The organism is Rickettsia sp. MAE-05, from assembly GCF_057319745.1.
Genome location: NZ_JBLTIO010000001.1, coordinates 399707 through 457377, shown reverse-complemented (window position 1 = coordinate 457377; position 57671 = coordinate 399707). Strand labels below are relative to the sequence as shown.

Genomic DNA, 57671 nt, shown 5'->3' with positions numbered 1-57671 from the left:
ATAAGCTGTAGAACTAAAGGGCTATATTCAAACAAATACGAGCAGCGTGCTACTAAGAATACTCCTGCCGTTACCATGGTTGCTGCATGAATAAGTGCGGATACCGGAGTCGGTCCTTCCATCGCATCAGGCAGCCATATATGTAAACCGATCTGTGCAGATTTACCCATACAGCCGATGAATAATAACAAGCAAATAACATCTAGAATAGAAAATTGTAAAAATATTTTTGTATTAGATAATAACTCTGCAGATGAAAACACATCTTTGTAATTTGCCGAACCACAATAAACAATAATCGTTATTATGCCTAAGATAAAAGCAAAGTCGCTGGCTCTATTAGTTATAAAAGCTTTAATCGCTGCTTTATTGGCGGATTCTTTTGAATACCAAAAACCAATTAGTAAATATGAGCAAACCCCGACGCCCTCCCAGCCGAAAAATAATTGTAAAAAATTATCTGCGGATACTAGCATTAACATAAAGAACGTGAATAACGAAAGAAAAGACAAGAAACGTATAATCCCCTTATCCTCCGCCATATAGCCAAGCGAGTAAATATGCACGACGCTTGACACCCATGTTACGGCTATAAACATTATGCTAGTGAGCTGATCGATATAAATCGACCAATTTACTTTAAAATTTCCCACCTCAATCCATGGTAATAATTTAATATGGATTATATTCCCGTCTAGACCCGCATCACAAAATATTACTAATGAGAATAAGGCAGATAAAGATAAGAAGCCGGTTGCAATTATTTGAGCTAATTTTTTATCTATTACTTTTAAGAATAACCCGTTTATTACGCTAGATGCAAGCGGTAACATGATAATCATTATGGCAAGATTTTGATACATCTTATCCCCTCATCTGATTAATGTCAGTGATTTCAATTGAGCCTTTATTACGGAAATATATTAGTAATATCGCAAGCCCTATTGAGGTTTCGGCAGCTGCTACGGTTAAGATTATAATACTAAAAATTTGTCCTGATAATTCTTGCATATATATGGAAAATGCAACAAAATTTATGTTAACTGCAAGCAGCATTAACTCAATGGACATTAATATATTGATAATATTTTTGCGATGCATAAATAATCCAAACATCCCAATAGTAAAAACTAAGCTGCTTAAGATTAAATAATGATTAAGCGAAATATATTCATTCATATTTAATATTCTCGACACCTTTATTTAGAGTAGGCTTTGTCATCAATACAACATTACTTTTATTATGGGAGAGTTGCTTTGTAATATCTTGATGTTTTACTCCTTCACGCTTCTTTAGCGTTAATGTAATACATGCAATCATAGCGACAAATAAAATAAGCCCCGCCATTTGAAACGGTAGCATAAAATCGATGTAAAGCACCTTACCTATTGCTTTAGTATTTGAGATATCATTTGTTATGGCAAACGATACATCCGAGCTGAAATTAATATTTTTAGTGCCAAGTAAAATAATTGTTACTAAATCAGCAAACATTATTAGAGCTATAAAAATACTTAAAGCAAGATTTTCTTTTAACTGTGTTATTGTCTTATTAAAATGTATATCTAGCATCATTATCACAAATAAGAATAATACTGCTACAGCTCCAACATAAATCACTATCAGCATCATAGCTAAAAATTCTGCTCCAAGCAAAATCATAAGTCCTGCACCGTTGATAAATGCAAAAATTAACCATAATACCGAATATACGGAATTTTTGCTTAAAACAACGCATAAGCTGCTGATAGTTATTAATGTTGCAAATAAATAAAAAAATATGAACATGAGTTATTATGCTTTAGAATTTCCTCGTCATTGCGAGGAAATTACGTAGTAATTGACGAAGCAATCTCAAGAGTTTGTTATTATTTCATGAGATTGCCACGCTCCTTTCAGTCGCTCGCAATGACGAAATATATATTACACCAACAAAGCGTTAGAAGAAAATTTCTCGATCATTGGAGTAAATAAGCTTTCTAGTTCTTTGCGTATTTCTTCCTTGTTTTCTACTTTTTGACCTTCTTTACTTAAAGTTAGCTCGCCTTTTTCTACATGACCAAGTACAGCCTCAATGATTGCTTTTTTATCATGTTTACCGTCCATATATCTAAGTGCAAACTTCTCAAAGAAATTAACGCCGATCGGTTCATGTTTTAAATTTGTAACCCACATAGAAGGTGTATGAGTTGCTTGATGTATCACCATTTTTGTTGTTTTAGGCTTATCAAGCTCAGGGTTATTTCGATGCTTCTGATTTGTAATACTAATATAACCTTGTAGTACTAGCTTCATTGCATTATTTAAAAGCTCAGCTTTAATTTCGTTTAATTTAGTACTATGTAGCTTTTTATTGGCTTCAGAGGTTATTTTCTCAAAGCTTAACGGATTATTTAGATTTTCGCTGAAAGTGTATAAAATAGCTTTCATGTAAGGCGAACTAGTTGTTAAATTAGAATCTTTATTACCGTTTAAGAAGAATTTTAAGGCTTCGGAAGCATTATTAAGATCTACTTCTTTAATCGGCTTTTCAGGCACTATATTAAAGATCATATTAAATTTCATTATATCATCATTATTAATATTTCTATTAATTTTCACATCACTATGACATAGTAAAGTGGTTCTAAAACGACGATTCGTAATGAAATCCATATATTGCTCAGTTCTAACTATATCGTTCACTGCTTTTAACTGCTCTACTACTTTTGGAGGCATATTACCGAGATACATAGTCGAAAGATTACAATCGGCTAAATATTGTAAATTGTGCTTTCTTGCTTCATTCATAAATTCATGGAAGTAGAATTGAGCATTTTCTTCTTCTAGATGATCATGACGTAAATAATGATCGGTTTGTTTAGCAAGTAGTCCTGCTTCGGTTTTTAATACTTCTGCATAAGGGGTTTTAGAGTTTTCTAAGCTATCCTTAACAAATTCTAGTAACAATCTAGATTGAGCTATTCTATCACGGACATTTGCAAATGAGCTAGAATGATACATCATCATATCTCTAATAGTACGGACCATATTCCAGCCAGGGAGGGTATTATAGCTAATATATGCTATTCCGTTTGGACTAAGATTTTTATTACAAACTTCAAAAATTTTATCTCTAACGGTTTTTGGTACCCAAGAAATTACACCATGGCAAATTATATAATCAAACTTACCGAAAGAATCATCAATATCGGTTATCGAACAATGATGGAACTCTATATTTTTTAATCCTAGTTCTTTAACATTTTTATTTGCTTCGTCAATTTGTACCTTAGAAAAATCAACCCCAACAAAATGAGCTTTTGGATAAAGAACTGCATGTGGTATTAAATTACCCCCTGCTGCACAACCAAGCTCTAATATTTTTGCATTCTCGACTTCAGGAGTATTCACACCGAAAAGATTTGCAAGCGTACTTAAGTGATAAGGATTTGTAAGAGCATATGGGTAGCTTTCATACGGCACTTCATCATAAGTGTTATGATTTGAAACCGCACCATTCAGAACAGGCTTGGTAGTTTTTACTGTCTTATCATGACCGTTAGGGGTAGAAGAAGAGTTAGTAGCTTTTGAGGACATATTTTTTCCTTATATAGTTGATTTTATTATATGAAGCAGATTTCGTATTGTTATCCTGTGGCTGTTATGTCATTCCTGCGGAAGCAGGAATCCAAAAAAAAAGCATAAATACGGCAAATTTTTGAAATTAAAAGCTCGATTTATCTCGCTTTATGATGGATTCCTGCTTTCGCAGGAATGACACCGAGCGTGTTTTGCAAGCTATACAACAAGGCCGGCTTGGGATGACATTATTGCTTTATATAAATATTTCACAGAATTCTTAAAATGGCAATCTATAAGTAAATCCTACGCCAAATTCTCCAACGGCTATAGTTTTTTTGATAGGATTTGCCGGCACGAATTGTCCTGTTTTCATATCAAGCGTATCATAATTAATTCTTACTCTATATGCCGTTTGTAATTTTGCGGTTGCATCAATACTTAAATTTGAAGTTACATCTTGTGAAACTCCAAGACCTGCTTGCCACGCAACACAATTTTTATGAGTTCTTCTTACTTTAAAATAATCACCATTTATAACACTCCACTTAGAGGAGGTAGACTTAACTTTTACTTGTGCTATTCCGCCTCCAAGTATTACAAAAGGTGTGAAAGTTTTTATTTTTTCTAAATCATAAATAAGATTTAGCATATATATATTTGATAATACTTTAGTATTACCTGGGGTTTTAGGAATAGTGAGACCATTACTTAAATTTTGCTGAGGTAATACGTAATGCAGACGATATTTAGGTTGATAAGTTGCTGAGAATTCAATAGCTATCTGTGGATATATTATATAGCCTATTTTTCCGCTATACATACTTGATTTTTTTAAAATTATTTCGGTATTTGAGTGTTTATGTCGGAATTTACTAACGACCGGTTCAACTATTCCGCCTTCTGCTCCTATATAGAACCCTGTTTCTTTTGCAAAAGCAATGTTATTAAAAATGATGATAGTAATAAAAAATAATTTTAGTAATTTAGTCATTATAATTGCTTAAAAAATAAAAAAATATTATATACCCCCTTTATTAATGGTCAATCATATTTTTTCTAATTATGGAAGCAATTATACCAAATAGTAATAAAGTAATAGTTACAATGAGCGAAACATATGCCGGAATTGCTATATAATGATGAATAAATATTTTAAATCCGATAAATATTAAAATTAAAGCCAAAGAATATTTTATATAACTGAAACGTTCTACAATTTCTGCTAAACAAAAGAATAATGCTCTAAGCCCTAAAATAGCAAAAATATTTGAAGTATAAATTATATAAACATCATTAGTAATTGCAAATATTGCCGGTATACTATCTATGGCAAAGACTAAATCTATTGCTTCTATCAGTACTAGAGATATAAAAAGAGGGGTAAAATATAGTTTGTTATTACGTTTAACAACAAATTTATCCCCTTCAAGATTAGGAGTAATATTTAGATTTTTTACTATTGACTTGTAAATATAAGAATTCTGTATATCAAAAGTTTTATGTGATACATAAAAAGTTTTTATACCGGTAGCAATAAGTATTACGGCAAAAATATATAATAACCAAGCAAATTTATTTATAAGAATAATACCGCCGTAAATCATTATGGCTCTGAATATTATTACGCCTATTATACCAAAAAATAAAACACGATGTTGATATTTCCCGGGAATTTTAAAAAATTGGAAAATAATAGAGATAACAAAAATATTATCAAGGGACATAGCTTTCTCAATGAGAAAGCAAGTATAATATTCACGAGCATGTTCTGCTCCCGTATTATAGTAAACATAGATACCGAATAAACAAGCTATTACAAAATAGAAAAGACTAAAAAGTACGCTTTCTTTAAAGCTCATTACGGTATTTTTTTTGTGTACTATTCCCAAATCGAGAACCAGTAAAGCAGCGATTACCGTATAAAAAATAATCCAACTCATTTATTTATCTCTTCATTTTATATTGCATATGGAAATATAGCCCCCCACCAAATATAACTCTTAGCTGGAATCTTATAATATTTTCTCCTTGTTTTAAATAAGGTTTGATATTAATAGGATTGTTTGCACTAATAGGTTGGTTATTAACTTTAGCTTGTAATGCTTGACCTTGGTCTTTTCCATTATTGCAGTACCTTTTTTCGTCTAGAGAATCAACGTTAGTAGGGAGGCTAAGTAGCTTTGTGCCGTTGACATATATTAATGTGCAATCATCATACCATAAATCTTCTACCCTGAAATACTCAATATCGTCCATTATTGCATCTAAAGTTACTTTGAATTCTACAGTATGCAATATAGTATTGTCCGGTTCATCTTTTGCTTCTATAAATGCCCCATCCTTTGGAAATGCCATAATGCTTCCCTGTTGTACCGGTTTTTTGTTTAAGATATAGTCACCTATTTTAGTTACCGGATTATAAGGGGTCTCAGGTAATTGACTTGATGGAAAGTCGTTATAACCGACCTTTATAGGCAATCCTGTAGATTCTCTACAGCCGACATTTTGACCTAAAGGTTCAAATTCGACAACTTTTCTATCAAAGTATGATAAACAATGGCGTTCTAAAGGTTTACTAGGATCAATAACTATCCAATTCGTCGGGCATCTTCCTATTGCAAGTTCTCCTATATCGCTTTCATCCCATTCTGCATTACCGTGGGTGCTACCGGAAGGAGCATCAGCTGTGCTAGGAATTTTAGCACAAGTAGGTACTAATATAGGAGCACAAAGATCTAGCTCTTGCCAAGTTTTATCTCTTACATCCTCAGTCTCAGCTTTATATGTCGGCTCTGGAGGATGGTTTTCATCTCCTGCTGTATATGTCACTGTATAATATTTTGATTTATCATCTAACGGTACTAATTTTGGTCCTTTGTCAGGTCCTGGCTCGATTCTATCTTTATAATCCCTACTTAAAACACATACTGGAGTATTAGGGCTATTATTATTAGTATAGCAGTTACTTGGAATATTATTTATATTGCAAGCATAAATAGTAATACCTTCCACTGTTTCTTTTAGAGTACAGCTACTTGTATTTATATCTTTGCTGCATAAACCAAGGTTTGGATATTTAAGGCTATATGTATTTTTAAAATTCTTACAATTTATAGTATTGTTGTTGTTTAGTTTAGCAAGTACACAATTTATCGAGTCATTATTGTAACCGGGAATAGGTGATCCATCAGGTAAAGTAGGAATCGGCATAGGATTACAATGTTGGAAATTTTTCGGCATCAAGCAGGCATGCGTTCCACCTTGGATATATTTACCGTTTATATATTCTAAATATTTTAAATATACCGCACTTGAGTCAGGTTTTCCATTGCTATCATAAGGTTCTTTATCGTCTTTATATTTACCGTGAATAGTCAACTGATTTAGAGCATTCTCTCCTGAAAACGGCATAGCAATATATTTATCATTTGTCGGATCTTTTGGTGGATCTTTAGGTATAAACGCAACGGAAGAACTATACTTATAACCGGCAAGCATTACTATACTTTCTGTGTCCGTGGGGTTGGGAGGTGGAGGTCCGGCATATGCTAACGGTGTTACAAGAGTGCTTGTTTCATCTATAATGTTAATAGTCCCATCTGTTTGTTTCTCTCTTACTTGCACTGAAGCAATGAATTGCGGTTTATAATAAGCATCGTTGGCATTGTTATTAGTACAGGTAATTCCGGCATATTGTCTTGAACATTCATAAGCAGCTAGACTATAAGAATGATTTACTCTCGGTACGCAATCTATTAAATTACCGGACTCAAATAAGCAAATATTATTAGGGTTTTGCTTATCGTCTTCGGTATTACTAATAGAGACATAAAGTTTTCTATCTTTACCGTTATTGTCTTTTAGGGTGACATCTGTCTTTATAGGTATTAAGCTATTTGTATCTTGCCCTTGTATCTTAGGAAACTTTACGCTTACATCCTTAAATTCACCTATATTAACTCCCCATACTTTTTGGCAGGTAGTTGAACTAGAACTTGGACAGTCCGGTATATCGCTTATGTAGTAATCGCTAGGTGTTTCTACATTTCCAATTTTCTGCGAATATACTATTCTAAATCCCTCATTACAACCGTTAGCCGTAACACTACATGGCGTAGATATATCTGTATTAATACATGGGGTGCTGCCTGAAGTATTCTTACACGATTTAATTAAATCTTTAAAAGCCGTATTAGTATGAGTAATTTTTGCTGAAGAAAAATCTGTATTACGTGGTTCTACACAAGTTTTGAGGTCAGAGTTTGATCCTGTGCAAAGTGGAACAAGATTGCTAAAGCTAACACGTATGGTATTATTAACAATATTGTTTTTAACATTAATATTAGACGGCACTACACACGCCGGACTAGTAGAAGATTGATCAAAATTGCCGCTTGCATCTTTTATGCTACATACATTATTAGCACTAGCATTAATGCTAATATAATCTAAACTTGGGCAATATGGCGGTGGAAAAGGTCCTAAAGGTAATTGTACACAACCAAAAGAATAGCTATCTACAGAACCGTTTAATGATCCAAGTGCTTCAATAACTTTTATTATTAAACTAGGAAAAAAATTAAAAACCTCTCCTATTGCGTTAAGTATTGATTGAAGTACTTTTATAAATTCTGAATCTTGATCTATCATACCAAGAAGCTGCCCTAATAAACTTGGTAAACTTGCTCCTTTTACCGTTTCAACTAAAAATTTTAATACTTTTGCAATAGGACTAAGTTCGTTAGTTTGATGAAGAGGTTGACGATTAGGATTCCAGTCCATCGGATCAAGATGTACACCGGAATCTGAAACAAGGTTAACAAGTCCAGGGTCGCTATAAGCACAAAGTTTAGGAGATTTTAAAGTAACTATTTTTCCGTCTACACCTATTATCTTATTATCAGTTTCTGTATAACCGACTTTATTGAGATGTACTCCATCGGTATAACCCGGATCTGCAGGGGAAGGTGGGGCGTTTATTCCGGGAGGTGGAGGCATATCCGGTACGGCAACTCTAGCACAGACTCTAGTTAGAGGCAGACCGTAACCTGTAGGCCATAATACACATTCTCCATCCCAATTTAAGGTGGAGTTTTGATTCCAACAAGCGGCAGCATTACAGCTTTGAACTCTAATACGAATTTTTGGAGTAAAGTAACTACTATCAGGGGCTTCTTCCGCACATCTATTGAGTAAAAAACCGATAAATGTACCTGGGTAATCAAATTTTAATAAACAAGTATCATTATCGCGACCGTCGCTTTTATTCCAAGGAGGACATAATGTGCCTGGTTTAAAGGGTCCTCTTTTTACTTCATTTTTGCTGCCTCTATTCCAAGTTTCCGTTCTATCGCTTTGTCCGCAATTACAGGGATCGCTAAGACAATCGGCTATATCACCCCAAATAGATGCCTGCACATTAAATGAGAAAAATGAAAATAAGAAAAATAATAAATATTTTTTTAACACTTTGAGTATTCTTTATGCTCGTTGTTTTTATAGTTTATAGTGAATTATTGTTTTCTGTGTTGTCGTAGAACGTTCAAGATGTCATTCCTGCGAAAGCAGGAATCCATTAATCAAAAGGTGCAAATATATTTGATTTTAAATATTAAAAGCTCAAATAATTTTGCTTTTTCTGGATTCCTGCTTTCGCAGGAATGACAATTTACAATCACTCCGTATTTAACTCATTATATAGGTAATTAATCCAATTATCCGGAGGACCTTGGTGTTGTTCAAGTATTTTTTTATAAATATCCATTTCCTCTTGTCTGCTTGATAAAATACGGACAATTCCTATTAAAGCGGCAATACTTAATTCAGAAGCTATCGATTCATTATCCTTATTAATTAAGAACATTCTTGCAGAAAGTATTAGCTGTGATAATTTTCGTATTTCCGGCTCGCTTAAACCTAAAATTTTATCTAAATCTTCTATTTTAACGTCAGACGGTAGAATAATTTTAGTATTAATTAAATCAAGCCAAGGTTTTATAGTATATTTTGGATATGACTTAAGATAAATAAAATTGAAATTACTGACGAAAATACCATTATTTTGAGTTAAATTATTATAGATTAAATTTATATTATCATAATAAACTTCAGGTCTGTAAAGTTTATCAAAATTATCGTCAGCAAATATTTTAGGTTTTGTGCCAACTAGGCTTAAATGATAAGTAAAAGCATAAATTACTCCTGCACAAATAGCTTGATGTTTCTTTAAATTATTATTAAATTGTTCTAAAAATTTCCTCTCCGTTGGATAAAATTGTTTAGAAAACGGCTCATCAGAGAGTTTATATAAATTGAATCCTATAACTTTCCCTTCTTCAATGTTAAGAGGTGGTCCGTCAAATAATCCGAAATATAATTGTCCTTCGGTAAAAACTTTAAGTTTATCAAGTATTTGTATTCCTCCTTCCTCTTTAAAATCTTCTAATTTTAAAATATCGGAAAAAATACGTTTTTCTTTTTCAATTGATAAAATTTTATTTTTTAATTTCTCTAGAAATGATATCTCTATTTCGCTAAGAGGTGCAATGTAATTACCGCTGATTAATTTTAAAAATTCTAAAATAAAAGCTTGTGATTTTTCTGTATCATCTACTAAAAATGGATTGATAATTTGTTTATCTGGTTCTAACCATTTGCCTTCTATTGACTCGATAAAAATTTTAGAATCATTATTATTAGAGATATAAATTATTGTTGGATCGTATTTAGTCGATTCTGATATTAGAAAGTTTAATAATACGGTTTTGCCGGTTTTTCCCGTACCAAAGATGCAAGTATTACCTTTATTCGTTTTATCATGAAAATTCATGAAATATGGAGTACCTTTCTCGGTTCGCAGTAAAGTTATAGCCTTACCCCAAGGATTATATTGATTACCGAGTGTAGTATTATGAAGAGCGGTAAGAGAAGCAATATATTCTACGGATAATGGTGACATTCTGCGGATAAAGGCAAAGTTAGCAGGTAATTGCGACCAAAATATTTGTTCAATATTAAGATCTTCTTTTACATGAATAATACCAAGTTTAAAAAGTTCGGTTGATGCTTTAGCTACGGCTGCATCTAGTTTATTTTCATCTTCTTCTATAACGGCAATTGAAATTTGTTGATTACAAAATTGAAAATCTAAATTAGCTGCATCAAGCTTATTAATCCCTTTATGATTAAGTAAAGTTGAGTCGTTAGTAATTTTTAGAATATGATCTTGACCACGCAATTTGGATATTACTTGTTTTTTGCTAACAAAGTAAAATATTTCAGTTATTATTAATTCAATCGGTAACTGTAAAAATTTATCCAGTGTATTAGAAGGAGTTTCTTGATATTCTTTTATAGATAGTAAAGAAGCGAATTTGTTATTTTTCTCATGATCCGTAACTACCATTTTATCGCCGCTAATTGTATAAATACTTCTACCTAGTGCATCGGATAAATCTATTATAGGTACCAAACAATCATTATTATTAAGGTTAGCTATTCGATTATATAAAAATAAAGGATTAGAAAAAACATTATCATTTTCAAATATTATACCGAGCTTCTCAGCACCGAATTCATTTAAATCGTTTAAAATATTATTAGTGATATTTTCTAGTTTTTGAAAAGCTGAATCTAAGTAGTTATTTTCAAAATCAGTAATTAATTTATTAGATAAAGAATTTATTAAAGAGTTAAAATTTTTGATGTCAACTTTAGCAGAATCATGTACTATAGATATATATAAAGTATTAACGAATTTATCATTCCAATGGTTTTTTCTTTGCCATAGTGCATGAATATTTGCCGGTAATAATTTTTTGTAAGGAGTGGCATCATCTAAATTTTGTTTTTCTCGTATTGTATGTAGCCAAAAAGCAAAATCATAATCGGTTATATTCTTTTTTATAGAAGTTCTAACCATTTCGCGTAAATTTTGTATGTTATCGCTTATTTTCTCTGAGTTAATGCCGTGTATTTTTATAATTTGTAGTAATTTACCGTCTTTGGTAAGTAAAGTATTTTCATTATAATGACATGCTATAGGTATAAAATTAGGAGCATTATAATTATATATATCTTTGTCAAATTTTCGTAAATCACTAAACACAAATAACCTGAATTTAAATTATCGTTTTGTATACTGTGTCATACCGTGGCTTGACCACGGTATCCAGCAAAAAACTTACAATACTAATTTTTAGTATTATAAACTGGACCCCGTGGTCAAGCCACGGGGTGACTAACGGAAAAATCAACTCATGCAACCGCATCTTCTACACTACATAGCCAATTTTCTAAATTAAACGAGTATATCACAAAACTTTACCTTATTATTTATATTTAATAAACAATTATTCACTATATGTAGTGATTTTTTGTAACCCTCCCATGTAATTTATCAAGACATCAGGTATAGTTATTGATCCATCTTCATTTTGATAATTTTCAAGTATTGCAACCATAGTTCTTCCGATAGGTAATCCTGAAGCATTTAAAGTATGGACTAAGGTAGTTTCGTTACTGCCGAATTCCTTATATCTTGCTTTCATTCTACGTGCTTGAAAATCTCCACAATTAGAACAGCTAGCAATTTCGCGATATTGCTTTTGTCCCGGAAGCCATACTTCTATATCATAGGTTTTTTTTGCCGCAAATCCCATATCTCCGGTGCAAAGTAACATAACACGATAAGGAAGATTCAGTTTTTGTAAAATAGTCTCTGAAGCATTAGTTATATATTCATGCTCATTTTTTGATTCTTCAGGGGTAGTAATAGATACTAGCTCAACTTTACCGAATTGATGTAATCTAATCATACCTCTTGTATCTCTACCGCTACTACCTGCTTCTGATCTAAAGCACGGGGTGTAAGCAACATAACGCATCGGTAATTTTTCTCTTGGTATAATAGTATCGGCGACTATATTTACTAAAGATACTTCTGCAGTTGGAATTAGTCTATAACCATTTGTTGTTGCAAAAGACTCTTCGGCAAATTTAGGTAGTTGTCCTGCATTATACATAGCATTATCTCGAACTAATACCGGAGGTGATATCTCAAAGAAGTCAAACTCTTTAGTATGAACATCAATCATAAAGTTAATTAAAGCACGTTCTAGCTTTGCTAAATCACCTTTTAACGTTACAAATCTAGCTCCAGAAATTTTAGCAGTTTGTTCAAAATCCATTAAATTTAATTTTGTACCTAATTCAAAATGCTGTTTATTCAAAGCATTTGGATTTGTCTCTCCGTAAGTACGAACTAATTTATTCATACTTTCATCCATTCCGTAAGGTACTTCTTCGTCCGGAATATTAGGAAGCATATTTAATAGTTCATTTAATTCGTTATTATTATTTAGATCCTGTTCAAGTTCTTCCAACTTCTCATTTATATGTTTGACATCTCTTTGTAGCCCTTCAAACTCCTCGCCGTTTTTAGAGGCCATATTACCTAAAATCTTTGATTTTACCTTGCGTGCATGCTGAAATTCTTGAATTAAACTCGTAATTTTTCTTTTCTCTCCGTCGAGCATAGCAATTTTACTAGACATAGGTTCAATAAATCTTTGGCTAAGCTTTTCATCGAATAATTCTTGATTTTCTCTAATCCATTTGATATTTAACATTTAGTGTCCTCGGTTTTTCTATAAAATTACATATCATTATTGAAGTTTCATATAATAAAAGTAGCGGTATTGCAAGAGCAAACTGGCTTAAAATGTCAGGAGGCGTTAATATTCCTGCAATAATAAAGTTAATTACCACGGCAATGCGTCTTTTTTGCTTAAGTGTTTGTACCTTAACTATTTTTAGTATATTTAATATTATTATCACAACCGGTAGTTGAAAAGCAACTCCAAAAGCAATAATTAAATGAATAACTAAATTTAGATACTCGCTAATTCTTGCTTCCAAAACTATCGGTACTATCATATCACGCTTTTCAAAACTAAGAAAAAAATTCCAAGCTTTCGGCATTACAAAGTAAAAAACAAAAATACTACCGCACCAAAATAAAATAGGCGACATAAAAAGAATAAAAGCGATAATTTTTCTTTCATGGCAGTGTAACCCTGGGCTGATAAATAAATAACACTCCAAAGCAATTATAGGTATAATAATAGTAAAAGCAGTAAAAGCTGCAAGTTTAATATAGGTAAAAAATGCTTCTGTAAGCCCTGTATAAATTATATTTCGTACCGTATCACCGCTTAGCTTAGCAAGCGGTTTTAATAAAAAACTATAAATATTGTCGCTAAAATAATAGCAAATAGCAAATATAATTATAAAAGCAGTAAATATTCTAAGAAGTCTTATTTTTAATTCTAATAAATGTTCTTGAAAACTATATAATTTCATAATTATGCGATTAATATATGTAGTAAGTAGACGAAGTTTAATTTGGAAAAGAGCAAGGAGTCCATAAGACGAGGAGCGGAACGTATACTTAATACGTGAGCACCGCAGTACTTATAGGACGACGTAGCCAATTTTTCAAATTAAACAAGTATATATCAATATTATAAACCTTTTTTAATGATTGTCATATCTTTTTAGAAATATTCACAAAGTCTAGTTTATTTTTATATATTTTATAAAATATCGGTATAAATAACATGCTAAACAGTGTATTACCTAAAAAGAATACAGACCAAGTAAGATATTTTGCACAAATACCGCCAAGGCTAGCTAGAATAATACGGCTAAGAGAGCTAAAAGATGCAATAATAGAATATTGCGTGGCAACAAATTCACTATTACAAAGACTAGCAAAATAGATAGAGATAATAGTTCCTGCAAAGCCTGCACAAAAATTTTGTACTGTAACTGTTATTATAAATATCCTTATATCATAGCCGATGGTCGCAAGAATCATAAACATAAGAGGCGACAATAATTGAATAACTCCACCAATTAAGACACTATGAAATATACCCATTTTTGTAGCTAAAACGCCGCCTAAAGCTCCTCCGACGATCATGATCAGTAACCCGTAAGCTTTGTAAATAACGGCAATTTCATGAGTAGTAAAACTTAAATCTAGAAATAAAGGCGAACTCATAGCCATAGGTATAGAATCCGCAGCTTTATATAAAAAGACAAACAACATAATTAGCAGTATACTCGATGAACCCCCAAAATTGGCTACGTCGCCTTTGTAAGACCTCGGATGCTGAACGTTTAATATACGCTCCGCTCCTCGGCGTGCAAACTCCTTGCTCTTTTCCAAGTTGATCTTCGTATAACCATTCTTCATTTCACAGGCATCATTTTTTAAAGATATAATACTTTTTTTAATAACTTCAAAATATTGTTGTAATCCTATTAAATTAGTAGTCGTATGACGTTTTTCTTTAGGTTTCGGTTCTTTGATACATAAGATTACTATAGGACCAACTACAGTAATAAATAAAGCAAATTTATATACTGTATCCCAGCCGAAAATAATTGATGAATATAAAGCACCGACGCTGCCAAGTAACATACCTAAACGAAACCCTATGCTACTAAAGGTAAAAGCCATTGAAAGCTCTTCTTTAGATGTAGGTCTCTCAATTCTATATGCGTCAAGTACAATATCTTGCGTAGAACTGCAGAATGAAATAATAAATAAGATAATTGCAGTAATATATAAGTTATTACAAGGGCTTACGTTTAAGAACCCCGTCATCGCTAGGATTAAAAATATTTGTGATACCAATGCCCAGCCACGCCTGTGACCGAATTTAGAACATAAAAAAGGTATAGAGTATTTATCTATAAAAGGTGACCATATGACCTTTAAGCAATACGGAAAAGCAGCTAGTGATATCGAGCCTATTATATCAGTAGTGTATTTTGCTTCGGATAATTGGTATGGAACCGTGAAAAAAATTAAATTAAACGTAAGACCGGAAATTAAGCCTAAAAGTAAAATACCGATTAAATATAATTTTTTGTACACGGAATATAACTATTTATAGTTCATTTTTAGGGAGTAAGGTGCTACTTTGGAAAATATTTTACCGACTACCGGTATTTTAGTTACAATAGTGCTGATTAAGAAAAAGGAAGGAATAACATTTCCTTTAACCGTAATTAATTGTTGTTTGGTATCAATATTACCTTTCATAGTAAAATCAAAGAACGGTCCATGTGCTTCCGTATCGAAAATTGTAATTATATTTCCTCTATAATTAAATTTACCGGTCATATCTTCAAATAAAATATTTTTATTATTAGTTATTGAACTAAGAAAACCCGGCAACGAAACAAAGGAAACAAGCCGTGTTAAAAAAGGAGTATCAACTACCGTAAAATGTTTTATAGAAAATTTGCCGTCTAATATCGGCACTATTTCCCCTTTTTTTACTTCATATCTTCTTGTATTTAAGTTGATGTTAATCTGACCGTTTTGCATAGTGGTATACATTCCAAGTCCCTTAAGCAATGCTCCGGCATTATCGGATTCAATTAGCCATTGTTCAAAAGTGTCTTTAGCGGTAAGCGACATCTTAACTTTTTTATTATCGATATTAGCATTTAGAAAACCGGAAAAACACCGCACTTTATCACATTTAATTGCTAAATCAAGATTACCTAGAATTATATTATTCTTTAAAATTATTTTTGATATATTAGTTTTTAAATTAATATTACGTGTAGAATCTCCTCTTTTTCTAAAAACTGCATCATATTAGCATTTGATAAATCTAATCCGCTTCCATAAAGTTCCGTATTAAAATTATGATTATCTATGATTATTTTTCCTTTTAAATCCGTATGATTATGTTTAACAGAGGCTAGATTAATATTATAGTTATCTTTTCTAATTAAAACATTACCGTTGATTTTTAAATTATCCTGTCCTGAAAGATTAAATTCAATATTTCTATCAGAATTTTTATTATTTAATTTTGTATATAAAGATAGATTGGCTTTTTTATATAATTTTTTATGAATAGATACTTTATCTATATAGAATTCTAAATTATCAAGATTAGAATTAACGGTAATAAAACTCTCATTATTATGCTGTTTTTTATACTCAAAATTTAAAACGGTGCTGCCTGAAATTAATTTAAATACTCCAAATCTTTGATTATTTGCCGTAATATTACTTTTTATTTTAAGTAAACACTCATTATTTTTATCTGATATATCATGATCATAAGTAAAGCTGCTTGCATAATTATTAATTTTACCCTTACCGTTAATATTTAGTTTGTTGTCTTTAAAGCTACCTTTGGCTTCACCGTTTTGTAATAGGATATTATTGTCTAAGGTGTTAAAAGAGATATTTGTTAATGTCGACAAAACATTATAGCTATTAGGGATATTTGGGCTAATAGGAATTATTAGCTCTATTATTGAATTTGCCGTTCCTTTGATTTTTTTAAGATCAATATTTTGAGCTTTAATATTTTGATAGGCATCATTTGGAACAAAGGCAATTAAGTCGTTAATTTCACCTTTAGCAGTAGCATTAAAAACAAATTGCGATTTATCCGGTCCTTCCCATTTGAAAGTCATAATACCGTCTGAAACAACACTTTTACCGCTATATGCTTCATTAATTAGAAATTTTATTTCTGGTCCTGAAATGATTATATTAGTATCAACTTTAGTCAAAGGCGGTAAATCTGTATGATATTTATATTCAAAATTCGAGATATGTAAATTTGCTTTTAAATTATCTTCTACTAAAATATTTTTTTTTAAAAATTTTTTATCTAATTTAATATTTAATTCTCCGTTTTGGATGTAACCTTGTTTTATATGTTCTCGTAAATATGAGATTATAGGGTTATCCGGAATAATTTTTTCGACTGTTTGATAAATTATTAAAGGCATATTTGCGGCAGCTGCACTTGCATCGATATTTTTATCAGTTATTATACCGTTTAGTGATAAAAAAGCTTTATCCCCAAAGGTAAGTTTGCAATTAACGGTCTTTGGATGATCTTTAGAATAGGCGGTTTTATATGAGCATAAAGCATTTCCTAGAGGTAAGTCTGCTCCTTGCTCATCAGTTAAGATATCACTTTTTATTGAAGTTAGTCGTATGTCGGTTAGGGAATCTTTTTTAATTATATTTAACGAATAATCACCGGTTGTTGAAGTATTTATAATCTCTTCATCGTTATTTGAGATTACGGAAATTTTATCGATATTAAAATTAGCCTCTATTAACGAATTAGAGAAGAAATTTTTGAAATTAAAGAAAAGATTAAAATCGTTAATTTCTCCTCTAGCATTATCTATAAGACTTAAGGAAATTTTATCTATGGATAATCTGTTTTCTTTAAATTCTAAATTATGTAGTACAGCCTTTATATCATTTTTACTTAAATAAAATTCAATTATTTTTTTCAAAGGTTCATTTAAGTGTCCTTTATTTGCACTATAAACAGTTAGAGTTATAGCCAAAGATAATGAAATTAGAATTATAAAAATACTAATAAAGGTTTTTTTAATAAAATTCATTTGAGCTTGTAAATCTATTGAAATATGATAAAAGCTTTATATACTCGGATAGAACTTCAAAAATTGTCTAAGTCATCCTACAAGTACTGCGGTACTGAACGTTTAAGTAACGGCTTTCGCTCCTCGTATTCGGAATTCCTTGCTCTTTTTGAAGTTGATCTTCGTCTATACTACTCTTCATTTATTTGAGGTATACACTTGGAATATAACGTATAATTTAAAAATTTAATATAAAAATCACAAAAAATTATGAATATTACATTTATCGGTAGCGGATATGTGGGATTAGTCTCAGGTATTATTATGGGCTATTTAGGTCATAATGTTACTTGTCTTGATAATGATGAGGTTAAAATATCCAAATTAAATAAGCAAATATTACCGATTTATGAAGCTAAACTTGATGAGTATCTTAAGCAAGCTTTAGAAGCTAATAGGTTAAAATTTACAAATATTTATAATAATGAACTTCAAAATGCCGAGGCAATATTTATTACGGTCGGTACGCCTTCAAAAGAGTCGGGAGAAGCAGATTTAAAATATGTCTATGATGCTATTGATAAAGTTTCCGAGCATATAAATAAAGATTGTTTAATAGTCATAAAATCTACTGTTCCGCCTGATAGTTGCAGTAATATTATAGCTTATTTAAAATCAAAAGGCTTTTCATTTAATGTTGCTTCTAATCCTGAGTTTTTAAGAGAGGGCAGTGCGGTAGAAGATTTTTTATATCCTGATCGTATAGTTATCGGCGTAAATAATAAAGAATCAGAGGAAATATTGCGAAAAATTTATGCACCTTTAATAGAACAAGGTGCAAAGTTCGTGGTTACCGATTTAGTGACGAGCGAGCTTATTAAATATGCTTCTAATAGCTTTTTAGCTACCAAAATTGCTTTTATTAATGAGATGGCTGATTTATGTGAAAAAATCGGCGGTAATATTAAAGATTTATCTAAAGGTGTAGGACTTGATCAAAGAATCGGTCAAAATTTTTTAAATGCAGGACCGGGTTTTGGTGGTTCATGTTTTCCAAAAGATATTCTAGCATTAAATAATCTTGTAGAAAATCATCATATCGATTGTAAGATTCTTAAGGCAGTAATTAAAAGTAATAAGCAGCGTCCAAGTAATATGGTAGATAAAATAGCTACTTTGTTAGACGGAGATTTAAAAGGTAAAAATATAGCAATTTTAGGCTTAACATACAAAGCGGGAACAGATGATGTTAGGGCAAGTCCTGCCATCGAAATTGTAAAGATCTTATTAAATAAAGATGTATATGTTAAAGCATTTGATCCTATCGGTCTTGAAAATGCTAAAAAGAATTTAGAACATAAAAATTTGCTATATTTAGATTCGGTAGCTGAAGCCTGTAAATCAGTAGATATTATAGTTATTGCAACTGAATGGTTAGAATTCAAAGAACTTAATTGGCAAGGAATTTATGATTTAGTAAAATCCCCGATAATCATTGACCTTAGAAATATACTAGATAATGAAGCAATGAAAAAAATCGGTTTTAGATATTATGCAGTCGGAAGTAAGCTCGATGTCATTCCTGCGAAAGCAGGAATCCATCATAAAGCGAGATAGAGCGAGCTTTTAATTTCAAAAACTTGCTGTATTTATACTTTTTTGCTGGATTCCTGCTTTCGCAGGAATGACATAAAAAACCTGCAGGGATAACAAAAAAAACATATAACATCAATTTAAAATGAAACCTGAATTTATTCATTTAAGAACTCAAAGTTCTTATTCTTTTCTAGAAAGTGCATTAACGATCGAGAAAGTAGTAGAGCTTGCTTCATCGAATAAAATGCCTGCTATTTGTTTGGCAGATAAGGGAAATTTATTCGGCTCGTTAGAATTTGCATTATACGCAGTAAAAAAAGGACTGCAGCCGATACACGGAGTTATTCTAAATATAAAATACGATATAGATATTTTTGCTCAAATTTTACTTATAGCTAAAGATGAAACCGGCTATAAAAATTTACTCAAACTATCAAGTCTTACTTTTACTAAAAATGATCGTAAGCTATGCGATCACATTGATTTTGAAGATTTCATTGAATATCAAGAGGGGTTAATAGGATTATGCTGTTATACCGACGGTATTGTCGGAAAATGCTTGCTAGCTCGGAACGAAGAGCAAGCGATGCTATTTGCACGTAAATTACAGGACATTTTAGGAGATCGTTTTTATTTTGAGATTATGAGACACGATCTACCGGAAGAACAGTTTATTGAAGATAGTTATATTAGAATTGCTGCCGAGCTTGCTATTCCGCTTGTTGCTACTAATAAAGTTTTGTTCAGTGAGAAAAGTATGCATGATGCACATGATGTATTGTTATGTATATCAGCCGGTGTTACTAAAGAATATGCTGATCGTAAAACAGTTAGTGAAAATTGTTATTTTAGATCACCGCATGAGATGATAGAGCTTTTTTCTGATCTACCTAGTGCTATCGAAAACACCGTTAATTTAAGAGAGCGTTGTTATTTTGCAGCACATGCAAACCCGCCGATGCTGCCTAATTTTGCCACCAAAGATATTAGTGAAACGGATTTAATTAGAAAAGATGCAAAAGAAGGGTTGCTTGCAAGGCTTGCTACAAAGTTTAAATCTGAAAATATTTCATTAGAAAAGCAAGAAGAATTGAAAATCGAATATTTTGCTCGTCTTAATTATGAGCTGGATATTATCTGTAATATGAATTTTGCCGGTTATTTTTTAATTGTGTCCGATTTTATTAAATGGAGTAAAAAAGAGGGGATTTTAGTTGGACCGGGTAGAGGTTCGGGAGCAGGCTCGGTTGTTGCTTGGAGCTTGCTTATTACTGATCTCGATCCGATTAAATTTGGCTTATTATTTGAAAGATTTTTAAATCCTGAACGTATTTCAATGCCTGATTTTGATATTGATTTTTGTCAAGAAAGGCGTGAAGAAGTAATCAATTACGTACGCTCTAAATACGGTAATAATAGAGTAGGACAGATTATAACTTTCGGTAAAATGCAGGCAAAGGCCGTAATTAAGGATGTTGCTCGCGTACTTAGCTTACCTTATAAATTCGCTGATTATCTAACGGAGCTTGTACCTTTTAGTGCGGTTAATCCCGTTAGCCTAGAACAGGCGATGCGTGAAGTTCCGGAGCTTGCAAATGCCGCTAAAGGTAATGGGTTGTATAATTTAGAGGGTGAAGCGGAATTAATTAAGTTGGTGCTTGATACTTCGTTAATTCTTGAGGGGTTACATAGGCATTCCTCAACTCATGCCGCAGGAATCGTAATAGCAGGTACTGATTTAGTCGATATAGTACCGGTATATAAAGATGCTAATTCCGATATGCTGGTAGTTGGTTATTCTATGAAATATTCCGAAATTGCCGGTTTAATTAAATTTGATTTTTTAGGACTTCAAACCCTAACGGTTATTACCGATTGTAAGAAACTACTTAAAGAACAAGGAATAGAAGTAGATTTTAACAATATGACCTTTGATGATAATAAGACTTATCAAATGTTGTGTAAAGGTAAAGGAGCCGGCGTTTTCCAATTTGAAAGTATCGGGATGAAAGATGCACTTAGACGCCTTAAACCTGATTCTATACATGATTTGATAGCTCTTGGGGCTTTATATCGTCCGGGTCCTATGGAAAATATCCCTACCTATATAGCTTGTAAGCATAAATTACAGCAGCCTGATTATTTACATGAGCTATTAAAGCCAATCTTAGAAGAAACTTACGGAGTGGTGATATATCAGGAGCAGGTACAAAGAATTGCTCAGATTCTCGCAGGTTATACGCTAGGAGCTGCTGATTTGCTTCGTAGAGCGATGGGTAAGAAGATAAAGAAAGAAATGGAGGAGCAGGAAGAAATCTTCGTTAAAGGAGCAATTGCTAATAATATTTCGGAATCTCAAGCTAAATCCATTTTTGCAACCGTGGCTAAATTTGCAGGTTACGGTTTTAATAAGGCACATGCTGCAGCTTACGGCGTTATTTCATACCAAACCGCATATCTTAAAGCTAATTACCCGGCAGAGTTTTTAGTAGCATGCTTAAATCTTGAATTAAATAATCATGATAAAATTAATTTATTTTTACAAGAAGCAAAAGATAGCGGTATAAAAATTACTGCACCTAATATTAATATTTCTGAAGGGTATTTTACAACTTGTCATTCAGAAGACTCTTTATGTCATCCCCAAGGTTCTCTATGTCATTCCTGCGAAAGCGGGAATCCAGAAAAAATTAGTAGCACAATAATCTTCGCCTTAGGGGCTATTAAGGGAGTTACGCCGAATTTCGGTAAGTTAGTGACGGACGAGCGAAAAGCAAGAGGAGCGTTTAAATCAATTACCGATTTTATTGAACGATTACCGCCAAAATCTATTAATAGTAAATTGCTGGAAAATTTAATTAAATCTGGCTGCTTTGATGAGCTACATGATAATCGATTGCAATTATTTTCAAGTATTTCAAAATTGCTTGCTTATTCGGCTTCATACCATGCAGAACAGGAATCGAATCAATTTAGCTTAATTAAAGTTTCTAGTTTAAGCCCTAATATATTAATAGCAAGTGATTATGCCGATAACAATACTTTAGCTTTTTATGAGTTTGAATCTATGGGTTTATTTATCTCTAATCATCCTCTTACGCAGTATCAAGAAATATTTAGTCGTTTAAATATTTTAAATAGTGTAGATTTACATAATAACTTACCTGACGGTGCTAACCGAATAAATCTTGCCGGTGTAATACAAAAAAAGGATTCTCGTATGTCGGCGAGAGGTAGGTTCGTGACGCTTGTGCTTTCTGACCCCGAGAATATCTTTGAACTTAGTATTTTTAGTGAGGAAGTTTTAAAAGATTATGTACATTTACTCGATGTTAAAAGTTTGGTAGTCGTTAATTGTGATATAGTTAAAGATGAAGGAGGAATAAAACTAACGGCAAAAAGTTTTTCATCAATTGAGGATGCAATTAATAATAAACAATTTGAGTTACAGCTTTACCCACAAAATCATGAAGAATTACGGCAGATAGTAACCTTGCTTGCAGCTCGCACTAATAACGGGGACCAGAGTAATTCTAAAGCTACAATCTATTTACAAAGCGAAGATGTAAAGAATTTTGTAGCAAAAATTACATTACCTGAAAAGTTTTTTCTTCAAGGGCAAGATTTTAAGATTTTAAAAGGATATAGTAAATAGTGGGGTTGTTGCTCGGCTTTCTATGTTATTCCTGCGAGGCATTGTTTTGTGGCTCTTGAAAAACGCTCGGTTGTCATACCGTGGCTTGACCACGGCATCCAGTAAAAAATTCTGATTTACAGAATTTTTTTATTATTTTACTGGATTGCCACGCAAGTACTACGACTGCTCGCAATGACGGGGTGGTGGTCGTGCCTCCGTATTGCAGTTTAGAGTAAATAGTCTATAATCCTCAAACAGTAATAAGAGAGAATTATAGTTAAGGAGTTATGGCAAAAATAGATGTTAAGTGTAGATATTGTAACAACACAGAAGAAGTAATAAAGTCAGGATATTCAATTTCAAAACAACAGAGATATCAATGCAAGCGGTGTAATCGATATTTTCAATTGGAGTATATTAATAATGCATCTAAGCCTGGAGTTAAGGAGCAAATAGTAGAAATGTCAATCAACGGCTCTGGAGTTAGAGATACAGTAAGAGTATTAAAAGTGGGTATCAATACAGTTATCCGTGTTTTAAAAAAATCTAGTATTAAAAACAATAAATCATTCTATCAGTACAACAGAAGTAATTATTGCTCCTGAGATAGATGAACAATGGTCTTATGTACAGAATAAATCCAGACAACGATGGCTTTGGTATGCCTTGGATAAGATTTCGTTAAAAGTAGTTGCTTATACGTTTGGTACAAGATGTGATAGCACATTAGAATCATTACTGAAAAAACTAGAGAATTTCAAGGTGACTTTTTACTATACAGATGGATGGGGGAGTTATGCTAGGTTATTAGACCCTAAAAAGCATATTATCAGTAAAAAATACACTCAACGGATAGAACGAAGTAACTTGAACCTTAGAACGAGATGCAAGAGGCTTGCACGTAAGACAATCTGCTTTTCCAAGTCATTGGATATTCATGATAAGGTTATTGGTACTCTTATTGAACGTATAGCTTTTTAATAGGCGTAACTGCAATATGGAGGCATGACCCGGGGTGGTATACATGCAACAATGCCTCGCAGAAATGACAACCTTGAGTTAACTTTTTATAGGCAGTACCTGAATTGACGGTAAAATGAATCTATAATTGAGTAATATTCTTTGATGTTTTTTTACCGCTAAATACGGCATTATTATTTTTATTATCGCTAAGTTCCATATATTTTGTTAGTCGATGTTTGTCTGCTATTAACTTTGCTTCTTTTTCTAAATTGATATTTTGCTCAAGATTTGGCTCTTTAATTAAATCTTTAAAGTAATTACTTATGGATTTTAATCCCAACTTTTCTGTTAATTTACTTAAATACTTATAAAATTTATGTTTGATAGTTTGTTTTTTAGGTTCTGAATTTTTATTGAATATATTATCAGTTTTAACTTCTTGTTTTTTATCGTCTACTACTTTCGTACTATCAGGTAAGTTTTTATTAGCTTCAGTTATTAGTTCATTTACTAAATTTTGTTTTTCTTCTTTAAGTACAGTGTCATTCAAAAAGCTTGATACAGGCGAATTTTTTGAGTGTATTGTATCCAAGTTAAGATTAGTAGTTTCTTGTTTTTCTATGTTCGGGAGTGGTATATTAATATGCTCGTTTTTTGTTTCAATTATAGGTGAGTCTATTAATTTATTCTCTCCAAAAATATCTAGCGTTGCTTGCGTAAATTCATCTACTAATTTTTGAGCTTTGATAGGTGTTATTTCTTCATTAAATTTATTTTCACTGTAATCTTTAACTACTTGAGTGATTTCTTCAGATGCTTTTGCTTCCGGTATGGTCATTTTGTATTTTGTGCCATATCTTTTATGACATCATCCAATTTTTTATGTTCTTCCGATAGCTCTAGCGGCTTAGGGTTAGTATTACTTTGTTTCATTTGCCGGAAAATATCTATAGATGGACGGCTTTCTATTTTTGCTTGTATTTGTGCTTTGATAAGTATATTTACATCTTTATCATTTAAGCATTTTTCTGATAGCTCGTTAATGATTTGTTCTTTGTTAGATTTATATAATCTATAATTTTCTAAAACTGTTTTTGAGGGAGCTATTTCGCGTTCTTCAAAACAAGTTTGGATATGGTTTATGATAGGCTTTAAAAGATCTTCGGTAATAGGTAAATCAGTGTCCTTATAGGGAAACACGGTAGATAAAAAATCTACTAGATCAATCTTGATATACTTTAAATTAGATTCTTCAGCAACTTTATTAAATAACTTTTCCTTCGTGCTTGGTGTATGCCCCTCATTATAAAAAAAGCATCAAAATTATTAGTAGCTGAATTGGTAATATCTTTTTGGGATTGATTTTGATGAGTTGTATTTGAGATACTTTGTTCTTTTGTTAAAGGTATATTTAAAGTATTTGCTAAATTTTTTTGTTCGCTTTCTAAGTTTGATATTATTTGAGATACTTGATTTTGTGTAATAAAATCATATATTTCACGAAATTCTGAATCCGGTACATTGTCTCTTAAAGCTTCTCTTATTGACCTGCTGCTACAATTCCCTAAAGTTTGTCCTGTAACTGTTCTTCTTGAATCAGCTGTTGGGTTAATAAGCTGCTCCGATTTGAACCTGTTAATCTCGTTATTATGAGCTTTTATTGCTTCTAGTTCATTTATAGATAATATAGAAAATATACTATCTTTTACTTCTTTATCTGTTTGATTTTTGAGTTCATACTTAATGGAGCTGAATTTTGCTTTACTTCTTGCTTCTATTGTTTCATTTATTTTAGATAATTGATCTTTTGGTGTTTGATTTAGCTTTGAATTATCTGCTCTTACTCCAGCACCGGCATTATATATAATACGATAATTTTTTCCGTTTTCTTTAGAATATTTTATAACATTTGCATGTAATCCTGTATTAGTAGGAGCATTAGAATATGATAAATATGCTTCTCCGGTTTTTTGCAGTTTATCGTATATTTCATCTGTAGTTGTTTCTAAAAATTTTTTTAACTGTTCTGCGGGTGGTAATTTATTTGAGCTAGTTAAATTACGTGCTGAAAAGGATTGCTTATAAATCTCATCTAAGCCATTCATAAAATGGTCTAATTTTTTATCTGTATTTTCATCAGGATTTAAAGCCTTATAAGCTCCAAGTAAGGCTTTATAACCGCTAGCCGTTATAAAATGAGCTGAGCCTAAATCATAATTTTTTGTGGATTTATCATAGGTACGGGCATCGTCAAGCATTTCACGATACTGAGTTGCTTTCGCTTCATACTCATATGCCCGTATGTTATTTAAAGCCTGAGTGATATTTTCGTAATGCTCTCTCAGCTTATTCTGGTTATTCTCTTTTAGAGCAGTATTTATAAGCTCGTTTTCAGAGTTTTCCAAGTTGCCGAACTTTATATCACTATTTATATTCTCAGTCATACTTTCTAACTAATTAGTTGAATAAGCGGATGTGAAAATAATCCTATATTAAGGATAAATAAATATCAAGATAGTTCTTTCTAAGCCCTATAATTACTCTCTCAATATATCTATTTTATCTAGTTGCTCCCATGCAAAATTTTCGTCTTCTCGACCGAAATGACCGTAAGAAGCTGTTTTTTGATAACATGGAGTGCGAAGCTTAAGATGTTTAATAATTCTGCCTGGACGCATATCAAAATGCTGTGTTATGAGCTTAGTAATTTGTTCGTTGCTTAATTTGCTAGTACCGAAAGTTTCAGCATAAATAGATACGGGAGCAGCAACACCTATTGCATAAGATATTTGTATTTCACAGCGATCAGCAAGTCCTGCTCCTACTATATTCTTAGCAATATAACGTGCCATGTAAGCAGCCGACCTATCTATTTTTGTTGGATCTTTTCCTGAAAAACAACCACCGCCGTGTCTTGCCATTCCTCCATAGCTGTCCACGATAATTTTCCTACCGGTTAAGCCGCAATCGGCAACAGGACCGCCTATAACAAATCTACCTGTTGGGTTAATTAGGTATTTAGTGTCTTTGTGAAGTAAATTGCTTGGTAATGCCTGTTTAATAATTTCTTCCATTACTGCTTCAATAAGGTCTTTTTGTTGTATTTCCGGATGATGCTGAGTTGATAAAACTACTGCATCAATGGCAACAGGTTTGTTATTTTCATATCGTAACGTGACTTGTGACTTTGCATCAGGTCTAAGCCAAGACAGTATATTTTTTTACGTAAATATGCTTGCCTTTTCATTAATAAATGAGCGTAGTAAATCGGTGCGGGCATTAAACTATCCGTTTCATTACAGGCATAACCGAAAACCATACCTTGGTCTCCTGCACCTATTTCATCGTCATTTGAATTGTCAACACCCATAGCTATATCGGGCGATTGTTTAATTATAGACGAGATTACGGCACAACAGCTACCGTCAAATCCATAATTTGGATTATTATAGCCGATTTCTTGTATCTTGCTACGTACTATTTGCTCAATATCCACGTAGGTACTAGTAGTAATTTCGCCGCCGACTAAAACTAGACCGGTTGTTACAAATGTTTCACAGGCAACACGACCACTAGGGTCATGTTTTAGAATTTCATCAAGTACCGTATCTGAAATTTGATCGGCAATTTTGTCCGGATGCCCTTCAGAAACCGACTCAGATGTGAATATAAAATTTTTCATACATTACCCTCCTTTTTTAATTTTTAACGTCATTGCGAGCAGTCGTAGACTGCGTGGCAGTCTCACGAAATAATAACAAACTCCTGAGATTGCTTCGTCAATTGCTATGCAATTTCCTCGCAATGACGATTTGGTATCCATGAAACAACGCCGCCAATTTTTCAAATTAAACGAGTATACTCAATGAATCTCCATCCAGTTATTACCTACTCTAATTTCGGTTATAATCGGTACATCCATATTAGTAGAGTTTTCCATAATTTTTTTGATAATAGGCGTTACGAGTTCTACTTCATCCTCCGGCACTTCAAATAGTAATTCATCATGAATTTGCAGTACTAATCTTGTTTTAAGGTTATTTTTTTCTATTTCTTGATCTAAATTAATCATGGCAATTTTAATTATATCGGCATTAGTTCCTTGAATAGGAGCATTAATAGCTGCACGTTCTGCAAATTGTTTAAGCTTTTTATCATGAATTAGAGGTACAAAACATTTTCTGCCAAAGAAATTTATGACGTAGCCGTTGCTACTTGCAAAAGCTTTTGTTTGCTCCATATATTCTTGTACTCCTTTATATTCGGCAAAATATTTCTTGATATATTCGGATGCTTCACCGTTACTAACGTTTAATTGCTTAGCAAGCCCAAAAGCACTTATACCGTAAATGATACCGAAATTTATGGCTTTTGCTTTACGTCTATGTTCGCTAGTTAGTTCATGTTTTTGCAAGTTAAAGATTTGACAAGCCGTTTGAGTATGGATATCGTCTTTATTGATAAACGCTTGTTTTAGTGCATCTATATTTGCGATATAGCTTAATATTCTAAGCTCAATTTGGGAATAATCGGCAGATATTAATTTATATCCTTCTTCAGCGATAAAAGCTTGTCTGATTTTATTCCCCTCACTAGAGCGAATAGGTACATTTTGCAAATTAGGTTCTTGTGAACTAAGTCTTCCTGTAGTGGTAGAAGTTTGTAAAAATGTCGTATGTACTCTATGTGTTATATTATCTATCTGTTTCGGTAAACTATCGGTGTAGGTATTCTTTAATTTTGTAAGTTGCCGCCATCTTAATAACAAGTCGGCAATATTATATCCATGCTCGCTAAGTTTTTCGAGTATTTCTGCCCCTGTTGAGTAAGAGCTTGCTTTAGCCGAAGCTTTACCAAAAGGTAATTGCATTTTTTCAAATAAAATCTCACCTAATTGTTTTGGCGAACTGATATTAAATTTAGTTCCGCTAAGAGCAAAAATTTCTTCTTCAAGTTTTAGAATTTCTGCTCCAAATTCAGCGGATAACTGATTTAGATAATTTGCGTCTACTTTAATTCCAATTTTTTCCATTTTATCTAAAATAAAACAAATAGGTAAGTCAATGTCGCTATAAAGCCTAAAGGCTTTATTATCTTTAAGCTCCAGTATATTTTGTTTATAAAGTGAAGTAAAATCGGCGACTATTCTTGCCGATTCGGTAATTATATTATCCTCTTTCAAAGCTTCTTCAAATAAATTTTTCTGTGATAAACCGGCAGATAACGCATATTGCATTAGTTCTAAATCCTCTATAGCCGTAATTTCATGAGATTGTTCTGCATAGAATTTAAGTAGAGGCTTTAGAGAGTAGGTAATTTTTTTTATAGATTTATCGGTTAGTAAATTGAAGATTATATCCGAAAACCAGTCGTTATTATTTTTAGTATTATAGGAAAATAGATCATGGGAAGTGTTAGAAATTTTAATAATATAGCTTTGGTTTTGCAATGATAAAATAAGAGCAACATTATCCCCTTTATGCTGCAGTAAATATATCCCGAATATTCCTATTTTCTCAGCTTTTTTAGCAAAATCTGCGAGCTCACTAGCGTTACTGATTTCTTTTGCTTCGGTTACTTTATTGTCTACTATCTCTTTATGGTCATTAATTTTAATATCAAATAAATTTTCTGCTCTTTTATATAAAGATTTAAAACCGTATTCCTGTAAAAATCCTGTTAATTTATCGCTATTTGGAGGTGACCATTCTAAATTATTCAGCTGAAAATCTAAATCAACATTAGAATCAAGCCCGATTAATTGCCATGAAATTAACGCCGCTTCTTTAGAATTTTGTAAAGTTTCACGTTGTTTTAGGCTTGAAACTTGGTCTAAAGAGTTAAATATATTCTCTACAGAACCAAATTGCGTTATAAGACTACTTGCCGTTTTTGGTCCAATAGACGGTACGCCCGGGATATTATCCGATCTATCACCGATTAAAGCCATCACTTCACGTAATTTATCAGAAGTAGTACCGAATTTTTTAACAACATCATCTTCCGTAATATATTTTCCTTTTAACGGATCATATATTTTGATGTTTTCACCCATTAACTGCAATAAATCTTTATCGGAAGAGATGACAACTACATCTTCGCCGAGTGCAGCTGTTTTAGCAGCAAAGGTTGCAATAATGTCATCGGCTTCATAACCGTTTTTCTCTAGAATAGGAAAGTTTAAGTTACTAGCAACATCACGAACTAAAGGTAATTGTACGACTAAATCTTCAGGTGGAGGCGGGCGGTTAGCTTTATATTCAGGATAAATCTGATGACGAAAATTTTTCCCGCCGCTGTCAAATACTACAGCGACATGTTTAGGCTTAAAGTCGTTCAGCAATTTTAGGAGCATTGAAGCGAAGCCGTAAAGAGCACCGACAGGTTCACCTTTCGGCGAAGTCAAAGGCTGTTGTGCATAATAGGCTCTAAAAACAAATCCGTATCCGTCTATGAGCAATAAGGTATTTTTTTGAGTCATTTTATGAGTTTATTCTCTTTGTCATCCCGTGACCCCGCCACGGAATCCAGTTTAAAATACTAAAATTGTTGATGTTTTAAGTTGCTTTTTGGATTCCGTGGTCAAGCCACGGAATGACACCGAGTACAGCAAAACCTCACAACCCCACTAGACTTTTAGCAAAATCATGTCGGTTGAATATTTTTAAGTCTTCTATCTTCTCGCCTATACCGATAAAATATACGGGTAGATTAAATTTCTGTACCACTCCGACAAGCACTCCGGCTTTAGCACTACCGTCTAATTTAGTCACGATAAGCCCCGTCAAATTAGTAGCATCATTAAAATGTTCTACTTGGTTATAAGTATTTTGTCCTGTAATAGCATCAATTACTAAGACGCTATGAGTAGGAGCATTCTCGTCTAGTTTTTTTATAACCTTTACAATCTTAGACAGTTCATCCATCAAATTTTTCTTATTATGAAGCCTGCCTGCTGTATCAATAAAAAGTATATCGATATTTTGTTTTATCGACTCTTCCATAGCTCGGTAAGCAACACTTGCAGGATCAGCCGATTCTTCACCGGTAATAAGTAGTGCATTTGCTCTATCTACCCAACTGCTTAGCTGATTCACGGCAGCTGCTCTAAAAGTATCACAGGCCGCAACCGCTACTTTTTTTCCTTGTGCTGAGTACATTGCAGCAAGCTTACCTATAGTGGTGGTTTTACCTGCTCCATTAACACCGCAAACTAAAATTACGTTTAATTTATTTTCGTTTAGTGTAAAAGGAATTTCTGATTTTGATAGCTGCTGCTCTATTAATTCAGCTAGGGCTTCTTTTACTGTATCACTATCTATTTCTTTGTCAAATTTTACCTTTTTAAATTCTTCAATAATATTAGTTACTACCGAAACGCTCATATCACTTGCAATAAGCAGCTCTTCAAGCTCTTCTAGAGTTTCTGCATCTAATTTTTTCTTGTAAAATATTTTGTCGATACCTTCCGTTATTTTATTAGAAGTTTTAGATAAACTTTGTTTTAATTTACTAAATATCGAAATCATATTAGATAGTTTTTGTTTTATGGATGTTGTTGCTGCTTCGTCGTCATGTTACTGATGTCATTCCTGCGAAAGCAGGAATCCATCATAAAGCGAGATAACCTCCGCTTTTAATTTCAAAAACTTGCTGTATTTATACTTTTTTACTGGATTCCTGCTTTCGCAGGAATGACAATAATCAAGACAATTTAAGGTACTTATCTCTTCTTCTTATTCTTGCTTTTGTTTTTATTTCCGTCGGTAGTTTTATTGAATCTACCTAAATTTTTAACAAATTTTTGTAGTCCGTTAAGTTCCGTTCCATATGTCCTAGTATATTCACGGACTGTTTCTATATCTTGTCTATGAGAATCATCTATTACTACTACTTCCTGCATAAAATTATTAGCATCAAACGTAATTTTTACTATCTTCTGCTTTTCAATTTTTGGATTGAGCCAAGCTCTTTGAGACATAACTCTTTCAACATAATACCAAGTATTTTGGGAATATTCCGGTACCATAGTAGGTGTACCTATTAACTCTACGACTTCTGTTTTATTTAGTTTTTTAGACTCTAATTTTACAAGTGCCGAATCATCGATGGACTGCCCTCTATTTTCGATAGTTTTGCAGCCGCTTAAGGAAAAAAAGGCTAATATACTAAAAATGTATGTTATAAAAATTTTCATAAGTTTAATTTTATCTAGATTTTATTACAAGATTATAATATACTGCTTCACTAATTTGACAAATACTTTTTAATTTATATTTAGAGAGGCTAATAATGGCAGTTCCAAAGAAGAAAACATCAAAATCAAGACGTAATATGAGACGTTCGCACTTAGCACTTGGCAAAGTTAACGTAATAGTTGACTCGCAAACCGGTGAATATAAACTTCCGCATCACGTTTCTTTAGTCGACGGTACTTATAATAATCGTCAAGTAGTAATAAAGAAAATTGAAACTGAAGAAGAAGTAGCTTAAGTACCTAAAATTTATGACCTGTAAAATTATTGGTTGCGGCGGGTATCTTCCTTCAAAAATAGTTAGTAATGACGAGTTTGCAAAATTTGTAGATACTAACGATGAATGGATTAGAACAAGAACAGGTATTACGCAGCGTCATATAGCAGGTGATACAGAATATACTTCCCATCTTGCTTTAAAATCAGCTGAAAAAGCTATAGCAGATGCAAGGGTGTCGGCAAATGATATTGATTTAATTATTACATGTACTACTACTCCGGATAATAGCTTTCCTTCAGTCGCCTCTAAGCTTCAAGGTTATCTTGGTTTAACTAATATACCGTCTTTTGATTTACAAGCAGTGTGTGCCGGCTTTGTATATGGATTGCAAGTCGCAAATTCTCTTATTGCATCCGGTAAATATAAAACTGTTTTGCTTATAGGAGCCGAGAAAATGACGTCATTATTAGACTGGAATGATAGGACTACTTGCGTTTTATTCGGTGATGGGGCCGGTAGCGTAATATTGCAGCGTAGTAGTGATGATTCCGGTTTAATAGATAGTAATATCTTCTCAAGCGGGGCTGATTATGAAATATTATACACGAACGGTGGTGTAAGTATGAATGGTATTAGTGGCAAGATAGTTATGCAGGGGCAAAAATTATTTCGTCATGCAATAGAAAAAATGCAACAATCTATAGAAGATTTACTGCATGCTAATCAATTCAGTGTAAGCGATATTGATTATTTCATACCTCATCAAGCAAATATCCGTATTATCAATAAACTCGCTGAACTATTAAATATAGAAGAGCATAAAGTAGTGAAAACCGTAGAAAAACATGCTAACTGCTCTGCGGCTTCTATTCCGCTTGCTTTGAATACTCTTAAAGCATCAGGCAAAATAAAAAAAGGTGATATTCTACTATTTTCAGCTATAGGTGCAGGTCTTACTTGGGGCAGTGTATTAATTAGATGGTAAAAAAATGATATTTTTACCACATTTATACAGAAGTAATTGCAGTTTATAATATTTTAGCCTTTAAACTAATAAAATAATGATATATACTAACTCACATAGCTTTTGGTTAGTTTAGTTTTATAACTAGCTAAAATGAATTCAATATTAATAAATTATAATCTCAAGGAGTTTAATTATGAAAACAAAAATTACATTAGCTTTTCTTGCATTATTTGTGCTTGCAGGGTGTAATACAACAAAAAGAACACCGCAATTTGACGGTAATATGAACCAAGGTGAAGAAACCTCATTAATGAAAGATTTCGAGAAGCATGCAGGAAATGCAGTATGGTTTGCTTTTGATAGCTCTGCTTTATCACCAAAGGCTAAAGAAGAACTAGAGAGACAAGCTTGCTGGTTATCAAAGCATCCTGAAGTAAAAGCTACTGTTGAAGGACATTGCGATGAAAGAGGTACCAGAGAATATAACTTAGGTTTAGGTGAAAGAAGAGCAGCAGCAGCGAAAAAATTCTTAGCTCATAAAGGAATCGACCATAGCAGATTAAATACAATCTCTTACGGTAAAGATAGACCTGCTATGATGGGTAATACTGAAGAAGCTTTTGCTTATAATCGTAGAGCTGTAACAGTTGTACATCACTAAAATTATTTACTAATTATAGTATCCTAAAAGGTCGAGTTTACTACTCGGCCTTTTTTTATTTATAACCTGTTATGTCATTCCTGCGGAAGCAGGAATCCAGCATAAAGCGAGATAAATCGAGCTTTTAATTTTAAAAACTTGTTGTATTGATACTTTTTTTGGATTCCTGCTTCCGCAGGAATGACATCGTTGCTTAAGTTGACACTCATGCACCTACGCACAACTGTCCGAAGTTAAAATGAACAAAAGCTATTTAATAGCTAAAAATGGTATTTTTAACGTAAAACACTAAAAATACTACCAGCAATAGTTGTAAAAACAATTGCTTATCCTACTTATTTTTCAACTTCGGACAGTTGTGCACCTACGCGAGAAGCATTGTTGCGTGAATCTGCTTTTCCGTCATTGCGAGAAGAATTACGTAGTAATTCGACGAAGCAATCCAGTAAAAAATTCTGATTTACAGAATTTTTTTATTATTTTTTCTGGATTGCAGCAAAGCTTCGCTCCTCGCAATGACGATTAGATATCCACGCAACAATGCCACGCGGGAATGACATAAGTGAGCCATGCAACAATGCCTTTAGTCGCTCGCAATGACGAAAAAACTGTTTCATGTTGCTTTGTTTTTTAGTCAATACCTCAAAAATATAAAAATTTTACTAGACTTAACGGCATAATAATTATATAAATTTCAAATGAAAAGGGGCTGTAGCTCAGTTGGTTAGAGCACGCCGCTCATAACGGTGTGGTCGTAGGTTCAAGTCCTACCAGCCCCACCACACAAATTCTTATTTAAATTCGTATTAGCACTGAATTTATAATGATTAATCTAAAAACACTTTCTTGGTATCTTACTAAATTATATTCTAAGTGTTTCTTTATTATATTATTTCTTTTAATTGGGCTATTAATCATCTCAAATATTTTTGATCTTTTACAAAAATTCAAAAATATTTATGTTCCTTTTAGTTTTTTTTGGAGACTTATTTTATATAAGATTCCTTATTTACTAGGTCAAGTATCTTCGTTAATTAGTTTTACCTCTATGTTATTTTTTCTTAGAAATCTAACAAAAAATAATGAATTAACGGCTATGTTATCTAGCGGTATTCATATTTGGCAAGTGCTTGTTATTCCATGTATTGTAACTTTAATTTTAGGTATAGTTTTTATGACTATATTGAATCCTATCGGTACTATAGGCTTACAAAAATATGAGTTATTAGAGGCAAAACTAACTAAAAAAACCTTGAGTGAGGGGTTAATATCTAAATCAGGTTTATTATTTTTTGAATCTTTAAATGATGAAAATCAAATTATTCAAACACAATTTATTAATATTGCTGAGAAAAAATTAAATAATATTACAATTTTATTTGTTGATAGTAATAATTCTTTTTTAAAGAGAATTGATGCCTTATACGGTATTATTGAAAATAAAATGTTACATTTAAATAGAGTTAAGGTTTTTACAAAAGAGAAAACTAAGACTTATAACAATTTAACTATACAGACAAATTTGTCAATTAATAGTTTAGTAAATAAATTTATTCGTCCTGAAATGGTTTCTATTTGGGCTTTGCCTAAATTAATTAATGAATTATTAAATTCAGGTTTACCGGCTATTAATTATCAAATTTATTATTACAAGCAATTATTTAAGCCTATAATGATGATGGCAACCGTAATTTTAGCAAGTTGTTTTATTAGTCTTAAACAGCGTGATAATTCCCAAGAAAAAATACTGATATTAGGTTTATTTTCAGGTTTTATAGCATATTCGTTATCAGAAATATTATTAAAAATACTTACTTATAATAATTTATCTTTAATTGCTGCTATTTTATTGCCTAGTATGCTAATATTTTTTATTAGTAACTTTATTATTTTACATTATAAGGAGATTTAATATATACTCGTTTAATTTGAAAAATTGGCTGCGTCGCTTCTCATTTTTGATCCTCACGTAGTATCCTACGCTGCGGTCAAAAATTCCGAGGCTTCTTGCTCTTTTCCAAATTAAACTTCGTCTATAATTAAATTTTTATTTACTATGGGATTGTTTATTTTATTAACAGTTCCATAGAAGCGTTTTTAGAATTTAGAGAGAAAAAATAAAATGATAATGAAGTTTTTGGAAGGGTTTTCTTCCGGTATGGCCATAGATCTTGGTACGGCAAATACTATTGTCTATCAAAAAAGTCGTGGAATTGTTCTAAGGGAACCTTCTGTTATTGCTTTAATAAAAAAAGACGGTGCTTTTGTGCCTTATGCTTATGGTCATGAAGCAAAAATGATGCTTGGGCGTACTCCTACGGATATTGAAGCAAAAAGACCTTTAAAAGACGGTGTTATTGCTGATTTTAAGGGTGCAGAGGAAATGATAAAGTATTTTATTAGAATGGTGCATAATCGTCGCTCTTTTTTTGGTCCGACAATTGTTATTTGTGTACCTTCCGGTTCTACGCCGGTTGAGCGTCGTGCTATTCAAGAAGCAGCAGAAAGTGCAGGGGGCAGGGATGTCTATTTAATTGAAGAACCTATGGCGGCAGCGATCGGAGCAGGGCTACCCGTAACGGAAGCGACCGGTTCGATGATTGTTGATATTGGAGGAGGCACTACGGAAGTTGCAGTTTTATCACTAGGGGGCATAGTATATGCAAGGTCGGTAAGAGTCGGCGGTGATAAGATGGATGAAGCTATTATCTCATATATAAGGAGGCACTATAACCTATTGATAGGTGAGGCTACTGCTGAAAAGATAAAGCAAGAAATAGGTGCGGCTTATGTAGATGAAAATGCTGAGCCAAGAAAGATGGAAATTAAAGGACGTGATTTAATTTACGGTATTCCTAAAGAAATGATATTGAACGAAAGACAAATTGCTGATAGTCTAATTGAACCGGTAAGTCAAATTGTTGAAGCGGTAAAAGTAGCGTTAGAGGCGACGCCTCCTGAATTATCTTCAGATATAGTTGATAAGGGAATTGTTTTAACAGGCGGCGGCTCATTATTACGAAATCTTGATTTTGTTCTTAGTGAAGCCACTAAATTGCCTGTGATAGTTGCAGATGATGCCCTCTCTTGTGTGGCACTTGGAACAGGAAAGGTACTTGAAGATTTTACAAAGCTAAAACATGTACTATTTAAACAGGATTAAAAATGGCAATACTTGCAAATAGAGTAAAAAATTCTTCAAATTCATTAGAATTAATAAGAATAATATCAAATACTCTTAAGCGTTTTTTTGTTATATTTGGGCTTGGATTGTCTGTATATTTATTTTTTACTACGCCTAAAAAAATATCTAGTATATCACTTGAGGTAACCGGTAGTATAGTATCAACCGGTTTAGCAGTTTATGAAGATATATTTGAATATATAAATTCAATAACACAAAAATTTGTTTATTTTCAAGATTTAGAACGAAAAAATATAGAACTTAAACTTGAGATAGCAAGATTACAGCATTTGCAAAGTGAGGTAGAATCGGTAAGAGCCGAAAATATTGCATTAAAAGATTTGTTAACGATTGCTGAGGAAGAAGAATTTGAATATATTACTACTAAATTACTTAGTGTTTCCTTTAATCCCTTTTCTAGAACTGCTTTGATTTCTGCAGGTAAAAAGCAAGGCATTGAACCTGATCAAATCGTTGTTAATTCAGGAAAATTAATAGGAAAAGTAATAGAAGTGAGTAATAATTATGCTAAAGTAATGTTAATTAGCGATGTTAATTCTAGAATACCTATTAAAGCTAATTCTTCAAGAGAACAAGGTATTTTAGCAGGTAACAATAATAATAGTAAAATTTTATACTTGCCTAACAATCATTTAGTACAAAAAGATGAGGATATAGTAACCTCCGGACACGGTAATATTTATCCTGCAGGTATTTTAGTGGGTTATGTGTCTAAAGTTACGGAACATGATGTTATGGTAAATGTAGCAGCTGATCTATCTAAAACGGAATTTGTGCAAGTATTGTTACCTAAGGAATAATGAAAAAGGGCTATTTTGGTATTATTGCCGAATATATTTGTATAATAATCTATAAATTAAAATTTTATCAAATACTGCATCATAGAAAACGTTATTATGTCGGTGAAATAGATATTATTGCGTTACGTAATAAAGAAATTGTTTTTATTGAAGTCAAAGCAAGAAGCTCTAAAATTGATGATAGATTTGTATCTTTCAATCAGCAAAGAAGAATTACTAGGGCTGCTGAAATGTTTTTAAGTAGCAATTCTAAATATAGAAATTATAATATCAGGTTTGATTTGGTAATTATAAGGTCTTATAAATTACCTATAATTATAAAAAATGTTTGGTAATACCTGTGTTGTTGCATGGCTCGATTTCTTCCTGTCATCCCGTGATTTATTCACGGGATCCAGTTAAAAATATCAATATTATTGATATTTTTAGTTATTTTTCTGGATACCGTGGACAAGCCACGGTATGACGTCGAGGGCGTTTTTTGAGCCATACAACAAAGCTCCACCTATGCGGGGATGACATTGAGTAGGCTTTTCGACCCATGTAACAAGGTTGGTAATACTCGTCAAACTTTGTATATATCTATCCTTTATTTATTCAGAGGTTATTAATATGGCACTTGCGACTAAAGTGAAAGAATTTTTAGAAGAAAAATTAAAACAAGAAAAGATAGATCGTAAATATCTTGCCGAAGTCACTAATATCCCTTATACGACTGTTAGTAGAATTATGAGAGCGGAAGCTAATCGTGAATTCAATCCTGAAATAGATACAATCTTAAAAATAGCAAAATACTTTAATTGTACTATGGATGAGGTAATAAAAAGAAAAGTACGACATAATTCATAAAGCTTGATGCAAGCGAATTTTGTATGATTTGGCTGTACTCACGTAGTTTATCTACTGCTTTCGCAGGCTTGTATTTAAATTCATCTTGTCTGAATATTTCTGAAATATGCTGTACCTACGAAATAAAACATAAAATATGACAATAAAAAATAAAGGACTGATTATAATTTTATCTTCCCCTTCAGGTACGGGTAAGTCAAGTTTAGCTAAAGCATTATTGAAAATAGATAATAATTTGCGTTTATCTATTTCGGCAACTACAAGAAAACCACGTTTAGGAGAAGTAGAGGGCATAAACTATTACTTTAAGACCAAGCTAGAATTTGAAGAATTAGTTAAGCAGAATAAATTTCTTGAATATGCTAAAATATACGATAATTATTACGGTACGCCTAAAGAATATGTCGAAATGTTATTAAATCAAGGCTTGGACGTTTTGTTTGATATTGATTGGCAAGGAGCAAAGAGCATTAAGAAAAATGCTACTAATGTTGTTGCTATATTTATATTGCCTCCTAGTATTGAAATACTGGAACAACGCTTAAGAAATAGAGCGACCGATAATGAAGAAGCAATAAAATTACGTATGCAGTCGGCACAAAATGAAATGTCACATGCTAATGAGTATGATTATGTAATTACTAACGATGATTTCGACCAGACGCTTAAAAAAATACATGCTATTATAGTTGCAGAACGAGAAAAAGCTTTTTGACTTTATCACTTTTTCTTTTTATACTGAAAATTAGAAACTTAATTTCTAATTTTCATGGTATACTCGGTGAATTTCAAAAATTGGCGTTTTCGTTCTACAAGAGTTACGGTTCTCACGTATTAAGTATACGCTCCGATCCTCGCCTTGTGAACTTCTAGCTCTTTTTGAAATTGACCTTCGTCTACTGATTCTTCATCTTACTTCGGAGTATACTAGTTTAAATGCTTAGAAAACAATTCCTTTCATCAATAATAAAACATTTTAAAACTCATAAAGTTTGTGCTTTGTTGGGACCAAGACAGTGCGGAAAAACTACCCTTTCTAAACAATTCGCAGAAGCTTATAATATTTCTAAAATCAATATTTTTGACCTTGAAAATCCCTTAGATTTAGCAAGATTAAATGAACCGATGCTTGCTTTATCTGATCTAAAAGGATTTGTTATTATCGATGAAATTCAGTATAAACCGAATCTATTTCCTATTTTAAGAGTTCTTGTTGATACAACTGATATTAAATTTTAGTACTAGGCAGTGCATCGAGAGACTTAATTAAACAAGGTTCTGAAACGCTGGCCGGTAGGATAGGCTATATTGAAATGACACCGTTTGCCTTATCTGAAGTGTCAGACACTCAAAAATTATGGGTATGCGGCGGATTTCCTTTATCATATCTTGTAGATGATGAAGAGTTAAGTACTTTATGGCGTCAAAATTATATTAAAACATTTTTAGAAAGAGATATACCAAATTTAGGTTTTACAATTCCGTCTATGCGGTTACGTAGGTTCTGGTTAATGCTTTGCCATTATCACGCTAATATATTTAATGCTTCAGAACTTGGAAATTCTTTATCTATCTCATATCATACCGCAAAGCATTATTTAGATATTTTAGAAGGAACTTTTATGATCCGTGTTTTGCAGCCTTGGTATGAAAATCTTAAGAAAAGACAGGTTAAAACTCCTAAAATTTTTTTTAGAGATAGCGGAATATATCACACTTTATTAGGGTTACATAGTTATGAAGCACTAAATACTAATCCTAAAATCGGTGCATCATGGGAGGGGTTTGCTTTAGAACAAATTATTAGATACTATAAATTTGAGGCTGAGGAATGCTATTTTTGGTCATCTCATAACGGAGCAGAAATAGATCTTTTAATTTTTAAAAATGGTAAACGTTTAGGTTTTGAAATTAAATATACAAATACGCCGAGTATTACAAAATCAATGCAAATATCCTTAGAAGATTTAAAACTTGATCAAATTAATGTAATATTCCCAGGTGATATTAGCTTTAAATTGTCAGAAAAAATACAGGCAATAGGCCTCTCTTGCTTAATTCAAAAAAATACAAAAGCTGCAACTATATAGTTACAGCTCTTAGAATGTTACATTATTTCACATCCGCCTTTTTTAGCACCTTTGCCGGCAAGTTTTGTTTGCTGAGCTTCATAATCATTATTCATTTGATTAAAAGTCTGATCGACTGTTAAATGTGGTGTTCCGGTAGTTACCATACTTGTAATAGGTTTAGATTTTATTTCCTTTGATAAAGTTGTTGCTTTAGCTTTAATTCTTTGTAATGCTGCTAATGTCTCCATATCATTACTTTGTTTACTCATATTTTCTCCTATATTTTATTTGTTAAATTTTATCTTATCCACACGTTATTTTGTTTTTTTTGTTGAACTTGATTACTTTGCTCAACTTGGTGATTTTTTGTGGTAGCTATTGGGTTATTTAAAGAATCTTTTATTCTATTTGCTTCATGTTGAGTATTAATTTTACTACATATATTTTTACGTATATCTTGGTCTTCACTGCTTAAATTTTTATTATTGACTATTGCTTCCTGTTGGTTATTGAGTAAAGAATGCTTCTGTTTAAATTCTTGATGTTTGTTAGGATCTAGAGTATTTTTTGATTTCTCTATAGCATCTCCAAGCTTATTTATTTTTTCTTGGTTTTCTTGATGAAAGACCTTAACGCTTTCTATTTCTTCTTGAACGTGTTTTTGAACTTTTCTAACTTCTTTTACTACAGTGTTTTTAACTGCTAGATTTTCTTTCTTTACTTTTAAATTCTCTTCTAATTCTTTAATTTGTTCAGGTAATAAATTTTTATCTTTTAATTTCTCAGTTAAATCATTAATCTCTTTTTCTATAATCTCTTTTTCTTCATTAGTTTTTTTAACTATTATATTTACTTCTTCTTGCTCCTCTTTAAGTTCTGCAAGTTTTTGTCTACGCTCTTCTATTTCTTCTTTAGTTAAAATATTTTTATTAATCGCCTGTTCATCGATTATCTCTTCTCCCTTTTCATTTGTTTTAACCATTGTTTCTATAGGAGGAGATAATTTTTTATATTCTTCTAATTTGCTCGTAAATCTATCATGGATAGCATTAAGTTCCTGAATTTGTCTTGCAGCTTCCATTTTATATTGTATTATTGCTTCTTCCCGTTCTCTTTGTTTTTCTAACTGTTCTAGCTCTTTTTGAGTGATGTCAGAATTAAGTTGGCTTTCTGCTAGTTCTTGCTTTTTTAATGCTATAGCCTCTACTTTTTCTGCTATATCATTAATAAAAGAACTATCAGATTTAATATTTCGAGCTGCACTTACTAATCTACTTAACTCTGCAGGATTATTAGTAGCGGTAATTTGAGCAAGAATAGCTTTGATATCATTAAGTGCTTGAGGAACAGCTGTTTTTTCTTTTTGTGGATATTCTTTATTCGTAATTTTACTCACAATAACCTTTTATGTGTGTTCCATCATCCACGAAACGTTAACAAAAATTAATAATTAAGTCAAGAAAATTTTAACAAAAATTAATTTTGTATTTCTAACCATTGATTTAATAACTCGTCTAGTTTCTTTTTATCATTAATTAATTGATTAGTAATGTGATTATATTTTGTAGGATTATCTAAATACAGATTAACATCTTCAAGTTCTTTTTCTAAGTGTTTGATGGATATTTCTAGCTTTTCAATATCGTTGGGCAATGTTTCAAGTAAACGCTGATATTTATAAGATAGCTTTTTATTTATAGGTTCTTTTTGAGGAATTAAGGGGAGGGGCTTTGAAGGTTTTTTCATTATAGGAGTCGTGGTAAAATACTGCTTATAATCTTCATAACCTCCTGTTAAATCATGAATTTTACCTTGAGCGAAAACTAAAGTTCTAGTAACTAACCTATCTAAGAAGTCACGATCATGGCTAACTACGATTAAAGTGCCTGAATAATCTGCAAGTATATCTAGTAAAATTTCTAGACTATCCATATCTAAGTCATTGGTTGGTTCATCTAAAATTAACAGATTTCCAGGGTTAATTAGAATTTTTGCAAGTAATAATCTATTAGCTTCGCCGCCCGATAGAATAGAGGTTTTTGCATTAAGTAGTTTAGGATTAAACATGAATTGTTTTAAATAACCGGCAACGTGCATGGTTTTACCGTTTGGCAAAAATACTTGATCACCGCCTGTAGGACATAAAGTTTGTTGTAATGTATGATTAGGCTCTAGTTTTTCTCTATGTTGATCAAAATATGAAATATCTAAATTACCGCCATATATAATTTTACCTAAGTCAGGTGTAAGTTGTTTTGTCAGTAATTTGATAAAAGTAGATTTGCCTGAGCCATTTGCACCAATTATGCCGATTTTTTCGCCTTTTTTTACACGAAAGCTAAAATTATCGATGATTTTAGTATTTTTATAGCTGAAACTAATATTATCTGCTTCAATAATGAACTTACTTTTAGCTATATTTTCGGCAAGCTCTGCCCTAACTCTTTGTTTTGAACTAGCTAGTTTTTCAGTCTGTTCTCTTGTTATTACTCTTAAAGCTTTCAACTCTGCAAGTCTCTTTTGATTCCGCTTACGTCTAGCCGTAACACCGGCATTTAACCATTCATTCTCTTGAGATAGTTTTTTATTTAATTTCCGAAGAGCTGCTTCTTCTTGCTCTATTATAACATTTTGCCATTCATCAAAAAATTTAAATCCTTTATCGGATTTACGCAAAATCCCTCTATCAAGCCACCAAATTTTATTAGTAACGTTTGAGAGAAATGTTCTATCATGACTAACGCAAATAATAGCACCGTTATAAGATTTAACAAATTCTTCTAGCCACTCAATCGTTTCAATATCTAGATGATTGGTTGGTTCATCAAGCAGTAATATTTCCGGCTCTAATATTAAAGCTTTAGCAAGGCTTGCTCTTCTAAGCTGACCGCCTGAATAGGTTGATAAGTTATCTGTTCCGTTGATTTGTAATTTTTCTAGAATTATATCGATTTGGTATTTATCTATTTCTTTTGTACTATCTGTTTGTTGTAAGATAAAATCGTAAACAGTTAGATTAGTTTTTATAGAAATATCTTGTCTTAAATAGCCGGTTGTAATTGCAGGATCTTGAAATACTTCGCCGTTATCTAGTTCATAATCCCCTGATATTACTTTCATTAAGCTTGATTTTCCGCAGCCGTTACGTCCTATAAGACAAATCTTATCGCCTTTGTATAAATAAAGTTCTAAATCAGATAAAATTACTTTATCTGCAAAGCTTAGATTACCGTCTTTTATGTAATAAATTGGGGTCATAATGGTATACTCGTTTAATTTGCAAAATTAGCTACGTCGTTTTATAAGTTCTGCGGTGCTCACGTACTAAATGTACGCTCCGCTCCTCGCCTTATAAACTCCTTGCTCTTTTCCAAATTAAACTTCGTCTACCTACTTTCATTTACTTGAGGTATATGTTATTTTTGCGTTCAAGAGAAGTTGTTGCGGGGGTAATAAGAGTAAGCTCAAATCTTCCTAATGACTAAGCTAGCATTAGTACCGCCAAACCCAAACGAGTTGGAAAGCACGTAGTCTATTTTAGTTTCTCTAGCTTTTAATTTTACTAAATCTATCTTAACATCATCCATAGGGTTATCTAGATTTAAAGTTGGTGGTGCAATCTGATCTCGAATTGCAAGAGCTGAAAAGATAAACTCAACGCTTCCTGCCGCACCAAGCAAATGTCCTATTGATGATTTAGTAGAAGACATTAAAATTTGGGGATTCGCTTCTAAAAATAATTTTTGTACCGCTGCTAATTCTATTCCATCACCGAGATTAGTAGAAGTGCCATGTGCATTAATGTAATCAATCATATCGGGAGTGATACAGGCATCTAGCATTGCATCTCTCATCGCTCTATAAGCTCCTCTACCTTCAGGATGCGGTGCTGTCATATGGTAGGCATCCCCTGTAGAGCCGTATCCTATAACTTCACCGTAAATTTTAGCCCCTCGATTTAAGGCATGCTCATATTCTTCCAAGACTACAACGCCTGCTCCTTCACCCATAACAAAACCGCTGCGGTCTTTATCCCAAGGTCTTGAGGCTTTTTCAGGATTATCGTTATATTTAGTACATAACGCTCTAGCAGCAACGAAACCTGCAACTCCAACAGGTGTAACCGGAGCTTCTGCACCGCCTGCGACCATAACATCTGCATAGCCGTGCTTTATCATACGCATAGCATCGCCTATAGCATGTGCTCCTGTAGAGCAAGCCGTTACTGCTGCTTGATTTGGACCGCTAAAACCGTATTTTATAGAAACAAGACCGGATAAAAGATTAATTAATGAAGCGGGGATAAAGAAAGGGCTAACTTTGCCGTTATTTTCTTGATAAAGTTTGATAGAGGTATCTTCGATCATTTTAAGCCCACCGATTCCTGAGCCTAATATCAAACCGGTTCTATCACGAGATTCTTCATCTTCGGGTAACCAGCCGCTATCTTCAACTGCTTCGGTTGCGGCTGCTACTCCGTAATGGATAAATTTATCCATTTTACTTAGTCTATTAACGTCATCTGCTTGTGTGAAGTTTTCAAGTTTAAATCCATCTTTCTCAGAGTTATCTATAAGTCCGGCAATTTTACACGCAAGTTTAGAAGTGTCAAATTCCGTAATAGTTTTTATACCGCTTATCCCATTTACAATATTTTTCCAAGATGAGCTAACATTAAGCCCAACAGGAGTAACAAGTCCAAGTCCAGTAATAACTACTCTTTTATTTACTCTTTGGTTCGACATTTTTAATTATCTATTAGGGATTTAATTTATGCAGATTAAGATTGGTGTTCTTTGATATATTTTATAACATCGGATACGGTTTTAATTTTAGTGGCTTCATCATCAGGGATATCAATACCGTATTCAACTTCTATTGCCATCATTAACTCTACGGTATCAAGACTATCGGCTTTCAAATCTTCTATAAATCTTGAATCCGTAGTTATTATCGATTTATCTTTATTTAGCTTTTCAGCAACCATTTCAATAACTTTCTGTTCGTTCTTGTCCGTTGTACTCATAATTTTGAACTCCATAAATCATTTAATTTTATATGCCGTATAATAGCGGTTATTCAGCTATTAGACTTTATTTTAACTGTATGAATATTTATTTAAAATATTCATAGCATTTTATCTTTAAAAGAACTTCTAGCACAAAAAATTATTTTATGCTAGCACAAAATTTTACACCATTAACATTCCCCCGTTTACGTGGATAGTTTGACCGGTAATATATGATGCCTGATCGCTTGCTAAAAATGCGACTGCGTTTGCCACATCTTCCGGCATACCGTAAGTACCTAGCGGAATTTTTTGTACTATGGCTTCTCTTTGTTTTTCGTTTAGTTTATCGGTCATATCTGATTTAATAAATCCTGGAGCTACTGCATTAACCGTAATTCCTCTGGTTGCAACTTCGTAAGAGAGCGATTTGGTCATGCCTATTAAACCTGCTTTAGAAGCACAATAATTAGCCTGCCCAGGGTTACCTGAAATTCCTACTATTGAAGATATATTAATAATGCGTCCATATCTGTTTTGCATCATTTTTTTTATTGCTTCACGATTTAAAATAAAATTTGCTTTCAAATTAATATCAATAACTTTGTCAAAATCTTCATCTTTCATTCTAATTGCTAGCGTATCACTAGTAATACCGGCATTACATACTAAAATATCTAGCTTTGATGCTTTAGATATTAAATTGCTACATTCTTCCTTATTTGCAAGGTTGCATATTTCTATCGTATAATTATCTTTTATAACATTTCCAAGGGATTTTAATTTTTCCTCATTACTACCGCTAATAATTACATGGCTTCCGAGTTTATGCAGTAATCTCGCTATAGCTCCGCCTATGCCTCCTGAAGCTCCCGTAATTAAGGAAGTTTTACCTGTTAAATCAATCATTTTCTTCCTCCGTTTGATCAAGATTTATATTAGTAATTTTTGACGATTTTTCGCGTATGATTTTCTCAATTTCATTGGAAATTTGTGGGTGTTCTTTTAAATATTGTTTAACGTTTTCACGTCCTTGTCCAATGCGTACGTTATTATAGGAAAACCAAGAGCCGGATTTCTCAACAATATCAAGCTTAACTCCAAGGTCGATTATCTCGCCTTCTTTGGAAATACCTGAACCGTACATTATATCAAAATCTGCAGTTTTAAACGGAGGAGATACTTTGTTCTTGACTACTTTTACTTTAGTTTGGCTGCCTATTACTTCTTCTTTATCTTTAATGGAGCCTATTCTTCTTATATCGATCCTAACAGAAGCATAGAATTTTAAAGCATTACCGCCTGTCGTAGTTTCAGGATTGCCGAACATCACGCCTATTTTCATTCTGATTTGGTTGATGAAAACAGTAATACAATTGGTACGATTAATTGATGCGGTAAGTTTACGGAGTGCCTGGCTCATTAATCTTGCTTGAGAAGCCATTTGAGCATCACCCATTTCGCCCTCAATCTCTGATTTCGGTACTAAAGCCGCAACACTATCTATTATTATCATATCAATGCCGCCGGAACGAATTAACGTATCGGCAATTTCTAGAGCTTGTTCACCTGTATCTGGTTGTGAAATAATAAGCTCATCAATATTTACGCCTAATTTTTTAGCATAAGCAGGGTCAAGGGCATGCTCGGCATCGATAAAGGCACATGTACCGCCTTTTTTCTGTGCTTCAGCAATTAAATGTAGCGTTAAAGTAGTTTTACCTGAGCTTTCAGGACCGAAAATTTCAATGATTCTACCTTTGGGAACACCGCCGATTCCAAGAGCTATATCAAGCCCAAGTGAACCGGTTGATACAGCTTCTATATCAACATTCGGACGCTGCCCTAGTTTCATTACCGAACCTTTACCGTAGCTTTTTTCGATTTGTGCGAGTGCTGCGGCAATGGCTCTTTCCTTATCTGTATTTGACATAAATTTCCATATTATAAACTTACCAATTAAAATATAAGCTTGAGAAAAAAAAAGCAAATTTTATTTATTTTGTATCGAAATGTATATTCTACGATTAGTAATTCTATTATAAAAAAGCTAAAATTCTACTTTTAGTATTTAAAATATACTAAAAGTACCAAAAATATATTAATAGAAAATCCATTATGAATGAAATAACAGCAAATACTACTGATTTAATAAAAGATATTAGTGTTCTTATTGATAATGCTAAAGTACGAGTTGCCATTAAAGTTAATTCTGAAATGACGATGTTATATTGGAATATCGGCAAAAGAATTCAGGAAGAAATACTTAAAAGTACTAGAGCTGAGTATGGGCAGGAAATTGTTAGAACCTTAGCTAACGGTCTTTCATCTTTATATGGTAAAGGATTTACTTATACAGCACTAGTGCGGATGAACCAGTTTTATCAATCTTTTCAAGGTCAACAAATTGTTGCGACAGTGTCGCAACAATTGAGTTGGAGTCATATCGTTGAGTTATTACCTTTAAAAGAACAAAATCAAAGAGATTTTTATGCTTATATGTCTATACAAGAAAATTGGAGTGTACGGCAATTACGTAGCAATATCGATAAAATGTTATATGAAAGAACTAAGTTATCGCAGAAACCTAACAACGAACAAGTATTATCATTATTAAAAATGAATTCTCAGTTAGAGCCTGATTTAATCCTTAAAGACCCGTACATACTTGATTTCTTAGAACTTCCGGATGAACATTATGAAAGTGATTTAGAAAATGCAATATTGCAGCAAATTGAACAATTTATTTTAGAACTTGGTATCGGTTTTTCCTTTGTAGCAAGGCAAAAGCGTATGACTATAGATAATGAACATTTTTATTTAGATTTACTGTTTTTTAATAGAAAATTAAAAAGATTAGTAGCAGTTGAATTAAAAACAGGCAAGTTTAAAGCAGAATATAAAGGTCAAATGGAGTTATATTTAAATTGGCTAAAGAAGAATGAATGTTTTGAAGCTGAAAATTCCCCGATAGGTATTATTCTCTGTTCCGAAAAATCAGATGCTCAAGTAGAACTTTTAGAAATGTCAGCAAGCGGTATTCACGTTGCACGTTATTGGACAGAATTACCGCCTATAGAGATTTTTCAGAGAAAAATCGGTGAAATAGTATTACAGACAAAAAAAATATATGAAAATAAAAATTTTCGTACGTAGTTTAGGCTGTATGAAAGTAAATTAATTTACCTATATTTCAGGTCTTTTTGACTGCAAATTATAAGATTTTTTTGAAATATGAATAACTATTTCTACAAAAATCTTATTAAAAAAACCTATTTAGGTCGTGCCTCTATCAATACAGTTATCCGTGTTTTAAAAAATCTAGTATTAAAAACAATAAATCATTCTATCAGTACAACAGAAGTAATTATTGCTCCTGAGATAGATGAACAATGGTCTTATGTACAGAATAAATCCAGACAACGATGGCTTTGGTATGCCTTGGATAAGATTTCGTTAAAAGTAGTTGCTTATACGTTTGGTACAAGATGTGATAGCACATTAGAATCATTACTGAAAAAACTAGAGAATTTCAAGGTGACTTTTTACTATACAGATGGATGGGGGAGTTATGCTAGGTTATTAGACCCTAAAAAGCATATTATCAGTAAAAAATACACTCAACGGATAGAACGAAGTAACTTGAACCTTAGAACGAGATGCAAGAGGCTTGCACGTAAGACAATCTGCTTTTCCAAGTCATTGGATATTCATGATAAGGTTATTGGTACTCTTATTGAACGTATAGCTTTTTAATAGGCGTAACTGCAATATGGAGGCATGACCCAATCTAGTAATCCCTAACGGTGTTTCTGTATCAATGGCAGAAATAGCTCGTGACTCAATCGGTGAAGGAATAATTATTGCTTAACAACTACCGCCTTCATTTGCTCACGAATTAATTAAGGAGGTTAATATTGCTTTTACAAATGCCTTCAATATAGTAGGTATTATTCTAGGAATGATCATGCTAATATTAGCGGGTGTGGTGATGTATGTTCTTCCTCCTTTTAAAGCATCAACCTCTCTACATTAATAGCTTTATTACACGATGAAACGGGTATAGAACTTTACAGTTTTGCACTATTTATCATAATGGTTACTATAAATTATCTTAGTGCTTATTTTTATTAGTAGATAGTTAATAAAATGGGATGATGATATTTTCAAGGCTATAAATCATTACTAAATATTTTTTCTAGTTCTGCTAAGCGTTGTTCTATTCTTTCGATATCGCTTTTTGTTATAGGTTTCTCTAGTAAATCTGCTATCTCGGCTCCTAGATTTTTTTTATTTTTATTTAAAGTAAATTCTATGATGAGTTTTGAGATGGTTTTAGTATCTTGGTCAGACATATTTACTCCCGATTGATTAAACTTAAATTGCTCAAGTTTCAACCACCGAAGTTTAACTTTGGTGGTCGGGGAAGTAAGAAAACCATCAACGATAGCCATAATAGCCTTTAGGTTCTAAGCTTAAGCTTTAAACCTTGGACATAACTATTATAACCCTGACCGGAATAAAGCCGAGGATTGTATCATTTTTATGGTCGACACAAATACCACGTTGATTAAGAGGTTCTTACGCCCCGAAATAGCATTTTGCTATTTCAAGTATCATTTTATATATAACTTTCAAAAAGTCAATCGGTAAATTAATTTCTTAACTAATAATTTATTTATCTAGAGGTTCTTTATTTCTAATATTAGTTATAAAATTTATACATACGAATCTTGCTGAATTATCTACTCGTCAAGTAGCGGAAGCTAATAATGCAACAGGAATGGAAGAAAATAAGGGGGCAAGTAAGATAAGAGGAAGTATAGCTAAAAACACTAAAACGGTCCTAGAAAATAAAACCGGTAAAAAAGTAAGTTCAACAGAGAATTATTTACCGCCTAAACTTACAAAGTAACTAGGATATGTGAAGGAAAATTAATTTTTAAGCGAAAATTAATAAGATTTTTTCAGTAATAGTTGTCCATATTTCAAAAAAACTTATAATTTATAGCCAAAAAAAGCAAAAATAGATTAAATTAATTTTCCTTTACACATCCTAGGTTTAATTTGAAATATTTTAAGTTTTTTAACCACCAATGAGCATAATTTTTGGTGGTCGGGGAGGTCGAAAACTGCCAAAAGTCAGCCACACTAGGTTTTAAGCTTATAGTAACCCTTAAGCTCTGGACATACCTAATATCTCCCCGACCGTGAAGTCGAGGATTACATCGGTTTTGTGAGAAATGTTCTCACTTTTGGCAGAGGTTTCGACACCCCGAAATAGCACTTTGCTACTCCAAGTATCATTTTATATATAACTTTTAAAAAGTCAATGATGGTTTGTTATGATACTAACAATGTTCTATTCCTATGCCTGAAGAGCTAGATGATACATCGGCTAATAATGGCATTTCATGATTTTGTAACTCTTCTTCTGGAATATAAGTATATTCTCCGCTTGAGGTTTCATCAATTCCAAGTAGCGTCTTGAATATTTTCTCAAGACAGTTTTTGCGTTCTTCGGATTTAATATCCGTTTTCCTCAATTCTTTTATTAAATTTACAAAGGATTTAATAGAAATAAAAGTATCCGTTCCATTAAGAAGTTCACATATTTTATGTAATGTGTTACCTAAAGAATTTATATTAGTACATATGTTAGAGACAGAATTTAACTTTGTAATTGCTTTATCTAGACCTTGTATTTTTAATTTTAATGGAGAAATATTATAATCTTGATCATGTAAATTTATCGTATCTTGATTAGTTTTGCTTAGTATTGCAAGTATATCTGTTAAATTTCCAATTTCTATAATTTCATCTAATATAGCTTGAAATTCAATTAGGGTTTTAAGATTTAAATTATCCTTTTGTAACTTTATGTTTTCACCCTCTAACTTTATGTTTTCACCCTCTAACTCTAAATTTTCGTTTTTTATATTTCTTCCCTTATACCAATCCCGTCCATATTTAGCTGCATACCCTAAGAGGGTGCCTATAGCTAATGTTCCTAATGCTACTCCGGCTATATAAGCACCGCTATATCCACCGTCATTTGTATCATTGTTAGTTCTTTCTGTAGTGGAAGTGGTTGCCTCAGTGAAAGGTTTACTTAGTAAATCTAAAATATTTTTACCTATTTCTGTAGGGGATATATCGTCCAAAATTACGTTAAAAGCCTCTAGAATAATCTTAAGATTATCAGTAGTGAATTTAACGGGTATCTTCAATACATTAAAAGTTTTTACCCCTGCTTCTTGAGCATTATCCTGAGATATGCCTAAATGATTTAGAGTATCCTGAAGAATATTAGTAAGCGTTTCGATAGATGTTAGCTGTTTCTTATAGGTATTGTAGTTTTGTAAAGCACTTATAGCATCTTTCTTAGTACATTCATTTAAACCTAAGAAATCAGCTCCGTTAGTTTCAGTAATATCGCCTTGCGAGAACATATAATCATTCGTTACTTTATAGAGCTGACCAAGAATATTAGCCGTACCGTTTTGATGAGGGGTTACGGTTTGTTGTAAAAGTATATGCGGATTACTTTCTGCATCGGTAAAAATGTTATTTATTGGAGTATTTAAACCATTATTGCACTCTTGGTGTAGTATTGAAAAATCATTTGGGGACTCACTGAAAGATTGTTCAATGTTTTTCCAATTACACTGTGCATTATTCACCATATAACCTTTTTTAAAAGCTCCTTCAACAGTACTATATACTGATGAAAATATAGTACCGCTTAATTTATGAATGATGTGGCTTACATTACCCGGTAAACTACTTACCATTTCATTTCCAAATATAGGCATAACGCATTTAAAATTTATATTTAATACAGGTGCCATAATTATTACTCCTTTAATTTAATTAATAAAACCATAAAACGTGGTTTCTAGAGTATGTTAATGTTTTTGTCAAGATAAAGTTAAAATAAATTAATATATAGGGAAAGGGTTTGAGATGGGTTAGAGATACAAATCTTGTCATTGCGAGGAAAATTACGAAGTAATTGACGAAGCAATCTCGTACCAAAATCCTGAGATTGCCACGCAGCCTATGGCTGCTCGCAATGACGATATTTATACCCATGTGACAGCGGTAAAATCACTTACCTATGCAGAAATTTTTAAAGATCTCGCCTAGTATTTCTTCTACGTTAATAACTCCCGTAATAGCACCGATGCAGCGTGCCGTCATTCTAATATCTTCAGTTGCTAGAACTAAATCATTATCTAAACTAAAAGCCGTTAAATGTGAGAGAGCTTGTTTTAAATAATGACGATGACGTTGATTTGTTATGTAAGGCGTTTCGGTAAAACCCGCCATATTTTCGGCAATATTTTCGATATTTTTTAATATACTTGAAAGAGCAATATTATTTTTTACTGAAACTCTTAAGCATTTATATTTATTTTCAATAGAAAAGATTTTACTAGGTTCAATTAAATCGATTTTATTAATTATTACAATAGTATTTTCATCAATTACACCTGTAATATCTTCATTTATAGAGGAATCTAATTTTTCAGCATCAAACATAATAATTTTAATATCCGCTGTTTTAGCCGAATGAATAGCTCTTTTTATACCTTCTTGCTCTATAATGTCACTACTTTCTTCTCTTATACCTGCCGTATCCTGTAAAATAATAGGATAGCCGCCAATGTCTAAATGCCCCTCAATTATATCTCTAGTAGTTCCTGCAATATTTGAGACAATTGCTATATCTCTCTGCATTAAAAAATTTAATAAGCTAGACTTACCGACATTCGGCGGACCGATAATTGCAAGCTTAAGACCGCTATTTAGTAATTCTCCTCGTCTATTATCATTAAGATAATTAGATATTTCGTTTACAAGGTTTTTATGAGTATTGTTAACGTCATTAAGAACGCTATCCGGTATATCTTCATCAGGGAAATCTATATAAGCTTCAAGCAGAGAGATAATTTTTAAAAGCTGACTACGCCAGTTATTATATAATTCTTCAAGCCCACCGCTTGCCTGTCTAATTGCTTGCCTATGCTGCATAATAGTTTCAGCATTAATTAAATCGGCTATCCCTTCTGCTGCCGTTAAATCAAACTTATTGTTTAAAAAAGCTCTTTTCGTAAATTCTCCTGCTTCTGCTAAACGAATATCTGCTATATTTAACAATGCGTTAATAAGCATTATGGAGATAGCTTTACTGCCGTGCGTATGAATCTCAACTACGTCTTCACCGGTAAAGCTATTAGGCGACTTAAAATAAACTACCATAGCATTATCAATTAGCTCCTTAGTTTCAGGAACTGTAATTTGTTGATAATACATGATACGTGGTTTAAAGTCTGCTCTGCCGGTAAGTAGCTGTAAAACTTCTAAACTTTTAGGACCGGAAATCCTAAAAACCGCTACGCCTGCTTTACCGAATGCAGAGCTTTGTGCAAATATCGTTTCCATTTATTTTATACACTCTTGTTTATTAAATAATATAATATATAATATAATAGCATAGCATATGATAGTACATGATAGCATATAATATTATTCTTGAGGAAATCATGACCCCAAAAACAACCTCTTTAAATTTTAGTCGTTTAAATTGTCAAATCCCGAATTATAAAACTAAAATTCTAGAACTTAGCAAGGAACGTGAGTCAAGTTCCATATATATAGATTTTGTTCAAAAGTTTTTAAATTATATTCCGATAGATTATGATTTTGAGAATAGAGAAAAACTATTTCAAAATTTTGCAGATGAAGCCTTTAAGTTTTTTAAGCAAAGGGTAGAAAGAGCAAGAAAAATAGCAATAACAAAGACGGTTATAGAAAATGATCCGGCAATAAATGTCTTGATATTACTTGATAATAAACCGCATATTGTTGATTTTATTATATGTCTGCTTAAAAATATGAATTTGCAAACTAAGTTTTTACTCCATTCGGTAATAAACTGCGTCCGAAATAGTAAAGGAGAATTAGAAAAAATATTAGAAAATTCTGTATCGGATGAAAAATCAGAATCGATACTACATTTAACCATTTTAGGAAATTTTGACGATAAAACTACTACATTTTTAACTGAAGCTATAAATGAAAGATTAGAAGAGTTAGAGCAAAGCTATAGCCATTTACCGCAATTACTCACAAAATTACAAGGTTTGTCTAAAAATATAATTGATAATGATAAATTAAATTTTGAAGAGGCTAAAGAATTTTTAAATTGGTTACAAAACGATAATTTGGTTTTATTAGGGACTCTTGATTTTGAGGTAAAATCTTTAAAATTAAGCAATGAAATAGGAGCGGCAAAAATATGGCAAGAAGTAAAAGACGAGATTGATGATATTATAAAATGTTCAGCGAGTCCTTTATATCAAAATCAATTAATAATACTCGGTAAAATAAATAGTGCGTCGCTTATCCATTCAGATAATTTAATCGACTATATCTTAGTGAAAAAATTTAGCTCTTCGGGTGAATATATTTCGGGAAGTATAATTTTCGGCATATATAATTCAAATATGTATTACCATTCAATAAGTGATATTCCAATCCTACGACAAAAATTTAATTTTGTAATTGAGAAAGCCGGTTTTGCATTATCCGGTTATAATGCCGATAAGTTAAGAATTTTAATGGAGTCGTTACCGAGAGAAGCTTTAATACAAATTGATCAAGGCGATTTATATTGTATGTGTTTACATATGCTCTCAAGTATGATGAGTAAGAAGCTTAAATTATTTATTCAATATGATTGGTCGAGTTCTTTTCTTAATATCATAATTTTTCTGCCACGAGAACGTTTAACGGCTGAAATACATAATATGATAGATTGTTATTTAGCGGAAAAATTCGGTAGTAAAATTTTATCCAACTATATAACCGCAGTAGTCGGTAATTTTTCTTATCTTTTTGTAACGCTTGAAGCACAAGGGGAACATAAAATAAATTTTGAAGCAGAAATAATACAGCAAGATTTAGATCGTATCTCTACACGTTGGAGTGAAGATTTTTATTTTAAGCTTTCTAAAAAATTCGGTGAATATCAAGCAGGTATTAATTTAAAGCTTTTTGATAATGTTTTTCCGGCAGATTATAGACAAAAATTTTCTCCGGAAATAGCTTTAATAGATATTGAATATTTAACGGAAGCAAGCAAGTCACAAGAATGTATGTTTAATCTAGTTTCTGTAAATGAAACGGAATTTTACTTAAAAATATATAGTCCAAAAGTAAAACTTGCCCTTTCTAACATATTGCCACCAATCGAAAATTTAGGTTTTAAAGCAATTGATGAACAAACTTTTGCAATTAAGGAGGCTCTGGAAATTAAAGAAAGCTGGATATATAATTTTATCTTAACTTCTATTGTACCTGTAAAAGATAATATTACCGAATTAAAAATAAATGTTGAAGAAGCCTTAGATAAAATGGCACTTGGGATGCTTGCCAATGATTCTTTAAGTAAACTAATAGTGCTTGCCGGCTTTAACTGGAAGCAAGTTAAACTCATCAAAGCTTTAACAAGATATTTACATCAAACGGGATTTAGTTACGGTAAAGGTTATGTGCAACTAACACTACTTAAACATCCCGAATATACAAAAATGTTGGTAAATCTGTTTGATATAAAATTTAATCCTAAACATCCTGATAATAATTGTGATGTAATTCAAGATAAACTGAATAATTACTTAGTAACCGTTGAGATGAGTAGTGAAGATAAAGTACTGCGTAGTATGCTTGGTATAATTAATGCTATTACTAGAACAAATTACTATCAACCGCATAAACATGTTTTTTCATTTAAGTTTGATTCTTCAAAAGTACCTGGTTTACCTAAACCTGTTCCGTTTGCCGAAGCATTTGTTTATTCTAGAAATTTTGAAGGCGTTCATTTAAGAGGCGGTCCCGTATCACGCGGAGGACTTAGATGGTCGGATAGAGCAGAAGATTATAGGCTTGAGGTCCTTGGACTTATGAAAGCACAAATGACGAAGAATTCCGTTATTGTCCCTGTCGGCTCTAAAGGCGGTTTTTATGTTCATTTTACTGAGGAAGGACTTACTCGTGATGAATATATGGAAAAAGTGGTAGAATGCTATAAGAATTTCCTGAGAGGTTTATTAGACATAACCGATAATATCGTTGACGGTAAAGTGCTGCATCCGAAAGACGTTATTATTTATGATAAAGAAGATCCTTACTTAGTGGTTGCTGCCGATAAAGGTACCGCCTCATTTTCGGATTATGCTAATAGTGTGTCAAGAGAATATAATTACTGGCTTGATGATGCTTTTGCTTCCGGTGGCTCTGCAGGTTACGATCATAAAAAAATGGCTATTACCTCTAAAGGAGCTTGGATTTCCGTAACTAATCACTTTAAAACTTTAGGGTTAGATGTCCAAATAGACCCTATTACCGTCGTAGGCAT

General features: G+C 32.4%; 41 protein-coding genes, 1 tRNA gene and 6 pseudogenes (2 of these 48 running past the window's edge). 18 read left to right on the top strand and 30 right to left on the bottom strand.

Translation table 11 applies throughout. From position 1 onward, the window contains the following. The 12 genes and pseudogenes from nuoL to ACNFN7_RS02605 all read right to left on the bottom strand — a co-directional run. Window positions 1-833: the 5' portion of an NADH-quinone oxidoreductase subunit L gene (gene nuoL / locus ACNFN7_RS02660; protein WP_485440876.1), read on the bottom strand. The gene continues 1075 nt to the left of window position 1, outside the view; the window shows 833 of its 1908 coding nt (coding positions 1-833); it begins with the start codon at window positions 831-833; its stop codon lies beyond the left edge, outside the window. A gap of 31 nt (window positions 834-864) precedes the next feature. Beyond that, on the bottom strand, window positions 865-1179 hold the full coding sequence (gene nuoK / locus ACNFN7_RS02655) for an NADH-quinone oxidoreductase subunit NuoK (RefSeq protein ID WP_011271556.1): 315 nt from the start codon (window positions 1177-1179) through the stop codon (window positions 865-867). Beyond that, window positions 1172-1789, bottom strand: coding sequence for an NADH-quinone oxidoreductase subunit J (locus ACNFN7_RS02650; RefSeq protein ID WP_485440713.1), 618 nt, complete (start codon window positions 1787-1789; stop codon window positions 1172-1174). The genes nuoK and ACNFN7_RS02650 overlap by 8 nt, the downstream gene beginning before the upstream one ends. 135 nt (window positions 1790-1924) lie before the next feature. Continuing rightward, window positions 1925-3580, bottom strand: coding sequence for a methyltransferase regulatory domain-containing protein (locus tag ACNFN7_RS02645; RefSeq protein ID WP_485440712.1), 1656 nt, complete (start codon window positions 3578-3580; stop codon window positions 1925-1927). 262 nt (window positions 3581-3842) lie between these two features. Beyond that, entirely contained in the window at window positions 3843-4556 is a 714-nt protein-coding gene (locus ACNFN7_RS02640) for an outer membrane protein (RefSeq protein ID WP_485440711.1), read from the bottom strand. A gap of 43 nt (window positions 4557-4599) precedes the next feature. Next, entirely contained in the window at window positions 4600-5505 is a 906-nt protein-coding gene (locus ACNFN7_RS02635) for a TerC/Alx family metal homeostasis membrane protein (RefSeq protein ID WP_485440710.1), read from the bottom strand. A 4-nt stretch (window positions 5506-5509) separates the two neighbouring features. Further along, window positions 5510-9034 (bottom strand): hypothetical protein, encoded by a 3525-nt coding sequence (locus ACNFN7_RS02630; protein ID WP_485440709.1) that lies wholly within the window; start codon window positions 9032-9034, stop codon window positions 5510-5512. Between the two features lie 205 nt (window positions 9035-9239). Next, window positions 9240-11672, bottom strand: a complete 2433-nt coding sequence (locus ACNFN7_RS02625) for a VirB4 family type IV secretion/conjugal transfer ATPase (RefSeq protein ID WP_485440708.1) — start codon at window positions 11670-11672, stop codon at window positions 9240-9242. Between the two features lie 244 nt (window positions 11673-11916). Further along, window positions 11917-13194 carry a serine--tRNA ligase gene (gene serS / locus ACNFN7_RS02620; protein WP_485440707.1) on the bottom strand — a complete coding sequence of 426 codons (1278 nt, stop codon included), beginning with the start codon at window positions 13192-13194 and terminating at the stop codon, window positions 11917-11919. Beyond that, entirely contained in the window at window positions 13172-13927 is a 756-nt protein-coding gene (gene tatC, locus ACNFN7_RS02615; RefSeq protein WP_485440706.1) for a twin-arginine translocase subunit TatC, read from the bottom strand. Before tatC ends, serS begins: the two co-directional genes overlap by 23 nt. A gap of 184 nt (window positions 13928-14111) precedes the next feature. Then, window positions 14112-15512 carry an MFS transporter gene (locus tag ACNFN7_RS02610; RefSeq protein WP_485440705.1) on the bottom strand — a complete coding sequence of 467 codons (1401 nt, stop codon included), beginning with the start codon at window positions 15510-15512 and terminating at the stop codon, window positions 14112-14114. 9 nt (window positions 15513-15521) lie between these two features. Beyond that, window positions 15522-18034 (bottom strand): annotated as a pseudogene (locus ACNFN7_RS02605) (transporter AmpG 3). A 249-nt stretch (window positions 18035-18283) separates the two neighbouring features. Here ACNFN7_RS02605 and ACNFN7_RS02600 point away from each other — a divergent pair. The 3 genes and pseudogenes from ACNFN7_RS02600 to ACNFN7_RS02590 all read left to right on the top strand — a co-directional run bounded on the left by ACNFN7_RS02600 (window position 18284) and on the right by ACNFN7_RS02590 (window position 24227). Beyond that, window positions 18284-19630 (top strand): UDP-glucose dehydrogenase family protein, encoded by a 1347-nt coding sequence (locus ACNFN7_RS02600; RefSeq protein ID WP_485440704.1) that lies wholly within the window; start codon window positions 18284-18286, stop codon window positions 19628-19630. A 121-nt stretch (window positions 19631-19751) separates the two neighbouring features. Next, entirely contained in the window at window positions 19752-23264 is a 3513-nt protein-coding gene (gene dnaE, locus ACNFN7_RS02595; protein WP_485440703.1) for a DNA polymerase III subunit alpha, read from the top strand. A 269-nt stretch (window positions 23265-23533) separates the two neighbouring features. Next, window positions 23534-24227, top strand: a pseudogene (locus ACNFN7_RS02590) (IS1 family transposase). Between the two features lie 121 nt (window positions 24228-24348). Here the strand turns inward: ACNFN7_RS02590 and ACNFN7_RS02585 are convergent. The 8 genes and pseudogenes from ACNFN7_RS02585 to ACNFN7_RS02550 form a co-directional block, all read right to left on the bottom strand. After that, window positions 24349-24549, bottom strand: coding sequence for a hypothetical protein (locus ACNFN7_RS02585; RefSeq protein ID WP_039595571.1), 201 nt, complete (start codon window positions 24547-24549; stop codon window positions 24349-24351). Window positions 24550-25043: 494 nt separating this feature from the next. Then, window positions 25044-25409, bottom strand: a complete 366-nt coding sequence (locus ACNFN7_RS02580) for a hypothetical protein (RefSeq protein ID WP_485440702.1) — start codon at window positions 25407-25409, stop codon at window positions 25044-25046. 640 nt (window positions 25410-26049) lie between these two features. Then, window positions 26050-26314 (bottom strand): annotated as a pseudogene (locus ACNFN7_RS02575) (hypothetical protein). 75 nt (window positions 26315-26389) lie between these two features. Then, window positions 26390-26653 (bottom strand): annotated as a pseudogene (locus ACNFN7_RS02570) (hypothetical protein); the annotation flags it as partial. Window positions 26654-26746: 93 nt separating this feature from the next. Then, window positions 26747-27891 (bottom strand): annotated as a pseudogene (gene metK / locus ACNFN7_RS02565) (methionine adenosyltransferase). A gap of 180 nt (window positions 27892-28071) precedes the next feature. Continuing rightward, window positions 28072-30690, bottom strand: a complete 2619-nt coding sequence (polA, locus tag ACNFN7_RS02560; RefSeq protein WP_485440701.1) for a DNA polymerase I — start codon at window positions 30688-30690, stop codon at window positions 28072-28074. 136 nt (window positions 30691-30826) lie between these two features. Further along, window positions 30827-31738 (bottom strand): signal recognition particle-docking protein FtsY, encoded by a 912-nt coding sequence (ftsY, locus tag ACNFN7_RS02555; RefSeq protein ID WP_485440700.1) that lies wholly within the window; start codon window positions 31736-31738, stop codon window positions 30827-30829. A 194-nt stretch (window positions 31739-31932) separates the two neighbouring features. Further along, the gene (locus tag ACNFN7_RS02550) at window positions 31933-32406 is read right to left on the bottom strand and encodes an outer membrane protein assembly factor BamE (RefSeq protein WP_202069301.1); all 474 of its coding nucleotides are present in this window, start codon (window positions 32404-32406) and stop codon (window positions 31933-31935) included. 95 nt (window positions 32407-32501) lie between these two features. Here ACNFN7_RS02550 and rpmF point away from each other — a divergent pair, with 95 nt between their 5' ends. The 11 genes and pseudogenes from rpmF (at window position 32502) to ACNFN7_RS02495 (ending at window position 41256) form a co-directional block, all read left to right on the top strand. Next, complete coding sequence (gene rpmF, locus ACNFN7_RS02545) at window positions 32502-32702, top strand: 50S ribosomal protein L32 (protein WP_485440699.1); 201 nt, start codon at window positions 32502-32504, stop codon at window positions 32700-32702. Between the two features lie 13 nt (window positions 32703-32715). Continuing rightward, complete coding sequence (locus ACNFN7_RS02540; protein WP_485440698.1) at window positions 32716-33669, top strand: beta-ketoacyl-ACP synthase III; 954 nt, start codon at window positions 32716-32718, stop codon at window positions 33667-33669. Between the two features lie 175 nt (window positions 33670-33844). Then, complete coding sequence (pal, locus tag ACNFN7_RS02535; RefSeq protein WP_040256384.1) at window positions 33845-34312, top strand: peptidoglycan-associated lipoprotein Pal; 468 nt, start codon at window positions 33845-33847, stop codon at window positions 34310-34312. Window positions 34313-35017: 705 nt separating this feature from the next. Further along, window positions 35018-35094: transfer RNA gene (locus ACNFN7_RS02530), tRNA-Ile, on the top strand. Window positions 35095-35135: 41 nt separating this feature from the next. Further along, complete coding sequence (locus tag ACNFN7_RS02525) at window positions 35136-36224, top strand: LptF/LptG family permease (RefSeq protein WP_485440697.1); 1089 nt, start codon at window positions 35136-35138, stop codon at window positions 36222-36224. Window positions 36225-36434: 210 nt separating this feature from the next. Continuing rightward, on the top strand, window positions 36435-37475 hold the full coding sequence (locus ACNFN7_RS02520) for a rod shape-determining protein (RefSeq protein WP_485440696.1): 1041 nt from the start codon (window positions 36435-36437) through the stop codon (window positions 37473-37475). 2 nt (window positions 37476-37477) lie between these two features. Then, window positions 37478-38317 carry a rod shape-determining protein MreC gene (mreC, locus tag ACNFN7_RS02515; protein ID WP_485440695.1) on the top strand — a complete coding sequence of 280 codons (840 nt, stop codon included), beginning with the start codon at window positions 37478-37480 and terminating at the stop codon, window positions 38315-38317. After that, window positions 38317-38652: a YraN family protein gene (locus ACNFN7_RS02510; RefSeq protein WP_485440694.1), complete on the top strand. Its 336-nt coding sequence runs from the start codon at window positions 38317-38319 to the stop codon at window positions 38650-38652. The genes mreC and ACNFN7_RS02510 overlap by 1 nt, the downstream gene beginning before the upstream one ends. Before the next feature lie 277 nt (window positions 38653-38929). Then, window positions 38930-39166 carry a helix-turn-helix transcriptional regulator gene (locus tag ACNFN7_RS02505; protein ID WP_039595196.1) on the top strand — a complete coding sequence of 79 codons (237 nt, stop codon included), beginning with the start codon at window positions 38930-38932 and terminating at the stop codon, window positions 39164-39166. A 136-nt stretch (window positions 39167-39302) separates the two neighbouring features. Next, entirely contained in the window at window positions 39303-39881 is a 579-nt protein-coding gene (gene gmk / locus ACNFN7_RS02500; protein ID WP_485440693.1) for a guanylate kinase, read from the top strand. A 221-nt stretch (window positions 39882-40102) separates the two neighbouring features. Next, window positions 40103-41256, top strand: a pseudogene (locus tag ACNFN7_RS02495) (ATP-binding protein). A 17-nt stretch (window positions 41257-41273) separates the two neighbouring features. Here ACNFN7_RS02495 and ACNFN7_RS02490 read toward each other — a convergent pair. From ACNFN7_RS02490 to recA, 7 genes are all read right to left on the bottom strand, one after another. Next, on the bottom strand, window positions 41274-41507 hold the full coding sequence (locus tag ACNFN7_RS02490; RefSeq protein ID WP_485440692.1) for a hypothetical protein: 234 nt from the start codon (window positions 41505-41507) through the stop codon (window positions 41274-41276). 29 nt (window positions 41508-41536) lie between these two features. Then, on the bottom strand, window positions 41537-42634 hold the full coding sequence (locus ACNFN7_RS02485) for a hypothetical protein (RefSeq protein ID WP_485440691.1): 1098 nt from the start codon (window positions 42632-42634) through the stop codon (window positions 41537-41539). Window positions 42635-42714: 80 nt separating this feature from the next. Continuing rightward, window positions 42715-44496: an ABC-F family ATP-binding cassette domain-containing protein gene (locus tag ACNFN7_RS02480; protein WP_485440690.1), complete on the bottom strand. Its 1782-nt coding sequence runs from the start codon at window positions 44494-44496 to the stop codon at window positions 42715-42717. 206 nt (window positions 44497-44702) lie between these two features. After that, window positions 44703-45983 (bottom strand): beta-ketoacyl-ACP synthase II, encoded by a 1281-nt coding sequence (fabF, locus tag ACNFN7_RS02475; RefSeq protein ID WP_485440689.1) that lies wholly within the window; start codon window positions 45981-45983, stop codon window positions 44703-44705. A gap of 35 nt (window positions 45984-46018) precedes the next feature. Next, window positions 46019-46279 (bottom strand): acyl carrier protein, encoded by a 261-nt coding sequence (acpP, locus tag ACNFN7_RS02470; protein WP_485440688.1) that lies wholly within the window; start codon window positions 46277-46279, stop codon window positions 46019-46021. 150 nt (window positions 46280-46429) lie between these two features. Next, a complete protein-coding gene (gene fabG / locus ACNFN7_RS02465) occupies window positions 46430-47155 on the bottom strand; it encodes a 3-oxoacyl-ACP reductase FabG (RefSeq protein ID WP_485440687.1) in 726 nt (241 codons plus the stop codon). After that, a complete protein-coding gene (recA, locus tag ACNFN7_RS02460) occupies window positions 47148-48179 on the bottom strand; it encodes a recombinase RecA (RefSeq protein ID WP_485440686.1) in 1032 nt (343 codons plus the stop codon). The genes fabG and recA overlap by 8 nt, the downstream gene beginning before the upstream one ends. Window positions 48180-48364: 185 nt before the next feature. On the opposite strand from recA, the gene ACNFN7_RS02455 reads away from it, so the two are divergent. Together ACNFN7_RS02455 and ACNFN7_RS02450 are read left to right on the top strand one after the other, a co-directional pair. After that, entirely contained in the window at window positions 48365-49402 is a 1038-nt protein-coding gene (locus tag ACNFN7_RS02455) for a PDDEXK nuclease domain-containing protein (RefSeq protein ID WP_485440685.1), read from the top strand. Window positions 49403-49480: 78 nt separating this feature from the next. Further along, window positions 49481-50002 carry an IS1 family transposase gene (locus tag ACNFN7_RS02450; protein WP_485440684.1) on the top strand — a complete coding sequence of 174 codons (522 nt, stop codon included), beginning with the start codon at window positions 49481-49483 and terminating at the stop codon, window positions 50000-50002. Between the two features lie 416 nt (window positions 50003-50418). Here the strand turns inward: ACNFN7_RS02450 and ACNFN7_RS02445 are convergent, their stop codons facing one another. After that, window positions 50419-50601 (bottom strand): hypothetical protein, encoded by a 183-nt coding sequence (locus ACNFN7_RS02445; protein ID WP_485440683.1) that lies wholly within the window; start codon window positions 50599-50601, stop codon window positions 50419-50421. A 428-nt stretch (window positions 50602-51029) separates the two neighbouring features. Between ACNFN7_RS02445 and ACNFN7_RS02440 the strand changes: the two genes are divergently transcribed. Next, window positions 51030-51161 (top strand): phage antirepressor protein, encoded by a 132-nt coding sequence (locus ACNFN7_RS02440; RefSeq protein ID WP_485440682.1) that lies wholly within the window; start codon window positions 51030-51032, stop codon window positions 51159-51161. A gap of 436 nt (window positions 51162-51597) precedes the next feature. On the opposite strand, the gene srfE is transcribed toward ACNFN7_RS02440, so the two are convergent. After that, window positions 51598-53097, bottom strand: a complete 1500-nt coding sequence (gene srfE / locus ACNFN7_RS02435) for an SrfE family effector protein (RefSeq protein WP_485440681.1) — start codon at window positions 53095-53097, stop codon at window positions 51598-51600. Between the two features lie 259 nt (window positions 53098-53356). Then, complete coding sequence (gene mnmE / locus ACNFN7_RS02430; protein WP_485440680.1) at window positions 53357-54694, bottom strand: tRNA uridine-5-carboxymethylaminomethyl(34) synthesis GTPase MnmE; 1338 nt, start codon at window positions 54692-54694, stop codon at window positions 53357-53359. A 101-nt stretch (window positions 54695-54795) separates the two neighbouring features. Between mnmE and ACNFN7_RS02425 the strand changes: the two genes are divergently transcribed. Then, window positions 54796-57671 carry the 5' portion of an NAD-glutamate dehydrogenase gene (locus ACNFN7_RS02425; RefSeq protein WP_485440875.1) on the top strand. 1876 nt of this gene lie beyond the right edge of the window, so only the first 2876 of its 4752 coding nucleotides appear in the window; its start codon is at window positions 54796-54798; its stop codon lies off the right edge, out of view.

What these genes read in the sequence shown, in the direction of transcription:
- nuoK (WP_011271556.1), bottom strand. Translation starts at nt 1,179, where the DNA reads ATGAATGAATATATTTCGCTTAATCATTATTTAATCTTAAGCAGCTTA.
- ACNFN7_RS02650 (WP_485440713.1), bottom strand. Translation starts at nt 1,789, where the DNA reads ATGTTCATATTTTTTTATTTATTTGCAACATTAATAACTATCAGCAGC.
- ACNFN7_RS02645 (WP_485440712.1), bottom strand. Translation starts at nt 3,580, where the DNA reads ATGTCCTCAAAAGCTACTAACTCTTCTTCTACCCCTAACGGTCATGAT.
- ACNFN7_RS02640 (WP_485440711.1), bottom strand. Translation starts at nt 4,556, where the DNA reads ATGACTAAATTACTAAAATTATTTTTTATTACTATCATCATTTTTAAT.
- ACNFN7_RS02635 (WP_485440710.1), bottom strand. Translation starts at nt 5,505, where the DNA reads ATGAGTTGGATTATTTTTTATACGGTAATCGCTGCTTTACTGGTTCTC.
- serS (WP_485440707.1), bottom strand. Translation starts at nt 13,194, where the DNA reads ATGTTAAATATCAAATGGATTAGAGAAAATCAAGAATTATTCGATGAA.
- tatC (WP_485440706.1), bottom strand. Translation starts at nt 13,927, where the DNA reads ATGAAATTATATAGTTTTCAAGAACATTTATTAGAATTAAAAATAAGA.
- ACNFN7_RS02600 (WP_485440704.1), top strand. Translation starts at nt 18,284, where the DNA reads ATGAATATTACATTTATCGGTAGCGGATATGTGGGATTAGTCTCAGGT.
- dnaE (WP_485440703.1), top strand. Translation starts at nt 19,752, where the DNA reads ATGAAACCTGAATTTATTCATTTAAGAACTCAAAGTTCTTATTCTTTT.
- polA (WP_485440701.1), bottom strand. Translation starts at nt 30,690, where the DNA reads ATGACTCAAAAAAATACCTTATTGCTCATAGACGGATACGGATTTGTT.
- ftsY (WP_485440700.1), bottom strand. Translation starts at nt 31,738, where the DNA reads ATGATTTCGATATTTAGTAAATTAAAACAAAGTTTATCTAAAACTTCT.
- ACNFN7_RS02550 (WP_202069301.1), bottom strand. Translation starts at nt 32,406, where the DNA reads ATGAAAATTTTTATAACATACATTTTTAGTATATTAGCCTTTTTTTCC.
- rpmF (WP_485440699.1), top strand. Translation starts at nt 32,502, where the DNA reads ATGGCAGTTCCAAAGAAGAAAACATCAAAATCAAGACGTAATATGAGA.
- ACNFN7_RS02540 (WP_485440698.1), top strand. Translation starts at nt 32,716, where the DNA reads ATGACCTGTAAAATTATTGGTTGCGGCGGGTATCTTCCTTCAAAAATA.
- pal (WP_040256384.1), top strand. Translation starts at nt 33,845, where the DNA reads ATGAAAACAAAAATTACATTAGCTTTTCTTGCATTATTTGTGCTTGCA.
- ACNFN7_RS02525 (WP_485440697.1), top strand. Translation starts at nt 35,136, where the DNA reads ATGATTAATCTAAAAACACTTTCTTGGTATCTTACTAAATTATATTCT.
- ACNFN7_RS02520 (WP_485440696.1), top strand. Translation starts at nt 36,435, where the DNA reads ATGATAATGAAGTTTTTGGAAGGGTTTTCTTCCGGTATGGCCATAGAT.
- mreC (WP_485440695.1), top strand. Translation starts at nt 37,478, where the DNA reads ATGGCAATACTTGCAAATAGAGTAAAAAATTCTTCAAATTCATTAGAA.
- ACNFN7_RS02510 (WP_485440694.1), top strand. Translation starts at nt 38,317, where the DNA reads ATGAAAAAGGGCTATTTTGGTATTATTGCCGAATATATTTGTATAATA.
- ACNFN7_RS02505 (WP_039595196.1), top strand. Translation starts at nt 38,930, where the DNA reads ATGGCACTTGCGACTAAAGTGAAAGAATTTTTAGAAGAAAAATTAAAA.
- gmk (WP_485440693.1), top strand. Translation starts at nt 39,303, where the DNA reads ATGACAATAAAAAATAAAGGACTGATTATAATTTTATCTTCCCCTTCA.
- ACNFN7_RS02490 (WP_485440692.1), bottom strand. Translation starts at nt 41,507, where the DNA reads ATGAGTAAACAAAGTAATGATATGGAGACATTAGCAGCATTACAAAGA.
- ACNFN7_RS02480 (WP_485440690.1), bottom strand. Translation starts at nt 44,496, where the DNA reads ATGACCCCAATTTATTACATAAAAGACGGTAATCTAAGCTTTGCAGAT.
- fabF (WP_485440689.1), bottom strand. Translation starts at nt 45,983, where the DNA reads ATGTCGAACCAAAGAGTAAATAAAAGAGTAGTTATTACTGGACTTGGA.
- acpP (WP_485440688.1), bottom strand. Translation starts at nt 46,279, where the DNA reads ATGGAGTTCAAAATTATGAGTACAACGGACAAGAACGAACAGAAAGTT.
- fabG (WP_485440687.1), bottom strand. Translation starts at nt 47,155, where the DNA reads ATGATTGATTTAACAGGTAAAACTTCCTTAATTACGGGAGCTTCAGGA.
- recA (WP_485440686.1), bottom strand. Translation starts at nt 48,179, where the DNA reads ATGTCAAATACAGATAAGGAAAGAGCCATTGCCGCAGCACTCGCACAA.
- ACNFN7_RS02455 (WP_485440685.1), top strand. Translation starts at nt 48,365, where the DNA reads ATGAATGAAATAACAGCAAATACTACTGATTTAATAAAAGATATTAGT.
- ACNFN7_RS02450 (WP_485440684.1), top strand. Translation starts at nt 49,481, where the DNA reads ATGAATAACTATTTCTACAAAAATCTTATTAAAAAAACCTATTTAGGT.
- ACNFN7_RS02445 (WP_485440683.1), bottom strand. Translation starts at nt 50,601, where the DNA reads ATGTCTGACCAAGATACTAAAACCATCTCAAAACTCATCATAGAATTT.
- ACNFN7_RS02440 (WP_485440682.1), top strand. Translation starts at nt 51,030, where the DNA reads ATGGAAGAAAATAAGGGGGCAAGTAAGATAAGAGGAAGTATAGCTAAA.
- srfE (WP_485440681.1), bottom strand. Translation starts at nt 53,097, where the DNA reads ATGGCACCTGTATTAAATATAAATTTTAAATGCGTTATGCCTATATTT.
- mnmE (WP_485440680.1), bottom strand. Translation starts at nt 54,694, where the DNA reads ATGGAAACGATATTTGCACAAAGCTCTGCATTCGGTAAAGCAGGCGTA.